This window comes from Pseudomonadota bacterium (genome assembly GCA_039193195.1).
Taxonomy (GTDB): Bacteria; Pseudomonadota; Gammaproteobacteria; order Steroidobacterales; family JBCBZW01; genus JBCBZW01.
Genome location: JBCCWS010000017.1, coordinates 1 through 57,671, shown reverse-complemented (window position 1 = coordinate 57,671; position 57,671 = coordinate 1). Strand labels below are relative to the sequence as shown.

Here is a 57,671-nt window from a genome sequence, read left to right as displayed (position 1 = left end):
GGAGCGCCTTGCCTCCGACTTCCAGATTGCTCAGGATCCGAAACTCCTCCAGCACGTCTCGCTGCAGGGTCTGTGCCTCGTCTACGATGAGCAACACGTGCTCGAGCTGCTTTCGAGCCTTGACTAACGCGCGCTCCAAGGACCGAAGAAGTGCTTCCTTACTCTTCCCCTCGAAAGACAAACCCAAGGCTGATGCAACAACAGCAGGGACTCTGTCGGCCGAGAGGTTCGCCGTCGCGATCCGAGCGAACGCAATATCTTGGTTGCTGAGTTCGCTCAACAGGGTTTGAATGAGCAGCGTCTTGCCTGTCCCCACGTGCCCGGTGATGACGACGAAGCCCTCGCCTTGCTCCAATCCATAGCGCAGATAGGACATCGCGCGCTGATGCCCGGCGCTCGGAAAGAAGAAGCGCAAATCAGGAGTGAGCGCAAAAGGCTTCGCGGAAAAGCCGTAGTGTTCGGTGTACATGTGAAAGACGGTCTCAAACTGCTCGCGTGAATAAGACGAGCTGCGGGTCGCCTTGCGGGTCGGCACAGACAACAGGCTGCATCACAGGAAGCGCCTCCCGATAATGAACGTAAGCCGGTTCTCGACGAATTCCTGCGCCTGGCCGTCTCCGTCGAAACGTCGGTACTCCAGGGAGAGATTCGTTCGCGTACCGAGCGAATAGCTCAGTGTGGAGAAAAGCGTCAAACGTTCTACTTCCCCAGTGCCAACAAAATCAGCTAACTCCCAGTTCGCCCCCACCGTAATGCCGGTCTTTACTCCAACGTCCCAGCGGGCGTTGGCGCGGACCCCGCGTGACTCCTCGTCCTCCACCCCAACGACCGGAACGCCAAAGCCGTTGACGCGGTCCGTACGGCGTTCGAAGTAGCCCGTGAGAGACAAACCCAAGCGATTCCCGTTGGCGCTAATGCCCGTAGACAAGCGCCGACGAACAAAGGAATCTGCACTCCCGGGTCGATCGAGACCCACTTGATCGCCCGGAAGCTCATTGTCTATGAACAACCCCAGCTGCTGAAGCTGCAACCGAGAGGCTTGCGGGTTAGTCGACGGGGTCTCCGAGTAGTCGATGTTGAACCTTAGCTTCTCACCCAGCTGATGCGACCAGCTGGCGCGAAGGTTGTCGCCGAATGCCCGCTGCCCGTAGCTCAGGGTAAGTTGGTCGCGCTCCGCCACTTGCCAATCAATGCCAGCGGACCAGATAAAGGTGTCGTACTCGATTTCACTGCGGTGCTCTAGGAAATCGCTCTCGACACCACTGGTAGCGAACACGCGGAAGCCCGACGTAACCCAGTACCCAAGCTCCAGCTGAATGACCGAGAACTCCGCCTCTGAGAGGCCGTTGCCGAACTCGACCCGGTCAAGGTTCGCGCTGGCTGCCCACGTAATGCCCTGTTCGGACTGCCGGCTGGCCAGGCGCAAGTTACTGGACGCGATGTCCGAATCGAACAACTCCGGCCGATCAAAGTCCAGGCGCGTCTGCGCGTGCGAAATCTGCAAGTCGGCGACGCCACCCACGGACTGCCGCCAGGTAGCGCTGGCGTTGAGACCCAATGCATCCGTGCGATTTCCGGTGACAGCGACGTTGTTGTTGATGAAGGGATTCTCAGGGTCTACCACTTGCTGAAACAGATCCCCACCCACGCCGAGAAGCAGATGATCGCCTAGCAACCTAGCCTCAAGGCCCGCGTCGATCTGCTGGAAAATCTGATTGACATCATCCGCCTGCAGGTAGCCCACGGCCTCAAGGCTGTAGTTGAGGTCGACGTCGACCGTGTCGTCTTCCCGGCTGAGTGAGAAGCTTGGGTTGATCACGCCGATAAGATCCGACTGCCGCTCTTCCCCTCCCTGTAGCTGCAGGTTATCGCTGCCGATAGTTCTCAGCTCAGCGGCCGGCACGAACTCCCACTGCGCCAACACGGGAAGCGCGGCGACCATACCCAGGAGAAGGAAGCCCTGAGCTGCGCGCGAGCGGCCGCGCACTCTCCCGCGCCGCCCGGTGGCAAGTACGCTACTACTGCGAGCCATAACCGTAGGGCCCGTCGTAACCGTAGCCGCTGTACTCATCGCCCCAAGCGGTTCGGGTCTTGTTGAGAACCAGGCTAATCTCACCCGTGCCCTCGAGCCCTTCCAAGGACTGCAACACGGCACTCTGAGGCGTGTGACCGGCATGAACTACCACGACGATCTGCCCCATCAGATGGGCCATGGCTTGGGCCTCAGTGGTCGGAATCAGCGGCGGTGTATCAAAAATGATCACCCTATCTGGGTAGCGCTGGCCCAGTTCCTCAACCAACTGCGCAGCTCGCACGCTTGCCAGCAGCTCCGTTGAATGCCTGTGGATAGGCCCCGCCGGCAGGAACCGCATGCTGTCAACGCTCGTCGGAAGGATGACGTCCTGCAGGTCCAACTTCGGATCGCTGATCAGATCGATCAACCCCGGTTGATCCTGTACTTGTAGCGCACGCGAGATATGAGGTTTTGCGACGTCGGCGTCCACGAGAAGCACGGTACGATCGAGTTCGTACGCCATACTCATGGCGAGATTGAAGCTCGTGAAGCTCTTACCCTCTCCGGGCAAGGAGCTGGCAACCATGATCAAGTTGCCTTTCGGCAATCGCGGCACGTTGATCCCGAACGCGTTCGCCAACAGTGGACGCTTTATGCGGCGATACTGATCCTCGATCCTGCGGCTCTCGCCCTCCGCTGGCATGAGGCCGCTCTCGCGCAGGGCGCTGATTGGCAATTCCAAGAAGGGCAGATCTGACCGCCTCGGTGAGCCCGCTCCATCGGCTGCTCCAGCTTGCGACGCCCGCGTGTCGCCGGCAGCGATTGCCTGGGCCAGATCGTCAACGCTCTCTTGAGCATCCCCGCTCGCCGCTTGCCCACTTAGCGGGTGGTCGCCATCGTCTACTTCCTCTTCAATCCGCAGCTCGTCTTCCTGTACAACATCCGAGGAAGCGACCTGATCGGCCTCGTCTTCGAACGCTACCAAGCCGTGCTCCGGCGCGGATATCTCCTGGTCTTCTTGCTGGACCTTCGTGAGATCCGCAGGCGCTTCCTCTCCAGCGCTCTCAGCAATAGGCGACGCACCGCCTTTGCGCTGCGCTCTGCGCTTCTTCATCGCCTTCTCGACGATACTCACAGGCCTGCACCCGACATCAAGCGGGCCGCGAGCGCGACGGCCCTCTCACTGAACGCGACAGACCCCATCCAGGCCACCGCCAGCGTAGCCACACCAACGCCGTACAAGGCGGTCTGCGTGTGCAACCGAAAGCGCTCAGCTGGCGTTTGCATCAGACTCACGCTTCCGATCACTGGCAGACCGCTAATCGAGCTGAGCGCATGCCGGTTGCCGAAGATCGGGTTCAATTGATGATAAAAGAACGCTAGGGCCGCACCCGCTCCTAGGGCTCCGAAAAGCACCATCGTCAGCAGGGCAACGCGATTTGGGCCATCTGGCGTAATGGGCGATTTCGGCGGCTCCAACACGCGGAACTGCACGTCGTCTCCTCGAGACTCTAAAATGAGCGTTGTACGCGCAGCCTCTACACGTTGCTTGTAGTCCTCATAGTTGGCCCGAATGGTGCTTAGGTCGCGCGTTAGGCGCTTGTAATTCGCCTCGACGACAGGGAGGGTATCCACCGCTTCTCGTAGCGACGTCACCTGTGTCCGCTGCTGACGAAGCTGCGCCTCTAGCGTGGCCAGATCTAGTTCGGCGGTCGTAAGCTGTATCCGCATCTCCTGGTAAACAGGATTCAACGCGAGGTCCGAGTCCCCCGCATCAGGTAGCGTGCCGGCCGCCACCGCACGCTCTTCCGCTTGACGCTCATAGAGCGCCTCAAGCCGGTTGGTCGTGGCCACGACGTCGGGGTGCTTATCGGTGAACTCAAGCCTCAAGTCCTCCAAGCGCTGCTCCAGAGACAGTATCTGCGCGTCTACTGACGTGGTGACGCTGCTCGTCGCGCCTGGCACAAGGCCAAAGACAGCCTCTTCTCCGGCGATCCTCTGACGCAGCAAGTCGCGCTTTTCCCGACTGATGCGAACCGCGGCATCGAGGCGATTCTGCATTGATATGGCGCCCTCTAGGCGCGCGTAGTAGTCACCCTCTTCACCTGGCATCCGACCTACGTTCTCGCGCTGAAAATCCGCGAGTGCATTCTCCGCGTCGTTCAACTGTTGCTCGTAGCTTGCGAGCTGCTGTTCCAGAAACTCGAGAGCCTCCTCCCTACCCCTTCGATCCACATCGACCGTCTCGCTTACGAAAGACTCGAGGAGCGTCGAGACCACCTCGTACGTCATCGCAGGGTCTGTGTCGGTGAAGCTAAGATTGAATATAGCACTGCCACTATTGCTTCGCTCTCGCGTCAAGCGGATCGCTCTTCGCAGAGAATCGAGCAGATTTTCATACTGTCGCGGTGTGCTCGCGCGCAAGTCCAAGTCCGTCTCGCGACTGACCGCCTCGAGGCGAGGACGACTGAGCAGAGCACGTGACATGAGTTCCACTTCGCTCATCACATTGTTTGCGACGACGCGTCCTTCGAGCAGGGGTCGCAGCGCGGACTCCGTGTCCACCGCGACACGGGCATCCACTCGGAAAATATCTGGCAACGTGTAGACGTATCCCCAACCGAATAGAGCGATCAACCACGCCAGCAGGAGTCCACGCCAACGGAATCGCCAAACGCCGCGAACTTGCTCGATGAGTTGCGTGAAGATTTCTTTCATTTTCCGTAAAGCTCCAGCGTCTGCGCGCCACGGTAGCAAGCATTCAAAGAGTGATCAGAACACCGACTCTGGAATGATCAGAACATCACCCGGGCGCAGCGGCACATTGGCCTCGATTCGGCCCCTGTTCAGTAAGTCATGGAGGCGAACAGGGTACTCCTGCTGCTGACCGCCGACATAGCGCACAAGCTTTGCGCGGTTCCCCGCCGCTTCGGGCGTCAACCCGCCGACCTCGATCATCACGTCGAGCACGGTCATACGGTCGCGATAGGCCAACGCTTGCGGTCGCGTCGCTTGTCCAACCACGCGAATCTGCTCTCCAAAGGTGCCGACGAAACCACCCACGATCACCGTCACCTTCGGGGTACGAATGTACTCAGCCAGTACCGCCTCGATATCCTTGGACAACTGCGTCGGCGTCTTACCTGCCGCCACCATGTCTTCTACCAGCGGTGACGAGATCCGACCGTCTGGCCGCACGGGCACATCAATTGACAGATCAGTATTGCGCCAGACGAAGATGCTGAGCTGATCGCCCGGACCGATGATGTACTCGGCGCCCTCACCCGCGGCTGGGATAGTCGTGACAGGGTCGCCCGCGGGGCTGCTGGCGCAACCGCAAACGGCGCAGACCGCGAGGAGTGGACCGGCTTGCATCAGCCACCGTCGAAAGTTCTTGATAGTCATCGAAAGCTCCCTTCGCGCTTCCACTACAGCTCTCCCATCAACTGCTCAGCCTCGCTTCGGGTGGAGAAGCCTCCACCAGCTTCGAGCGCTCGAGTCAGCACCGTTCGTGCTTCTTCCATGTCACCCGCGCGAGCCAACCCCGCCGCCAGGTGGTAGCCGATATCGCCGTTCGAAGGCGCCGCTTCCCAGGCATCACGCAGCATGGAAACGCCGTTCTCGAGTTGACCATCGAGAATCAGCATCCAGCCGTAGGTATCCTGGATGGCGGGACTAGCGCTAGCAAGATCAAGCGCGTTCTTCGCTGCCTCGAGAGCACGCGGGTCGCGCAGTTCAGAGTACGCCCAGGCGAGATTGTTCCAGGCGACCACATTGCTTTCGTTTTGCTCCAACAGGAGTTCATAGTCCGCCGCCGCTTGGGAGAGATCGCCCTTGCCCTGAGAGTATTGCGCAGCGGCAAGGCGCACGGTCCCATCGGTGGGAGAACTTTCCAACCACTGTCGCAGCACCTTATCGGGGTCCGCATCACCACGCCGGGCTCGGGCTTCGAACAACCGCATCACCAAGGGTGACGCTTGCCGTTCGGCGAAGGCCGCCTCGTAGGCGCCGATAGCTTCATCCAATTGCCCCCGGGCGAGCGCGATATCTCCATTCAACATGGTACTGAGGGTACCCGTCCCCTCCGGCGTCGCCTCGACCAGCTTAGCCAGCAGAGACTCGGCCAAATCGGTGCTACCCTCACCAATCGCCAGGCGCGTCGCGAGCTCGAGCCCAACACTGTCGTTTGGTTCGTATCGCAGAAGCTGATCCACCGTCTGTTGCGCCTGGACTCGATCGTTGGTAGCAAACTCAGCCCGAGCGAGGTTACGCAGAGGTTCGATGGAAGACGGCTCAATCCGCAAGGCCGTACGAAGGCTGGCCATGCCCTCGTCCATCTTTCCCTGTCCCAGCTGGGCGATACCTAGGGCATTGTGAGCGCTGGGCAAGGAGGGTCGTACTGCGACGAGTTCGCGCGCTACCTCCTCGGCGTCTACGAAATTCCCATCACGCGCTTGCAGCTCAATCAGCTGCAGACGTGCGGCCACTGCTTTCGGATCGGCGCCGCGGGCTCGCTCGAGGTTGGCTCGCGCACCCTCCACATCCCCCGCCCTGAGCTGCGTGCGCGCGAGCGCATCGAGAGCGATGGCGTTGTCGGGGTTGTTGTCGACGAAGGTCCGCAGGAGCGCCGTCGCACGATCAACGTCGCCATTCGCCACAGCGATGCTGGAGAGATTGATCATCGAACTCGTATGTCCAGGGTCCAGCTCCAAAGCGCGTCGGAAAAAGCGTGACGCGAGCGCTGTGTCCTGGCGCATCTCGATCAAGCCCTGCAGGCTGACCGCGGGTGCTGACTCCGGGAAGCGCTGTGCGGCTTGCGCGGCTTTGGCTCGCGCCGAAGGGAGGTCGTCTCCGCGCAGGGTCACTAGGGCATCGAGCACCGCTGCGCGCTCCTCGTTTTGCGGCGTGCTCCACTGGCCATCCCCAAGCAGGGTCTGCGCCTCTTCTAAGCGCTGGCCCAACATGTAGGCGGTGATCAGCTCGAGGCGAGTTTCTTCATCACCCGGATTTTCCCGAAGCACACGCTCCCAGAGCACGACTGCCGAACCGAAATCGCCTGTCTCCGCGTTGGCGGCGCCGAGCAGTGACATCACCGCGTCCTGCGAGAGCGCACCCGCCCCAGCATCACCTTCGGTGCCGCGGTTCTCGCCCCCGGCTTGGGCCGCGGCGAGGAGCTTGCGCACTTGGGGGTCATTCGGGTTGCGCTTGGCTAGACGCTCTAGGACCAGCCGCGCCTGAGCGTACTCCTGTCGGGACAGATTGATCGTCGCTTGAAGCATCTGCCCTGCTTCAAACTGAGGGGCTTCGACGACGACGCGCGCGGCCAACTCGCTAGCCAGCGCGAGGTCTTTGCTCTCGAAGGCGATCCGTGCACGGAGGTATTTGACGAGCACATGATCCGGCTGCAGCTGGTTCAGCGTCTCGATCGACTCCGCTGCCCCCTCCAGGTCACCCGTCGCAAGTTGGGCCTCCGCCATAGACAAGTGTAAGTCCCAGCTAACGGGGCGCTGCTGCTGGGCCAGTGGCTGCGCCAAACCTTGCTGGTACTGATCGACTGCATCGTTGACCCGCCCGCGCGAGTAGAGGTACCGACCGTAGTCCAAACGCACCCGGGGTGAGTCGCCGTGAGCCGCTACCGCCTTGGAGAAGGCCTCCTCCGCTACCACCCGATCGCCCTTGGCAAGGGCTGAGCGAGCAACGCCCAAAAGCGCGCGCTCCTCATTCGGATCGAGCTTGAGCGCGCCCTGATAGGCACGGAGGGCTCGATCCGCATTCCTATCAGTCTCGTAGGCCAGGCCGGCGAGGCCCAGTATCGTCGCGCTTTGCTCCTCGGCATTGGCGAGTTCTGCGAGAGCTTCTCGTGGTCGTCCCAACAGAATCAACGCTTCGGCCATCTTCGGAATGGTCGGCTGGGCGTCGTAGCCGAGATCGCGGGCTCGCCTGAGCTCCTTCTCGGCCGATGCGGCGTCGCCGAGCCTCAAGGTGGCCGAACCCAGCTCGAAGCGCGCCTGAGCGTTGTTGGGTTCGTTCGCAACGGCATTGCGTAGATCGATGATCGCCTCACGGTAGCGACCCTCGTCACTCGCGGCGACCGCGCGTGAGATCAACTCAGGCGTGGGGACATCACCGCCGCAACTCGACAGGAGCATCAGGGCAGCCATCGCCACCCCTGCGTGGCGCACCCTCTGCATGAACATCATCTGCTGCTCTCCATTCATTCCGCTTTAGCCGATCCGTTGCCCAGGGCGTGCTTCTGCATGAGGTCGTAGAAGGTCGGCCGCGTCACGCCGAGTAGCTCCGCCGCCTTCGAGATGTTGCCGTCCGTCATGGCTAACCCGCGCTGCAACGCTTGGCGCTCCGCCTGCTGGCGCACCGCGCGCAAATTAAACTGATCTCGTTCAACCGGCTCAACATCTTCGAGTCCGAGATCGAGTGCCGTAATCTGCTTGCCTTCGGCCATGATGACCGCACGATTCACCCGGTTCTCAAGCTCTCGCACGTTGCCGGGCCATCCGTAGGCGTCGATCGCCCACACCGCGTCGCTCGAATACCCTCGAATGTTGCGTCCGTGCTTAGCACTGAGACGAGACAGGAATGCTCGGGCAAGAACAATTGCGTCCTGGTCGCGTTCACGTAGCGGCGGAATGTCCGCCGTCACCTCACTAATCCGGTAGTAGAGATCCTCGCGGAAGCGGCCTTCAGTGATCGCACTCTCCAAGTGTTGGTTCGTTGCGCAGACCACACGCACGTCCACGGGGATCTCCTCGCGCCCCCCAACCCGCTCGACTACCCGCTCTTGGAGGAACCGAAGGAGCTTGGCTTGCAGGGGCATCGGCATGTCGCCGATCTCATCGAGGAACAGCGTGCCGCCGTCCGCATACTCGATCTTGCCAGGGGTCTGCTTGGTCGCGCCCGTAAAGGCGCCCTTCTCGTAGCCGAACAGCTCACTCTCGAGCAAATTCTCAGGAATGGCCGCACAGTTGATAGCGATGAACTTCTTTTTCGTCCGTGGGCTGAGCGCGTGCACTGCCCGCGCCAACACTTCCTTCCCGGTGCCGCTCTCCCCCAACAAAAGCGTGGTCGCCACGGTAGGCGCGACCTTCTCGATCAATCGGCAGACCTTCATCATGCGATCGCTGCTAGCGATCACGCCCTCAAGGGGGGAGTTGGCCTGGGAGGCCATCAGGCGGCGGTTGTGGTCCTCGAGCTCGTGCAGGTAGAACGCGCGATCGACGATGAGTTTCAGCACGTCCGTATCGAGGGGCTTGTGGTAGAAATCGTAAGCGCCGAGGGAGACGGCCTGAACTGCCCGCTCGCGGTCGCCATTGCCGGTCACCACAATGACTTTGGTGTGGGGCGCGAGCGCCAGAATCTCCTCTAAGGTCTTTAAACCCTCGGTGACGCCATCCGCGTCCGGCGGCAGGCCTAGGTCCTGCAGCACCACTGCGGGCTCTGCCCGACGCAGCTCGGCGATGGCCGCCTGACGGTCGCCAGCGATCAGCACCTCGTAGTCGTCGAAACACCATTTGAGCTGCTTCTGCAGCCCGGCATCATCTTCAACCACCAGTAGTGGCAGCTTCTTGCTCACCCAACCGCCTCCGTACGCGAGGCCGCCGCTTGGGCGGCGATACCCTCGTCCTCGCTGTGATAGACAGAAGCCTCCGCAACAGGCAGCAGCGGCAGGCTGATAACAAAGCGGGTGCCCTGGCCGGGCTGGCTGTGAACGTTAACATCACCGCCGGCGGCGCGAACGAACTCTCGCGCCTGATAGGCGCCGATGCCCATGCCCTTGTTTCCTTTTGTTGTATCGAAGGGCTTGAACAGGCGCTCGCGAATGAAACGATCGTCCATTCCAGTACCCATGTCCGTGACCTGGATCACGCCGCGCGCTGCCGCTTCATCGGTATGTACGCTGATCTTGACTTCGGAATCGTCGCTGCTCGCTTCCTGCGCATTGCGAACGATGTGACTTAGCACCAGGGCGAACTGCTCGCGCGCCGCCTCAACGAATAGACCCTCGTCCCGCACCTCAACGAACACAGGCAACACACCGCGCGAACAATCGGCGGCTACCTTACGACATAAATCGCCCAGGTTTACTCGTGCCGACGTTGAACTTACGCGCCCGGACTGCAACTGTTCCAACAGGCGCCCCATACGCTTCACGGAGTTGTCCACCGTCTGAATCGCATCCTCGACGAAGGCCGGATTGTCCTTATGTCGGGCCGCGTTCCCAACCACCAGAGACTGCTGCGCGATCAGATTCTTCAGGTCGTGCATGATGAACGCTGACAGTCGGTTGTACGCGTCGAACTGGCTCGCCTCGGCGACGCGTCGCGCCGACGCATGCTCCGCGAGCACGCCAGCCACCTGACGGCCGACGGTCTTCAGCAGATCGATGTCTTCCCAAGTCAGCGAATGGGCGGCCCGAGGATTTGCGAGCACCACGATGCCAAGCAGGCTACTGCCGTGAAGAAGGGGTAGTACGAGCCAGGCGCGCTGCTCGCCGATCAGCCATTCGGGCAGCTCCAGATCGCTGTAGCGCTCGTCGCTGGCCTTCACATCGCCTAGGTCGATTATCCACTCCTGCTCCTGCAAGAAACGCACGAGCGATGAGTCCGCGGGGATCGCCGGTGAATCGCGACCCGCGAAATCGCCGCCCGCCGGTTCATAGTCGCTGTTCGGATCGTCGCGGACCCACAGTCCGGCGTTTGGGCTGTCCATGATCTCCGCTACTGCTTTCAGGGCTCGAGCCGGAACAGGCGTCGTATCATCAGCGGCTGGAACGAAGAGCAGACGAATCACCCGTAACCACTCTTCGCGGTAGTCGAACTTGTAGGCATAGAAGTGCTTGTTCAGAAACACCCTGACGTTGGCGCGCGCCTGACCTGAGAACAGGGCGACCGCCAACACCAGCACCGCACCGACCAAGAACACCACCTGCGCCATGGCGCCCCAGCTGCCACCGATCGAGCGCACGTAGTAGCCACCTGCGGCCATCGCGAGCAGATAGGCACCCACTGCAGCCATGCTTGTGGAGTAGAACGCGAGACGCCGTGAAATCCTCAGCGTCGAGCGCCCGTCCGGAAAGCGAGAAGCGGAGATGGATAGGAGCGGGACCGTCATAGCCCAAACAGCACCGCGGGCAGACCACAGCTCTCCGCTAAGGCGCTGTAGAAGGAGCCCTTCGGCGTAGAAGTACAGATCAACCGCGAAAGCCACTCCCAGCGCAAGGCAAAGGTGTTTGTATGCCCAACGCCCCTCCTCATCGGAGTTTCGGTACAGCTGCTCCACCATTAGTGCGCCGGTAGCCGCGATTACCAAGCCGGAAAGATGATAGGTGCGTGCCAGCCACTCGGGTAGCGGTACCCCGACGAGCACTTGCACCCCTACCAGCACCGGCGCGCTGACCCAAACAGCGGTAACCACTGCGCGAGCGGTGGCCGGCGTGCGATCCGTGGCCTCGCGCCCGGCATTGAGTAGGGTCAACATGAGCGACAGCCAAACACCAGCCCGCAAGGCCTCGGTGAGGAATACCCACTCAGCCGCTGGACGCAGCGAAAGGTTCGCAGCATGCAGGGCGGCGATCGTGCACCAGGCGATGGTCACGAGGCAGGCAAGCACCAAGCTACCGCCGCCAAGGCGCTGGCGCCGGCGTGCCAACAGAAAGCCTAACAGTGCGGCGAAGGCGACTGCCCCGATGGAGTAGCTAAGTGTCGCTGCCTGCACCTGTTCAGCCCCCCGCCAAAACCAGCGGCGCTGCGGCGCTGCGCCCCCCGATTGCAGTGCTGGCGCTCAACGCGCGCCCTGGCGCAGGAGGACCACCTCAGCCGTCTGCAGCAGAATCATCAGATCGAAGACCACGCTGCGATGCTTAAGGTAGTACAGGTCGTACTGCAACTTCTCCATGGCGTCCTCGGTCGAGGAGCCGTAGCGGTAGCAGAGCTGAGCCCACCCGGTAATCCCTGGCTTCACAAAGTGGCGCTCGCGGTAGTACGGGATCAGGGCGCTGAGCTCCTCGACGAAATTCGGGCGTTCCGGTCGCGGTCCGACGAAGCTCATGTCACCACGCAGCACGTTGAAAATCTGCGGCAGCTCGTCGATTCGGTACTTGCGAATCACGGCGCCCACGCGGGTGACACGCTTATCGTTTTCGATCGCCCACACGGCCTTGCCGCCGCTCTCAGCATCGGGGGACATACTGCGGAACTTCATGACCTCGAAGTGCCGCCCCTCGAAGCCAACTCGCACCTGCTTGTAGAGCACTGAGTGCTTGAATCCGCTTTCTACCCAAATTGCCAACGCCGTAATCAGCATGACCCACCACGTGAGCGCGAGTAGCGAGAGACTCGCAATCACATCGAAGATACGCTGTACGCGAGAGTGCAGTAGATTTCGACTGAATCCCTCGGAGAAGATCATCCAGCTCGGGTAGAGCAGATCGAGTTTGACCTTGCCCGTCTCGCGCTCTACGAAGCTGATGGCGTCGGTAACGTTGATACCACGCAGCTTGCAGTCCAGCAGCTCCTGCACGGGAAAGGCGTTACGGCGATCATCGATCGCCACCACGATCTCATCGATGTCATGTTCGCGCGCGTACCCGAGAAGACTGCTCGCCTCCAGATCGATGACCTGCTCATCTTCCACCTCGCGATCGAGGTTCGGCGGAGGCACGAAGCCAAGCAGGCGAAAGCCGCGCATGTCGTAGCGCTGCGGCAAACTCAGCAAGCCGGCGGCCTTGCGACCAGCGCCGTAAACCAGCACTCGTCGCTTAAACAGATTTTCGCCCGCCAGGCGATAGAAGGCGATGCGTACCAGCGAAACCAGGCCGAGCGCCGTGACCAGAGCGCCGCCGAGCGCAGTGGGGTGCACAGACGCGGCCGGAAATGCGTAGAACACCAGGACGAGGGCTAAGCCCGCCATGAACAGCCCCAACACCACGCGCAAGATCATCCCGAGCGTGCGCTGGATGCTGCGCACTCGGTAGAGCCCCATCGAGATGAAGCTAAGGCTCGTGACCGTAGCGAAAAGCAAGCACCAGGGCTGGGGGAGGCGTGCGACGTGCTCGTCTGCGGTGACGGCAACCGCGATGGCCGCCGCGGCGAAAAGGATGACGAACTCGAAGACTGCAAGCAGCAGTACCGGCAAGTTCACGTAGTGACGCAGGAACTTGCTGATGATGCGTGGGCGTTGGTTACCAGCACTCACTCGTTGCTGGGCACCGACCGGATAATGCGTGCTCATGTGCTTTCCTGTTTTGCCGGCACCGCGTAGTTCTCACGGCACCAGTTCCGTCGTCCATGACTCGACAGCTGCATCGGTCTCGGTAAGCGGGAAACCCGCCCAGGGTGATGAGAGATCTCACCCCAGGGGTTCGCCGCTGCAGGGGTTCCATGCGAGGCCCAGCACGAGCATCTGACGGCGTCTTCGACCTGCTCCGTCGAAGGACCCCGGGGACGCTAAAGCCTGGACCGACAGTCCAATGTGACTTCCGTCACAAATGTCTGGTCGCTAACCTGCAAACAGGCGTTAAATCGAGATTATTGTAACCGAGCCGCGCCTATAAGTCTTTAAAGGATAGAGAATTAGTCGGGATTGTCGCCGAACTGGGTCAAGTCCCCGAGAGTCCCCCTTCAAGCGGCCTCCCAAGTGCCCGTTCCCACCGCTCGAACTGCCGGCGAGTGCAGCGCCGATTGCTCGGACCGGCGATTGACAGCATCCGTATCTTCGTATCTTCGTCAATCAGTCGCGATCGCGCGTCTCTGGCGATCGTGTGCGCGCGGCGTGGGGCACCCGCAGCAAGGGTGCCGGCAGACGCTCACTAGTGAGCAGCAGGTGTTCGCCGTCGATCACTGCGGCCTCAGCCTGCTTGAGGCGGGCGCTCACGATCGGCCGTGGCGGCGTCGATAGGAGCTGCTCGGGTGAACTCGGGACCTGGCTATCGAATAGGTACGGGCGTGCGTAGGTCATGACCAACAGGCCAACGTTCGGCACGTAGTCGAGAGCCGTCGGCTGCGACGCGTAAATCCCGTATCGGGGATCGGTCACCATGGCTGAAAGCGACGGCGGCGGAATCGTGGCCACCTCGGCCACCTGGCGCGCGGTCACTGCGTCGGCCGGTGTCGGCGTATCGCTCGCCAGAGGCACGGCGTAGAGCACGGGCGGCACCGTACGCTTGCTCAGCACCAACACCTGCCCCGCCTCAAGATCCAACGCGATACCCTCCGCATCCCGCGGCCCCCCCGGATAGCGTAAATGGATGACCCGATCCACGCGAACGGCGGCAGCGGCCCGTCCCTGCGCCAAGTTCGGCTCGGCTACTAGGTAGAGCGATACGTAGGGGCGGTGTGCATCATTGTCGCCGACGTCACCGATGACGAGTGTGCTGCGACCGTCGATCACCCCGGCTGCCAGGTCTTCCCAATCGCGATTGCGCGCGCCGAGCACGGGCACACTGGCGAGGCGTTCGCCATCGCGGTCGATCGCGTGCAAGTAGGCGCCGTTGCCGCTGTCATTGAGCAGCCACAAGCGGTTCGGATCGCTCGGCGACACGGCGATCCCACTGATCTCGCGCAAGCGCCCATCCACCACCACACCGATTTGGCCAGGAAGGGGCGTAGGTCGCGGCGCGGCTGCCAAAAGGCCCCAGGGCCCCGTGACTGCACAGCACAGCGTGCAACACGCAATCCTCGTCAGCGTACCGACCTTGCGCCTCTCCCTCACGAGCGGGTCACCCGAGGATGTGGCAGTGCCCAACCCTGCTCTAACCATGCCTGGATCCCGTCCTCAATCTCCCCCAACGCGCGTTCGAACTGGGCTCGCGTACCGCCGACCGGATCGTCGATATCGCCGACCGTAAACCTGCCGAGCGCCGCCACCTGGGACGACAGACGCCCGCGCTGGCGTCGGATCCACCTCGCCTGATCGTCGGACATCACCATCAGCAGCGTGTCGCCATCCACCTGCTTCGGCAACAGCTGGCGACCGCGGTGCCCGCTGATGTCAATACCGCGCTCAGCCATTAGCTGGATCGACAGGGGATCCGCCGGCAAACCCACACACGCGCGCACGCCAGCGGACGTTACCTGCACACCCGTACCGCGTTCGCGCAACGCAACCGCCAGAAGCGCATGCGCAATGGGCGAGCGGCAGACATTGCCCACGCACACGGTGACCACTTGACTCGGCAGCGGGCGTGCCCCTACGGCCGCTTCCTCTCGCCTATCCACCACCAGTACTCACCCCCGCCTCGTTCGGCGTAAAGGCATCGGCTCGACGCAGATCCGTGACCACAGCGAGAAGCACGATGGCCGCCATCGTGAACGCTGCCGCCACCACACCCGCTCCCACCACACCGATCCGCTCCGCCAGCAATCCCAAGGTCACGCTCCCGATGGGCGTACCCGCCATAAACGTCAGCATGTACATCGCCAATAGGCGCGCGCGAAGCGCCGTCGGCGAACGCTCCTGGACGATCGTGCGCCCGAGGGCGATCGCCACTCCCGTGCCCATGCCCCACAGGCCCATGCCCAGCACGACGCCCGAGATCGACGATGACAGGCAGATCAGCGTGAGTGCAATGCCGTTCGCTCCTATCGCTAGAAATAGGTTGGTTACGTGGCGCCTCGCCAGGCCCCGTCGGCGAAGGAGCTCGATGGTCATGGCGAGGGTTCCCAGCATGAAGGCCGTATTGGCGAAGGCGAGTTCTCGGGCACCGCTCCCCTCGAGCTCGAGCACGAGCTTGGGGACGATAACGAAGTAGGCACCGTTGTAGCAGATGCCTGTCACCAGGTTGACCAGCATCACTGGGGTCAAGCCAGGCGCCACCCGCAGCACTGAGAGGGGCTCGTGAAGGAGGCCTCGTATCGCCGCACGCCGTTGCTGCGCCTGCACGTGGCGAGGCTCGCCGGGTGCAGGCAAGCGCAGAGCAGCTAACGCGCCCATAAGTAGCATGAGTGCCATGAACTTGAACATGAGCCCTGCCCCCGTTCGCTCCACCCAGCCGGCTAGCGTGAAGCCAATCACCTGGACACCAAACTGCACCGCCGTAGAGGCGGTCACAAAGCGTTGGATCTGGCCTCCCGAGACCGGCCCCACCAGCGAGTCACGCGCCGGACGGACGAAGGCGGAGGCGGTACCCACGCAGCACAGGTAGGCGAGGAGCAGTCCGTAGGTGAGATGGCCGGCGAAGGTGATGAGTCCAAGCGCCGCCGCGAGCGCGCCGAGCAGCCCCTGGCTCATGAGGAGCACTCGCCGTTCATCGTAGCGATCGGCGACCCAGCCGCCGAGCAGCACGCAGAGCACCGTCGGTAGGGTGAAAACCAGATACGCGTAGCCGAAGTAGCGTGCCCCATCGAGGTGCAGCTGATGCCCCACGATCCAAGGCACCAAAACGGACAGCATGCCCTGGGGGATGAACCAGCTGGCAACACCTGCCAAGTACCAGCGCATCAGCGGCAGCGCCGTGGCTCAGCCGACGAAACGCCGTCGGGAGACTTTACAGATGACACTGCAACGGCCCGGCTTCTGGCGAGCAAAACGCACGTTTCATAGGGTATCCCCACAACGGGCACGAGACTTGCTTCACCAGAGTTCACGGTTTCGGCGTGCGGGCTCGAACCACTGCGACAGGCCCAACGGACACCTGCCTCGCTACTGCTCCTAGCGCGGTGGGTGGTCGCTAGGTTCGCGCCCGCTCGCGTTTTCACGCGCCCTCCTCGTCGCCGGAACCTTCCGCGAGCGTTGCATCCCACCCCTCTAGCACCACGATCGCGTGCGCCTGCACGGGCCACCAGGCCTCGCCGGCGATGGACTGCTGTTGCGTCGGACCGCGGATGTCCTGCCCCGCTTGGCCCGCGGTGTCCAACGCGAGGCGCCAGTCGATCCCGGGATAGCGCGGCACCATGAACCGGGCCAGGCGATCCGCCATGTTTACCATCACGTGCAGGTGAGGCTCCCGACGTTCGACCCCTGCCAGCGTGAAGGCCAGCTCCCGGGCTTCCCCATCCTCCCAATTGGGTCGGTGCAGGCGTCGCCCATGCCACTGGATATCCGGTAGGAGCGCACCGCGAGCGGCCTTGCCGGTGAGGAATCCTCGCCGCTGCAGGCTCTGATGGCGTCGGCGCAAGGCGATCAATTCGCGCACAAAGTGCAGCATGTGCGCGTGGCGCACAACGGACTCCCAATCGAACCACCCGGTGGGATTGTCCTGACACCAGGGGTTGTTGTTGCCCTGCTGTGAGCGCAACACCTCGTCGCCCGCGTTGATCATCGGCGCGCCTTGGCTCAACAGCAGCAGCGTGAGGTGGTTGCGCACCTGCCGGGCACGTAAGGTGAGCACTTCGGGGCGGTCCGTGTCCCCCTCCACACCGTGGTTGCGACTGAAGTTGTGGTCGCCGCCGTCACGATTACCCTCGCCGTTCGCTTCGTTGTGCTTACGCTCGTAGCTGACGAGGTCCGCCAGGGTGAAACCGTCGTGGCAGGTCACGAAGTTGACGCTATTGCGCGGCGTACGGCCGCTGCCTTGGTACATGTCGGCACTACCGGCGATGCGCGCCGCCAGCTCAGCATGAGCGCCGGGCTGACCGTGGACGAAGCGGCGCACGCAGTCCCGATAGCGACCATTCCACTCTGCCCAACGAAGGCCCGGGAAGCTTCCCACCTGGTAGAGTCCAGCCGCATCCCAGCATTCGGCGATCAGATGCGTCTTGGCCAGTACGGGCTCCAGCTCGATCGCCCACGCGGCGGGCGCATCGTGGTGCACGCTACCGTCCGCCAGGCGCGTGAGGGCGCTGGCAATGTCGAAGCGAAAGCCGTCCACATGCATCTCCCTCACCCAGTAGCGCAGGCAATCGAGGATCATGCGCAGCACCCATGGATGGTTTGCGTTGATCGTGTTGCCGCAGCCCGTGTAGTCCTGATATTGGCGCCGATCTTCGGGCGAGAGCATGTAGTAGAACGCGTTGCCCGCCCCTTTGAAGTTGATGACGGCCCCGCCGGCCCCGCCCTCGGCCGTGTGATTGAAAACCACGTCCAAGATGACGCCGATGCCCACCTCGTGAAGCGCCTTCACCATCTGTCGAAACTCATGCCGCGCCGTGTCGGGCGAGGTAGCGTAGCCCGGGTGTGGGGCGAAGAAGCTGTAAGTGCTGTACCCCCAGTAGTTCCGAAGCCCGGCGTCGCGCGTGCCAGGAGGCACCTCTTGCTCGTCAAAGGCGAATATCGGCAGTAGCTCGACGTGGGTAACCCCTAGGGACTGCAGGTACGGAATCCGCTCGATCACGCCGAGGAACGTGCCCGGCGAGGTGACCTCTGCCCCCGCGCCACGGGTGAAGCCCCCCACATGCATCTCGTAGATGACCGCAAGCTCGAGGGGGATGTGCAGGGGCGCATCGTCTACGGCCGGCTCCCGAGCCAGATCGAGGACGATGGCGCGAATGGAGCGGTGCCGAACCGCTGGTCCTTGCCCAAGGTGGTCTTCGCGACGCCAATGGGACGTATCTACGGCCCTGGCGTAGGGGTCCACCAGCTCACGTAGAGGATCGAAGCGATGACCCGATGCAGCCGTATCGTCCGGGCCATCCAAGCGCCATGTGTAAAGCGTACCGTGCGCCACCCCCGCCACATGGACGTGCCAGATGCCATGATCGAAGTGCACGCTGCGATCCAACTCAACCGCCTGGTAGGGGCGCACGTCCTGCGAGTGTCGATACAGCAGTAGTTCTGCGTGGGTCGCATCGGGCGCGCGCAGGGCGAAGTTGACACCGCGGGCATCAGTGGTCGCACCAAGGGGTTCGGTGACGCCGGCGCTGACCGCCGACGGCAAAGCTGCTGGGGGCATCTGAATCGCTGACGTGTGCGCTACGCGGTCAACTGCACCCGCAGGCCCTCTGGCTTGCGCGGATCCCCGGAGAGACGCACCTCGGGCCGATTTGCATCGAGGTGGCGTACCGTCTGAAACACTGCGATCAGATCGTCGCTACCCGCGCTCGCGGCGAGCGCATCCAGGCCGAGGGCGTGGCCATCCGCGTCCCTCAGGGCGGCCAGCACCGCATGCTGGAGCTGCAGTCGCTCGCCCGCCGCTCGTTTGCCGGCCTCCACGCCCGGCTGGTGGTAAGCGTTGATGTTCACCAGGTGGGCGTACAACCCCACAGTGCGTTCGTAGAGGGCGATCAGGGCGCCGAGGCGACGGGCGTCCACCACGGGGACGGTGATCGTAATCGAGCGCCGCCCATTCTCTGCCAGCGCTTGGCGCGTGCCATGCAGAAAGCCCGACAGGTAGTCGGCGCTGCTCGTATCGTGCTCAACGGTGACCGACCCACCGTCGCGGCCTCGGAGCACTTCAACGAAGGTCACGAAGAAATTGTCGAGCCCCTCCCGCAACTGCTGCACGTAGGCATGCTGATCCGTCGACCCCTTGTTCCCGTACACGGCGATGCCCTGCTTCACGGCCTTACCGTCAAGGTCGGTACCCTTGCCCAGGGACTCCATCACCAGCTGCTGCAGGTAGCGGGAGAAGAGAAGCAGCGAGTCCTTGTAGGGAAGCATGACCATGTCGCGCTGCCCTACGCCCTCGCCCGCTGCATACCAGCCCAGAGCCAAGCGGGCCGCCGGATTCTCAGCCAGGTTCGCGACGCGAGTGGCCTCGTCCATGACGGCTGCGCCCCGCGCCATCGCCCCCGTGTCGATCCCCGCTAGCGCCGCGGGCACCAAACCCACGGCACTGAACAAACTCGTTCGCCCACCGACCCAGTCTTCCATGTAGAAGCGCGCCAGCCAGTTCTCCTCGCGTGCGGTCGCATCGAGCTTGCTGCCGCGGCCGGTGATCGCGATCGCCTGTGGCCCCATCTCCAGATCGTGGGACTCGAAGACGTGCGCGACCTCGAGCATGCCGTTGCGCGTCTCCGGCGTGCCCCCGGACTTGCTGGTGACGACCACGAGCGTGGTGCCGAGGCGAGGCAGCAAAGGCGCCACTACCCGGTCGATACCCTCTGGGTCGGTATTATCGATGAAATGAGTGCGCAGCCCTCCCATCTCCGTAGCTGCAGCCAGCGCTTCCACCAGCAGCTGAGGCCCGAGGGCCGACCCGCCGATGCCGATGCACAGCAGATCCGTAAAGCGCTCATGGCGCTCGGGTCGGATCGTCTGATCCAGTACACCGCGAGCGAAAGTGGTGACAGCCTCGCGCGTGTTGCGAATGCTCTCGGCAAGCTCGCCGTTGGGCGCGAGCTCTGGGGCGCGAAGCCAAAAGTGGCCGACCATCCGACGCTCGTCGGGATTGGCGATGGCGCCGGACTCCAACGCATGCATTTGGGCGAAGGCTGCCGCAAAGCGCGGGGTCAGCTCCGCTTCCAAAGCCGGGGAAATCTGCGCCAAGCTCAGGTCGATGGCCAGTTCGAGCTCGCGGTGGATGTAGAGTCCTGAAAAATAGGGCGGCCAGTCCACGCTGCGCTCGCTCATCGTCGGAACTCCTCCGCAAGGTATGGCGCATCCAAGAAGGCGCGTAGTTTGCCACGTTGCCGCGACGCTTGCCGTGCCGTGCGACGGCTTGCCCGCAACGTTTTCGCGCACAGGACCCACTTCCTCGCGACTGCGTACCGCGCAAAGGGGACACCCTTACCCCGATCGACCAAGGAGACACCATGTTCAGCAAGCTGATGGCATATGCCGCCCTACTTTTGCTCGCCACCCCCGCCGCCTTCGCTGGCGTCGACACTGGCACCGATCGCAACGATGTGATCCTCGCTGGCCACGACGCCGTGGCTTACTTCACCGAAGGCAAACCCGTGCCTGGCAGTGCTGAGTTCACGGCCAGCCACAACGGGGCGATCTACCGCTTCGCCACAGCCAAGAATCGCGACGCGTTTCGGGCTGACCCGGATCGCTTCGCGCCTGCCTACGGTGGCTATTGCGCCCTCGGCACGTCCTTCGGCAAGAAGTTTCTGGTCGACGGAAAGGCCTTCGAAATCGTGGATGGCCAGCTCTACGTCAACAAGAACCTCAAGGTCTACGCCACTTGGCGCAAAGACATCCCAGGCAACATCGAGAAGGCGGACGGCCACTGGCCGGACATTGCGGAGGTGCCGGCCAAAAAGCTCTGACAGATCGGTGAGAAGTACGGGCCGGCCGAGCGGCCGCGCCCGTACGAAGTGGCGTCCCCTAGGGGATTCGAACCCCTGTTGCCGCCGTGAGAGGGCGGAGTCCTAGGCCTCTAGACGAAGGGGACAAAAGGACTTCAAATCGGATCAAGCAGGCCGCTCGGAATGGCGTCCCCTAGGGGATTCGAACCCCTGTTGCCGCCGTGAAAGGGCGGAGTCCTAGGCCTCTAGACGAAGGGGACGTGGGTATTCCAAGCGGGTGCTGGAAGCGTTGGTGGAGCTAGGCGGGATCGAACCGCCGACCTCCTGCATGCCATGCAGGCGCTCTCCCAGCTGAGCTATAGCCCCGACAAGGCCGGCAAGGTTACCCCCGCTCGCCGGACCGGTCAACCGACCGGATGGGGCAGCTCAACGTCCCGGGGGTATTGCCTCTTGGGCGAAGGTGACGGCGGCCGCTAGACGCTCCAGTACCGCCTCCTTCCCCAGTACCGATAAGGTCACATCGATCGGCGGGGAAACCGCGGTGCCCGTCACCGCCACGCGAATCGGCTGCGCCACTTTGCCCAGCTTCAGCTCGAGGGCTTCGGACACGCCAACCACCACCGCGTGGATAGGCTCCGCCTCCCAGACATCAAGCTCCTCTAGACCCTCGATCACCCTCCGTAGCACATCGGCCGCCTCGGGCTTGAGGTTCTTGCGCGCAGCCTTCTCCTCGTAGGCAGTGATCGGTTCGTAGAAGAAGCGACTCGTGTTCGCCATCTCCATGAGCGTCTTGGCCCGCTCGCGCAGGGCGATGAAGACGGCCCCCTCGTCGGGTCCACCGACATAGGCGATGCCCTGACGATGGAGATGCCATCGGAACTCGTCCACCAGCCCTGGCATCGGCAGCGTCTTGATGTAGTGGGCGTTAAGCCAGTTGAGTTTCTCCGGGTTGATCGCCGAAGCCGATTGATTCACATCGGCGATGTCGAACAGGGAGATCATCTCCTCGCGCGAGAAGACCTCCTGATCCCCATGCGACCAGCCGAGGCGTACTAGGTAGTTGAGAATCGCCTCGGGCAGGTAGCCCTGATCCCGGTACTCGATCACACTCGTCGCTCCGTGGCGTTTGGAGAGCTTGGTACCGTCTGGACCTAAGATCATCGGTACGTGAGCGAAGGAAGGTGGCGTCGCGCCGAGAGCGTTGTAGATGTGCATCTGGCGCGGCGTGTTGTTGAGATGATCATCGCCACGCACTACGTGCGTGATGCCCATGTCCATATCGTCCACCACGACCGTGAAGTTGTAGGTGGGCGTGCCGTCGGCGCGGGCGATGACCAGATCATCAAGTTCCGTGTTGTCGAAGGCCACGTGGCCGCGCACCTGATCCTCGACGATGATCGTGCCGTCCAGGGGCGTCTTGAAGCGGACCACGGGTTTGACGCCCTGCACGACTGCGTCGGGGTTGTCGCGGCAGTGACCGTCGTAACGCGGCTTCTCCTTACGCGCCATCTGCTCCACGCGCACCCGATCGATGCGATCCTTCGAGCAGTAGCAATAGTATGCCTTCCCTTCGTCCAAGAGCTGCTGGATCACCTCCTGGTAACGAGCGAAGCGCTCGGTTTGAAAGAAGGGGCCCTCGTCGTGCTGCAGCCCTAGCCACTGCATGCCGTCGAGGATTGCCTGCACCGCTTCGGGGGTGGAGCGCTCCCGGTCCGTGTCCTCCACTCGCAGGATGAACTGACCGTTGTGACGGCGGGCATAGAGGTAGCAGTAAAGGGCGGTGCGGGCGCCGCCGATGTGCAGGTAGCCGGTCGGGCTAGGGGCGAAGCGGGTTCTGACGGTCATGGGTGCTCGGGAGCGGTGCGGGAAAGGCGCTTAGGATACCGGCAGCGGACCGCCTTGGGCACCTGGGCCCGCGACTGTGTCGGCCATCGCGCCTAGCGGCGCGCCATCAGTTCGTCGTACACCTTCAGGTAGCTGCCGACCATCGCCTCCATGCTGTAGCGTGCTAGTGCATCGGCGCGCGCCGCCTCGCTTTGGCGCGCACGGAGGGCGGAGTCTTCCACGTACCTCTGGAGCGTATCCGCCAGCACCTGCACGTCGTCGGACGGCACCAGGCAACCTGTGACACCGTCTTCGACAAGCTCGACGTTGCCGCCGACGGCGGTAGCGACGACCGGCCGACCGGAGGCCATCGCCTCGAGGATCGTGTTCGAGATGCCCTCACCGAGGGAAGGCAATACGAACAAATCGAAGCCTCTATACAGCACTTCGACGTCGTTTCGCGCTCCAGGGAGCCAACTTTGCTCGGCGATCCCCGCCTCGTGCACGAAGGCCCTGAGAGCTCCAAAAGTGTCCCCGTCGCCGACGATCGCCAGCCTGGCGCGGCCTCGCAGATGGGGTGCTTGGGCAAGCAATTGCGCGAAGGCGCGCGCCAGAAGGATTTGGTGCTTGATCGGCTGCAGGCGACCGACCGTACCGATCACGACGGCGTCGTCCGGGGCGAAATTAGACGGCGCGGGTAATGGCTCGCGCTGCTCGGCTTGGGGCGGACGAAAGCGCTCAGTGTCTACGCCGTTGTAAATCTGCGTCACGCGATTTGGTGCCACACCTATCTTATCGCATAGGTACCCCTCGAGATCTTGTGACACGGTGATGAAGTGCTTGACGAGCGGCCTATGCACCTTGCGCACGATCTGCCATTTCACATTAGTGCCGTCAGGATCGTCCACGTCCCGACCATGTTCGCCATGCACACGGCGCGAGACGCCCGCCAGCATCGCTGGAAACAGCGCATCGAGTGCCGTCAGATTCCGCGTGTGCAAGATCGCCGGACGCATTTCCCGAAGGCGCTTGAACAAGCGCCACTGGGCCCCCGGGTCCTGCCCGGGCCGCTTATGCATAGCGATGACGTCAACGCCGGGCGCCTGAATGCGCTCTCGGAAATCAGTGAAGTCCTCCATGCACACGATCGCATGGCGGTAGCGCTCCGGTGAGATGGCGTTGATGAGGTTGACTAGCCCGTTTTCGAGGCCGCCGATGGCCAAACGAGTGATGACATGAGCGATCAGCGGTGCGGACATGGGCTCTTCCAAAGCGGCCTTGACAGGAGGATCCGTGAGTTAGGTGTCGACGGCTAGGAGCGAGAGGATACGGGGAGTTCACATTGGGTGCAGCAGACTACGTCCTTCGGCCCCTGCCCAGCCTGACGTCCGTCTTTGACGAGGGGAATCACGGTCGCTATCCTACGCCGCTCTGAGGGGCGATTAGCTCAGCGGGAGAGCACTGCCTTCACACGGCAGGGGTCGCTGGTTCAATCCCAGCATCGCCCACCATTTCCCTCCACCGCGCGGGATCTGTCTACGGCCCCGACCCAACTCGAGGGGCGTCAGACAGGGAGCCCCGAGGGTTCCGTCCCCGGCGCCCGCGGTCGCTTGAGCGCCCGCGATTCTCGAGCGAACCTGCGTGGTGCGATCGGGCGAGTCCCCACGCGTCGGCCCGCCGAGGCGAACCACCGCCCCCACGCGACCCGAGGGCGGCTTCGCGCCCCACCACCCGCCTGCGCGGATACAATCGATCGAACTGCTCACGATTCCCTATCGACCCTGCGCGAAGCGTCCTATCATCCTGCGCTCAAGGTGACCTGGGCGACCGGTCCAGGGCCGCTACGCCGCGAAACGAAATGAAGACGATCGTCCTTACAGCTTTTCAGTTTCCCCCTCTCGTGGGTACGAGCGGCGTGCAGCGAACGCTTCGCTTCGTCCAGCACTTGCCCGCCTTCGGCTGGCGCCCAGTGGTGCTCACCCCCTGGCGTGGCATACACCGTAACGTCGATGTTGAGACCGAGAAGCTGTTGCCGGCGCAGTGTCAGGTGATCCGAACGGGGTGCCTGGATACGGCGCGGCACCTATCCCTTGGTGGGCGCTACCCGGGTCACCTAGCGCTGCCGGACCGATGGACGTCGTGGCGCTGGTTTGCGCGCTTCGCCCTGACTGAGCTGCGCAAGGCCCGGCCACACGCTGTCTGGAGCACCTACCCAATCGCCACTGCGCACCATGTAGGCCACTACATGGCACACAAGCTACAGGTGCCGTGGATAGCCGACTTCCGCGATCCGATGGCCCAAGACGGGTACCCATCGGACCCGCGCCAACACCGAGCGTTCGTCGACACCGAGCAGCTAGCGGTCGCCCAAGCGGACAAGTTAGTGTTCGTGGCACCCTCAGCGGTAGCCATGTACCGCGAACGCTATGCACACACTCCTGTAGATCGCTTCGAGCTTATCGAGAACGGCTACGACGAAGGCGCCTTCGACGGCCTAAGTCGCTGCCCACCAGACCGGGACGGGCGGGCGATGGTGCTCTTGCACAGTGGCATGGTCTACGAGCAAGAGCGCAACCCGAGCGCGTTGTTCGAGGCGATTTCCACCCTACGTCAGCGCGGGGAACTCACCCCAGCAAAGCTGACGATTCGCTTTCGCGCTCCGGTTCGAGAGTCGTTCGTGCGCAGCGTTGCAAGTCACCACGGCGTGGAGGACTTTGTCGAGATATTGCCGAGGGTGACGTACGAGGAGGCGCTTGCCGAGATGATGTCCGTGGACGCGCTGTTGGTGCTGCAGAGCGAGACGTGCAACGAGCAAATCCCCGCCAAACTCTATGAGTACCTTCGAACTGGTCAACCGATACTCGCACTCACCGACCCCGCAGGAGACACGGGCAAGCTGCTGCAATCGCTCGGGTTGCCCTGGGTCACGCCGCTTAGTGCGACCGCCCCAATCATCGACCTATTACCTCAGATGATCAGACAGCTGCAAAGCGGGCTGGCGAAAGCGGCCGATCCGCGGAAGGTGGAGCGCTACTCGCGACGTGCCCTAACCGGTCGCCTTGCCGAACTGCTCGACTCAATCACCTAGTCTGCAGCGCTGCCGCCGCCAAGGAATCGGGCGAGCTCGTCAACGATCCTGACGGCAGCGCTACCATCCCACAGTTCAGGTCTGCGCCCTGCGGGCACAGCTCCCGCGAGAATCTCGCGTGCGGCACGCTCGATGGTGACGGGGTCCGTGCCGACGAGCTGATTGGTCCCTTCGCTAACGGTCACCGGTCTCTCAGTGTTCTCGCGCATCGTCAGGCAAGGGACCCCCAACGCCGTGGTCTCCTCTTGCAAACCGCCGCTATCGGTGAGCACCAAGGAAGCGTCCTTCCACATGTTTAGGAACGCCATATAAGACAACGGCCCGATCAAGCTTATGCTGGAAGGCACGGTGATCCCCGCAGCATCCATGTTCTTTCGCGTGCGCGGGTGCACGGGGAACACCAGGGGCAAGTCGTCCGCGATACGTGTGAGGGCATCGATTATCCCTGACAGAACCCGGGGATCGTCAACGTTCGACGGTCGGTGCATGGTTACCACACCGTACCGACCGAGCTGCGACTTGAGCTCCCGGCCCTCAAGGCTATCTTCATGAAGGTCGTTTAGCCGGCTGAGCTGGTAAAGCAGATTATCCACCATGACGTGACCGACGAAGTGCACGGCCGATATGGGTTTGCCCTCGGCGAGAAGATTCTCCAACCCTGCGCGCTCAGTGGTGAAAAAGATATCGCTGATCGCATCGGTCACCAGCCGATTGATCTCCTCCGGCATGCGGCGATCGCCGCTGCGCAAGCCCGCCTCTACGTGGGCTACTGGGATGTGCATCTTGGTTGCTACTAGGGAACAGGCAACCGTTGAGTTCACATCGCCCACGACCGTGGTACAGTCCGGCCGTTCTGCCGCTACCACCTGTTCGTAGGCGGTCATGATCTTGGCCGTCTGCTCGGCGTGAGACCCGCCGCCAGCGTCGAGGTGCTGATCGGGATGCGGAATGCCCAACTCTTCGAAGAAGACGTCGCTCATCTGGCGATCGTAGTGTTGCCCCGTATGGATGATCTGGAACTGGAAATCGCTCGGGCGTGATTGGAACGCCCGGACGATAGGCGCAATCTTCATGAAGTTAGGGCGTGCACCGGCGATCAGGTGAACAAGCGCAGTCATCAGGACCCCCGGGCGACGATCGAAATGCGGGCGATCATGCCAGCAAGTGGCACGGGATGCGAGGAATCAGCCCCACCCTTCAGGCACGCACTAGAACCAACCCGACTAGAACCTGGGGATCGTCGCCGAGACCTCATTGGAGAACTCGCTTTCGATACCGATGGAGTTTACGGCCGTGATCGCGAAGTAGTAGGTTCCCTCCGCGAGCCCGTCGAGCATGAAGGAGGACAGGCCGGCGTTGTCGATGGTGATGTCCTGAGTGTAAACACCAGATTCAACGCCCTGATAGACCCTGTACCCGATCAGGTCCGTTAGTGCGGAGTCGTCAGTGTTCTCCGTAGGTGGCATCCAGCTGAAGGTCACGGAGAAACGCCCGGACGGGATCACGTCGATATCAAAGGGCCCGAGCATGGATGTTGAAAACCCATCTGACACGGAGATGACTATTCCCGTGTAGGTGCCCACATCGCCCTCGCCTGGCGTGCCGCTTAGTTCGCCCGTGGTCTGAGAGAAGCTCGCCCAGTCGGGCCTTCCTTGCACGTCGAAGGTAAGCGGATCGCCATCGGCGTCGACAGCTGTCGGAACGAATCGGTAGGTCTCGGAAGCGACCACCTCTGGATCCGGGTCGCCGCTTAGCTCGGGCGGCAAGTTGCCGGCGGGTGTCGAGACGACCACGGTAAAGCGCAGGGATGCGGACTGCGTGCCATCGGAAACCCTGATGGTTATGTCCGGATAGGCCCCCACATCAGAGCCTTCGGGCACACCGCTCAGCTCCCCAGTGGTGGTCGAGAAGCGGCTCCAGCCTGGCGCGTTATCGACGCTGAACACCAAGCTGTCACCATCAGGATCGCTTGCCGCGGGTTCGAAGCGATACGCGTCTCCCGCCTCGACGGCGAGATCCGGGACGCCGCTGATCGTGGGTGGACCGTTCGTCGCAACATCATCCTCAGGAGGCGGCGACGAATCGCCTGGGGATACCGGCCCACTGCCTCCCCCGCCGCAGCCGGCGAGCAACATCGCGAACGCCATGCCGATCGCAAGCCTCCACGACTGGCGTTTGGGCGCCGCGGCCGCAGCCATGCGGGGATGGTCTACAGAGGTCGTCAAAACGGTGTTCCTTCCTTAGTTCCCGTCGGAGACTGTCAGACGATGCCAGATCGTCTCGGGCCGCTGTGGCCCGTCAAACGAGCTCGGTGTCGATTTACCCCCAATCCGAGCAAGGCCTCGTGCAAGCTCGATTCGGCCGTTTCCTGGCCAGGAGAGGTGCGCGAAGGAGGCGCCGTACCTCCGGCCCTGCGCGCCGCGCGACATGCTAGCTCATTCCCGTGGTGCTCGGCGATAGGTGCACCCTCAGGTCGTCCTAAGTATCAAGAACTAGCTCCTCCGGAACCTGTCCCCATGCGGAAACACGCTTGTCGGCGAATTGTCGACACCTGCCGAGATTCGGACATATCGGGTGCAAACCGCCACAGGAAACCAAAGGAAGTGTGATCCACCGCAAGTAACGCGGCTCAAGGACGCCAAAAACCGGTCGTTAACGCCCCAGACCTGTCAACAAACCGTCGCCATGTCGCGCCCACGGCCTTCAGCTCACCTCTGCGAGATGCGGTCGATGGGCGTCAGGTGGCTGTTGGTCCAGGGCGACTTGGCGAACTTAACTGACTCAAGCGGCCCCAGGTCAACAGATCAATCCGCAGCCCCGAATTCCTCGGAGGATCGTGTTCTCCATGCCAGCATCGACCGCCGCCTGTGCTTCGTCGCCCCGGCCCATCCCCTCGCTAGCACGAGACGACCGCGCCCGCACCCCGGAGGCAGCGCCTCTTCGGTACCACCTATTGTGGCCCGCAGCAGTCGCGCTTTTCCTGGCAGCCTGCGGAGGCGAGGGATCGGGGGGCGGCACCGGCACTGCGCCACCGCAACCCGGTGACTCCAACACGGCGCCTATCATCTCCGGGTCACCGCCAGCACAGGCGGAGGCAGAACGTATGTACGTCTTCGTGCCCGATGCTAGCGACCCGGACAACGACGCTCTGACCTTCAAGGTCGACAACGCGCCAGGGTGGGCCATCTTCTCGGAGCAGGACGGATCGTTGAGCGGTCAACCCACGCAGGAGGACGTCGGGACCTACACCGATATCGTTATCAGCGTGTCCGACGGCACGGCCGAATCCGCCATTTCGCCCTTCGACATCGTCGTCGTCGCGGGCGATGATCCAGAACCTCCTGCGCCGATTAACCAGGCGCCACGCATCTCTGGTACTCCCTCCACTAACGCCACGGTTGGCCAACCGTATAGCTTCACCCCAATGGCGAGCGATGAGGACGGCGACACGCTGACCTTCAGCGTGGCGGGCGCACCACCGTGGGCGACCTTCTCAAGCTCCACGGGCACCCTAAGCGGTACGCCGCAAACGGCAGACGTGGGGAGCTATCCCAACATGGTGATCACGGTATCGGACGGCGCGCTGCTCGACTCCTTGCCACCGACGACCATTGCTGTTTCTACACCCGAGGCGCCACCGCCACCGCCACCGGTCAACACCCCACCGACGATCGCGGGAGTCCCACCCGCAAGTACGGTCGCGGGCAGTCCCTACGTATTCCAGCCTTCCGCAAGCGACGCGGATGGCGACTCGCTCACCTTCAGCGCCCTCAATCTACCGGCGTGGCTCAGCTTCTCTCCTGCTACGGGCGCCATATCGGGCGTACCGCAAGACGCCGACGCCGGCACCTACACCGGACTGCTGATCAGCGTGTCAGACGGGCAGGATTCGGCCACCATCGGCGCCTTCAGCATTCGCGTCGACCCGGCGCCAAACTCCGCGCCGACGATCTCAGGCACCCCACCCTCCGCCGTGGTCGTAGGTGAGCTGTACACCTTCACGCCCAGCGCCGAGGACGAAGACGGCGACACGCTCACCTTCAGCATCGAAAACGCACCGGACTGGGCCAGCTTCTCTACCCTCACGGGTCAGCTGTCCGGCACGCCCAACACGGCAGACGTTGGCACCTACGCTGGCATTGCTATCACCGTGTCAGACGGCCAGGACTCGGCGGCCATCAGTGCCTTCAGCATCCGCGTTGACGACGAACCCAACTCCGCCCCGACGATCGCGGGCACACCACCTGTCGCCGTGGTCGTGGGCGAGCTGTACAGCTTCACGCCCAACGCCGACGACGAAGACGGCGACACGCTCACCTTCAGCATCGATAACGCACCGGACTGGGCGACCTTCTCGACCGTTACGGGCGAGTTGTCAGGTACCCCACAAGAAGGTGATGAGGGAAGCTACGCCGCGATTGTCATCGCCGTCTCAGACGGGTCCGCCGAAGCCGCCCTCGACGCCTTCGCCATCAGTGTGGAGGCAGTACCGAACGCAGTACCCACCATCGAGGGTGAGGCCGACCCCCAGGTCGTGGCCGGCAGCAGCTACCTGTTCGCCCCTGATGCGGATGATCCGGATGGAGACACCTTGTCTTTCACCGTAGACAATGTCCCCTCCTGGGCGTCCTTCTCCACCACCACAGGGGAGCTCTCTGGAACGCCAGAAGCGGCGGATGTGGGCCTCTACGAGAACATCCTCATCACGGTGACAGACGGTGTCGACAGCGCATCGCTGATGGCGTTTTCGATCGAGGTCCTGGCAGACGGCGGAAACTCCGTAACCCTGAGCTGGACACCACCGACCGAGAACACGGATGACTCCGCGCTGACGAATCTGGCGGGCTACCGTATCCACTACGGCACCGCGACCGGCTCCTACACAGAAGAGGTAGCACTCGACAACCCAGGGCTCTCGAGCTACGTCGTGGAGGGACTGATGGAGGGTGAGTACTTCTTCGCCATCACGGCGGTCAATGACGTTGGCATCGAGAGTGCCTATTCGGATGAGGTCAGCGCCACGCTCCCGCCCTAAGCCTTCGAGCTAGCGACGAACAAGACGCAGCACGAGGTCGACAGAACTCCTGTGCAGCGTGAACGCCAGCAGCGCAAATGCCGCCGCGCCCGTGACGACGAGTGCAAGGAGCAGCATTAACCCCGCATTGAAGCCAGCGGCTTCAGCGCCCTCGCGTGCGAGGGTGACGCTGCCCCACATAGCGGTCGCGCTAAGTCCGACGCCCATGGTTGCGCCAAGGTAGCGCATGACGGCTACCCCGAGCACCGGCAGAGACCACAGCAAGATCACCCCGAAGCAGAGACTAAAGCCGAGCAACCAGACCCAGCACACGCCGGCCAGCCCGTAACGAGCACCGAACACAAATCCTAGGGGCAGTACGACGGCGAGTACCACGGTGTTGCGAAGGCACAGATCCGCTCGCCCCACACCGAGGAGAGCTGAATTCAATACCTGGTTGAGCATGCGGATTGGGCAAACCAAACTCAACAGCTGCAACGGCAGGATGGCATCCGTCCAACCCGGCCCCAACACTACCAGCACCAGCTCCGGCGCCACAGAAGAGATTCCGAAGAACACGGGAAACGCGAAGACGCTAATCAGCGAGGCGGCGCGTACGAACTGCCTAGCAATCTCCTCCCGGTCTGACTGCAAGCGCGAGAACCCTGCGAAGCCAACTTCATTCACGATCGCGCCGAGCTTCTGCATCGGGAGCTTCGCGAGCTGCATGGCCACCGCGTAGACGCCGAGAACTTCCTTCCCGAGCAGGCGACCGATGACGAACACATCCGCCTGCGCGTAGAAGTACCAGAGAATGCGGTTGACAGTGAGCTGACCACCAAAGGTCACCACCTCACGCATCCCTCGCAAGCTGAAACGAGGCATCTCGAAGAAGCGGACGGCCAGGTTCATGCCAGTCGCCCTCACGATTGTGGCACCGACCGATCCCCAGACGAGCGCCCACACTCCTGCGCCGGAAAGCGCTAGCCCTAGCGAGACCAGACTCCCCGTGATCATCGCCAGAAACTCCACGGTCGCCTTACGCTTGAATTGCATCCGCCTCGCCAACATAGCTTGGGGGACGGAAATCAGGGCGAGAAGCGGAAACCTCAGAGTTAACACATGAATGATGTCTACCAACCGCGGCTCTTCAAAGAACCGCGCGACCGGAGCGGCAATTGCCAACAGCACCAGCGCCGCGCAAGCGTTGGTCGTGATCACCACACCGAACACCTTGCCCGCGACACCCTCTTCCAGCTCGGAGCGCTGTGTCAGAGCGGCCCCCATGCCGAACTCCTCGAACAGGGCAAAGAAGCCAATGACCATCGTCGCCATGGCCATGAGGCCGTAGTCTTCTGGTGCCAGGAGCCGAATGACTACTAGGGTGACTACCCAAGTGCCAGCCTGGCTAGCCAGACGCCCTAGAGCCAGCCAGCGGAAGCCACTAACGACCTTCGCGCCGACGTTCTGCTGCTTCGATTCGCTCATATGTTGAGGCCAAAAGTGGCGAGTCTACCTGCGGGAACGGCAATCAGCGATGCTAACGATCACGACTGCTCAGAGGCCTGGATTGGGTCGCGCCAAGTTGCCGGGAGGCCACCGTCAGCATGGCTACCCGTCCCTTGCCTACAACCACAGCGTATGCAAGCATCGCGGCCTTGGCCACGGCTCCAGCGGAGAAGCGGGTGCTCCCCTTCCTATACCTTTGTTCCTCTCAGTTTTCAGGCTCAACGCTCTCCGCCTTTATTCTGAACACGCACCCGGGGGTCGCCACGGTCGGTCACATGACCGGCTGGAAGTTTGCAGCGGATGAGGATTTTCGCTGCTCCTGCGGGGAACCGCTGCAGACGTGCCCTTTCTACAACAGCGTGTCCGAGGCCTTCGCAAAGCACGAGCTACCGTTCGACTTCCGAGACTTCGGCACAGGCTACCGCCTACACGCCGACGATCGAATAAACCGCCTACTAACCGGCGCCGTGCTGAGAATGCAGTCAAGCGCCGTGGAAGGCGCCAGGGACCGGTTGGTGAACCTGGTGCCCGCCTGGAAGCGGCGCATCGCCACCACAAACCTAGCCAATGTCACCTTTACGCAGGCGGCTCTAGCCTGGGGCAAGGCGGAGGTCTTCCTAGACAATTCTCAGGACCCATACCGGCTTCGTTACCTGGCAGCCATCCCGCAGCTCAGTCTGCGCAGCCTGCACTTGGTGCGCGACCCCCGCGGAACCTCCCTGTCGATGATGAACCATGCGGGCTGGGATGCCGAGCTGAGTGCCCGCCAGTGGCTTCGCCGGCAAACGGACATCGCACGGATTGCCGCTGAGGCTTCGGACTCACTACTCGTCCACTACGAGACGCTGTGCGAGGACACAGACGCCGAGCTGCGCCGCATCCACGAGTTCGCTGGACTCACGCCCCATCCCTTCGACGGCGACTTCAAAGCCGGCGAGCATCATGTGCTCGGCAACACCATGCGTTTTCGAGGCGGCGAGATCAAGCTGGACGAGCGGTGGAAGCGAGAGCTGCGGCCTGAAGATCGAAGGGCAGTCGAGCGCGTGCTGAATAAATTTCGTAGCTCTCGTCCAACCCACTCGATGAGTGAGGTTATCGCTCACTACCTCGATAGCTAGTCGAGTGACCTTTGCTCGAGTGCAGCATTGGCGAGGGATTTACCAGGCGGCAGGCTTGGGCAGTGCTTCAAGCGTGGCGTCATAGGCAGCTAACCCAGCCGCTGCCCTATTGCCGACCCGCTTGTTGTCACGAGTTTCGTACCCAGTCAGCCGGCTGCCGTTTATCGCCACCATCCGGTTGCCCTCGAAGAGGATATCACCGGACTTACGACCGGAAAGCAGCCAGCGGCAGCAACGATTCTCATCGTCATAGATGAGCCAGCTGTCGCGCACGTAAACGGCGTGTGGTACTCCCCGGTTCATACGCCGCACCTCGTTCAACAACCCGATCATATCGTGGTTGTCGGAGCGAGGCCCCTGCTGCAACACGCTATCGTTGACGTACAGGACACCGCCGCCGAAGAAGTCGATCGCACGCGAGTTGTCACCGTCCAGCGCAGCCACGATGGAAGAGACGATCAGCGCGCGCTGCGCACCGATCTTCAGGCTGTGGCCACCGTCCTTTGTGGAGTGGACGACGCTGTCGCGAAAGACGAACTCACGTCCGTTCCCCATATAGATGCCGTGGGCCCGGCCTTCCTTGCCATTGCCAACGAAGAGTGAGGACTCGACGATCAAGGCGCCGCTCGGCCCGGCCCCTCCCAGCACGCCGTTCTCGCTTCGAACACAAATGATGTTGCGCAAGTGCACAACCAGGCTCGCCTCGCCGCGTGGCTGTAAGCGCACGCAGGCTCCGTTGCGATCCGCCACGGCAATGTCCTGCACCTGAATGCCTTCGAGGCGGGCGAAGGCACCGGCGAGATTGAACGCCGCCTTCCCCGCACAGGCGCGGTTGAAGGTTGCCCGAGTCCCGTCCTCGCCGATCTCCCCAACGATCGCGATGCTCTTCTTGATGACCTTTACGCAGTCCGTGTAAAGACCAGGAGCTAGGCGGATCGTGTCGCCGTCTTGCGCCGTGGCCAAGGCCTGCGAGAGCGAGGTGTGCTCACATCCCTCGCACACGCGCCAAACACGCCCCTTATCGGTCGAGAAGTCGGGGATTGCGATCTGCGGCGAGAAATCGACGGTCTCCACCTCGACGACGCCGGAAAGGCTTGGAGTTGGCGCTGGCTCCATCGGCGGCGGCGCGGAGGCGAGTAGCATGGGCACCGCGGCGTCAGACCAAAGAGCTGCGGGAGACGGTCGACCAGAGGCGCCCACAAGTACCCCGCAACCGAAAATCGCGACGACGAGCAATGCTCTAGCCAACCAAGACATGATCAATCGCTCCCTTGCACCACATCCCACGCGAATCGTGAGGTCCCGACGCCGACCTACCAGTCAGGATCCTCTTCATAGCCGAGACTGAGCAGCGAGGCGTTTGCTACACGCTTGAAAGTCTCTCGATCACCGTCACTAAAGTGATTGTGCCAGTCTCCCACCACACCCTTTCTGTTGAAGCTCTTGCGCTGCTCTGCGCCGCGCTTCCGACCGGTAGTGGACTCGAACGACGCACGTTCCACGAGTCGTTTTACCAACGCTCGCTCCGCATCGAGGCCAAGAAACTCCAACACCCCGGTCACCACCGGCTGCGGATCCTCATGCAGAGACTCGTAGGAGATCGCATATAGCCCGTAGTCGCGTCCGTAATGACCCTGAGCCACCATGTCATCGTGCCAACGTTGAGCACTGGCTTCCAGGGACCAATCCTCTCCGCGCCGTGCGCGGAAGAAGCGGTCTGACACACAGACATCGCGCCCGTCTCGGTACATAGCGAGCAGCTTGGCTTGCGGGAAGATCTCTCGGATAAACGGCACATAGCGGATGTTTCGCGGCGTCTTCTCCAAGAGGTAAGCAGGGGGCTTAAGACGGCCGTGGACGTGCGCGAAGAAGGTGCGCACGTAAGCGGCAGCCTCATCTGCACGGGCAAGTTCTCGGCGCAACCCGAGCCCCGCGAGGTACCCCATGTCCAGTAGCGTCGAAGGCCTATCGCGCCCCGGGATGCGCGCGTGGGGTCGCAACAGCCACGCACCTAGACGCTCCACGCGATGCATGACCCAGCGCCGTTGGCCACCGGCGCTCCAGGGGACTCCCCCTTCGAACAGAATCTCAGAACACGCGTCAAGGTCGGGTGAGCGCTGAACGTGGTGAAAAATGTGTGTCTCCGCCAGGCCGCGGATCTGAGGATGAAGACACAGCAACCTGAGCAGCCAGGTGCTGCCCGCCTTGTAGTGGCCCACGACGAACGCCAACTCCTTCCCGCTCGGCTCCATTAGCTCCTCGCATGCAAAACTGGCGGTTACCCGCCTGGCGTGGTAGGCGGACCGTCCGAAAGGGCCGGATCATACCACCAGCCATCTTGCGAACCTGTGCCTTGCTTCCCACACTTTACGTATGCCAGCATCCCCGCACTGCAGCCGGTGACTCCGCGCCCCGTACGTCCAAGTGGCGCCCGCTGCGAACAACTCTCGCGCCCGGCTCGAAGCCACCGCCGGGCAGCCGCTGGGGCCGACGCTTCGCAGCGTCACGGAAGAGCAAGCATGTCGACGACAAGCCAACTAATCGATCAGCTGCCATGAGAGATCTCGCGATAACGCTCATCGTCGTCGCGTCGCTGCCCATGATCCTGTCCCGAGCGAACCTGGGCATTCTCATGTATTGCTGGATCAGCTACATGAACCCTCACCGTCTGTCGTGGGGCTTTGCCTACAACATGCCCTTCGCCGCCATGATCTCCGGCACGACGCTGCTGGCGATGTTGTTCAGCAAGGAGCGCAAGGGAATCCCCCTCAAACCGATTACGATCGTTTGGTTCCTTTGGATTCTCTGGATGAGCGTCACCACCCAGTTCGCCATCGAACCAGAATCCGCCCAGTGGGAGTGGGCCAGGTCGATGAAGATTCAGTTCATGACGATGATCACGATCATGCTCATGCAGAGCCGTGAGAAGATCATCGCGCTGATCTGGATGCTGGTGATCTCGATCGGCTACTACGGGGTAAAGGGAGGCATGTTCGCGATCGCGACGGGCGGCGCTTACCGCGTTTGGGGACCGCCGCAAACCTTCTTCTCGGGCACGAACCCGCTCGGGCTAACGCTGTTGATGATCCTACCGCTGATGCTGTTTTTGTTTATCCACAGCGAACGAAAGGTCATCCGTTACGCCCTGCTCGCCTCGATGCTATTTACTTCCGTGGCCGTACTGAGCACCTACTCTCGAGGGGCCTTCTTGGCCGCGGGGTCCGTGGCCGCTTATCTCGTGCTCCACTCACGGCACAAGTTCAAGCTGGCTCCGATACTGCTAGTACTGGGCGTCGGCTTGCTAGCCTTCATGCCGGAGCAGTACACCGAGCGCATCCAGTCGATCCAGAACTTCGATCAAGAAGAGTCCGCCATGGGTCGAATTCGCGCATGGCAAGTGGCCTATGGCGTGGCCGCTGATAACCCTCTTGTCGGCGGGGGCTTTCAGATGATGAGTGCAGAGCTCTTTGAGCGCTACCAGCCCGGCCACAAGCCCCATGACATGCACAGCATCTATTTCGAGGCGCTCGGGGAACAGGGATTCATCGGCCTTGCGCTCTTCTTGGCGCTCATGTTCATGGCCCAAGGCGAGGGATCGCGAATCAAGCGTCTTACCAAAGGTAACCCCGACTTAAGTTGGGCCTACGACCTAGCGACAGCAGTCAAAACGAGCTTGGTGGCCTACGCGACGGGCGGCGCCTTCCTCGGGCTCGCGTACTTCGACCTGTACTACCACCTGATCGCCGTGCTGTTGCTGATCAAGATCGTTGTCGACGAGCAATTGGCGACGATTCCAAGTCCAACGAGTAGAGCTGAAGTTAGTAAGCGCACCGCGCGGCAACAGCCCGTGGCCCCTAGCGCACCGCCCCGCCCACAGGTGGCGCGAGTCGCAAAGACCTAGCTCCGGCAAGCAGCTCACTCGACCACTCTGAATTCCGTGGGCGGTTTTGGCGCGGGACCCAGGACAATCGGTTGCCCCGCGTTTTCGAACAACGCATAGGTGTACTGAAGCTCGCCCCTATTTTGCGCTAGGAACCTGAATCCAGTGGCGGAGGCGAGCAGCGAGTCTGTGTAGTGTCCCACGGTCGCCGGGCCGTAGCGGAACTCCTGGATGAACCCCCAACGTGCCCAAGCCGCCTCTAGATAGCTGCCCTCCCCGGTGAACTTGTAGGCGAACACCAGGCCGTTGATCGACGATAGGGTGTAGACGTTTTGAGTGCCGTAGCCGCTTGCGCTCGTATCCAGGCGCACGCCCGTATTGATGTTGAGTCCCGTCAGCAGCGGCACCCGCCCGTCCGGATCCGGACCGAAGTCACGGTAGTAAGTCGCCATCGAGACCAAACGCTCTCGCAAAGTCTCGGCTCGCGGGTCGTTCTCGCCATTGAGCACACGCCAGGCGTGCCACAGCGAGTCCATCCAAATCCCCATGTGAAAGGTATTCGCGATGCGGTCGCCAGCGGCGTAGTCGAAGCCGTTCGAGCCAGTGGGCCCGCTGCCGTTGAAATACATGCCATAGGTCGCATCGAAGTCGGGCGCCTGCAGCACCATATCGACAACTTGATCGCGCCAAGCGAGATTGGACGCCGTGGGTGAAACCTCACTCGCACACACGGCGAAGCGAAGCTGTCGCGCCCAGCGGCGGGAACCGTTACCCCGATCCAGTAGCTGGTCTCCGGGCGAGTTGGCGCTGAAACCTGGATTCCAGCTGACCATGGCGGCAACGATACCGTCGATGGCTGCGAGCGCCGCTGCGCCTCCGTCCGGCTCCCCGTCTGCTTCCGTCTTGTACCAGTCGCACAGGCCCCATCCGTAGAGATGGTCGTAGTTATTCTCGGTCTCGCGGCCTGGCCCCGTCAGCTCGTCGACGTAAGACTCGACGAAGAAGGTCTTCAGGTTCTCCATACGCTGACGCCAAACAGTGGTAGGACGAACACCATCGAGGCGCTTCCACATGTGGTAGGCCGTCCATAGGTCGTCTCCCTCCGTAATTTCGTGCATCTCCGTATTGGTGATGTAGTCGAGCCCACCAAAGGTAGCGAGTGCCGTGTCCGAGTAGTTGCCGCCCTCAATATGCTCAAAAAAGCCTGCGTCCACGGTAAGTCCGCGAGCGGGATCGCGGTACGCACTGTCCTCGTCGTTCCAATCCGGAAGCGTCACGAACAGGCCTTGTGCCAACGCGGCGTGCCCCAAGCTGAGGAGGCACGTGAGAGCACTGGTAGCCAGAAATCGACGCTGCACCACGTCTTTTGCGGAAGGGCTCTGTATCAGCATGTGAGAAAGCTCTCGGGGCTGGGTCGGGAAGCACGTAGTTCGCCGGCGGCGGGCCGTGGCCGCCTATCAGCCGTCCGATACCCCACGCTCCCACTGGTTGCCAGGGCGCTTCGGTGACGGCTCCCTACGATGGAATGGGTGCCAGGCGTCAGTCGAATCGTCGCGAATCCGCAACACCCACCCGACCGACGCGCGCACCGTAGCACAGGGGTACGATCGCGTCGATGAATTGGCCGACGACCGAGCCTGTGCACCGGCTGCCCATCGCTGCGGTCCATGCCCCGCCTCCCAGGACCTACCTGTAGTATGTTCCGCCAGGCGCGGTACGAGCGCTCTCAGGCAGCCGTCGAGCGGAAAGGGAATAGACAACCTTGAACAACAACCTCGCCTTCGTCCTTGGGGCCTCCAGGTCGGGCACCACTTGGTTAGCCAAGATAATCGACAGCCATCCCGATGTGCTCTACCGCCATGAACCGGACATTCCCCAGACCGGCCCGAGCCTGCCGCTGTTTTGCCGCCAGGATGAGGTGGCGCGCCACGTAGACATTGCCAAAGCGTCCTTACGACGCTACGCACACACACGCCATGTTCGCGCAACAGGCGTCAGACCGTATTTCCGCAAGAACTACCTGAGCGGGCTCCAAGCGCAGACGCGCGAGAGCCTAATCTACTGCCTACGCGCCCTAGAGCGCCTGCCGATTGGCGAGCTTGCCTATCGCCTAGCAATCCCGGACTTCACTTCCCTCGACGGCGCCCTGCCCCTCTGCCTAATTAAGTCAGTCAGCTCGCTGGGTCGGATCAACCTCCTGCTTCAATCCCATCCCGGCGCGAAGTTCATCATCATCATCCGCCACCCATGCGGATATGTAGCATCGCGCCTGCGCCAGCCGAAGGTCAGCAGCGATTGGAAGAGCGTCGGGGCCGGCCTTCCTCAGGCCGAACAAGCGGAGCGTCGCGGCATCGGCAGCGCCGAGATTGACGCGATGTCAGTGCTTGAACGCCTGGCATGGGTGTGGACGATCTTCAACGAGAAAGCGCTCGAGGATTGCGCTGCGAATCAGCGTGTCAAAGTACTGCGCTACGAGGATCTGTGTATTGCACCTGCGCAGCAGGCACGGCAGGTGCTGGACTTCCTCGGCCTCGATTGGCAACCACAGACTGAGCAGTTTGTCAGCGCCAGCACCACCCAGGAGAAGGAGTCCTCAGACTATTACTCGATCGTGCGCGACACGAGCCGAGAGCTAGAGAAGTGGCGCAATCAGCTCGAACACGCCCAGATCCAAACGATCCGATCGATCGTGGAGGACTCGTTGCCCGGGAAGTTGTTCCTTGAGGGCAGCGACCCTCTAACCCAATCCGAATCGCGTACCTCCTAGTGTGCTGTCCCGTAAGTTCGTTGAAAAGTCGCACGGGGCTTTCTGTTCCTAGGCGCGGCGCGAGGACGAGCGTGGCAGGCCCCACGGGAGGAGGAGCAAAGTGCCTGGGGGCAAAAAGTACCCGCGAATTCTTCAACGAACTTGGGGGGCAGGACACTAGGTACGCGCTGATTCCGGGGCGAAGGCAGGGCAACCGGACGCGGGCGGCTCACTCCTCGACTCGCTGCTCACGCCACACTCCTGCACGCACCAGCTTGTCGCGTAAACCCATTAGCGGATAGCCGATTTCATAGGCGCGCTGGGCGTGCTCCAACGCTGCGTCGTACTGGTTCGCGTCAGCCAGGGCCAGGCCGTAGTTGTAGTGCGTCTCAGCGGAGTCAGGTTGCATGGCCACGGCACGCTCGTAGTGCCCCCGAGCTTCTTCGAAGCTGCCACCGTTTTTGGTGAGGTAAATCCCGTACAGCAGATGCGCGTTGGCGTCCTCTGGAGCGAAGGCGATCGCTCGTTCGTAATAGCAGTAGGTGGGCCATTTCAGTCCGTGCGGCAGGCCGACCCCCGTATGCAGACTCTGCAGTTGCGCCAGGGCAAAAAGCGCCCGGTGATGATTTGGGAAGGCGCGCAGGGTGTAGTCTATGCCGCCCCCAGGGGGTCGACCGCGATGGTCGATCTGCAGCGCCTCGACGAATCGTTGAAAATGGTGAATCTCCACGATCTCGAGCTTGTCGCGCTTGTGAATCGGGTTGGTGTAGTCGTAGGGCCCGTACGGATTCTGCAGCTTCCCACACTCGTAAGGCAGGGCCGCCCAGCTTGGCAGCGCGATCGCGAACAAAGACGCCACGATCAGTGCGCGACTGCGCGCTACGAACGTTACTGCAGTTCCCATGTAGATACCCTCCTTCTGGTGCCGCTGTACGTGAAAGGTGACACCTCTCAAGGTGCCCCACGACCACACCTGCGCCGTAGCGTTTAGTGTACTATCTTCGCGCCGCAGCACGATACAACGCAGCTACCGCTGTCGACCGGGTTCGGCCGCGAAAGGTTCCCCTGAGATCGATGCGAGAGCCCCGCGCAAAACAGTGACGGTCGTCACTGCCTATCCACGCCGACCGGATTATGCTCCCGAGGTGCAGATTGCGTGCATAACGACCACCTAAACGCTACGCCGTACAGCCACCCACAGGCCCGGACAGGCCCAACGTCGAGGCGGTTCCTTCACCGCTCCCCCCCGTGCGAAAGCGTACCGCTGGACGCGACCGTCGGTGGTGTCAACGGATCGACAGGAGCCTCGCACTGAATGCTACAGACACTCCTCGATCGATCAACGGTCGACGACGCTAACGTCCTCGGCGCCAGCAGCAACGTGCTACTGCAGCTCGTCGGCACGGTGTTCTCACTCTGCTTGCTCTCCTGGTTCACCGTCGATCCACTCAAGTATGTGTATCTGGAGCATTCGCGCGCAGGCGGTGATTTGTCTTCGCTGCCTTGGGCGCTGCTGGGCTCGTTCAACGTCCTCGACTACGTCTTGCTGGCGAGCTCGACCACGCTGGCACTTCTGATCCTCATTGGGGAAGTTCGGGGGCGTCAGCTCTCACGCACACTGCAATGCCTCTCGCCCGCTGGCCTGAAACTGCTCATGCTGGGCCTGTTCACCTGGTTCGCCCACTCATTGATCACTCCTGGCGCCTTGGTGGGCGGCGACTACTCGTCCCACGTGGCGCGCATCGCGCATTTTCGCGATGCGCTGACGGACGGCGAGTTCGCCCTTTGGAATAACTATTCCTACGCAGGGTCTAGCTTTCTCGAGTTCACGGGCCCCTTCTATTTCGTGTTCGGCGGCGCGATCGACTGGCTGCTGCGAGCCCCCAATCTGACCACGAAGCTGATTCTGTTCATATCCCACATTGCGAGCGGGGCATGCTTCTATTGGTGCCTACGCCAACACGCCCTAGGGCGCTTCGGGGCCTGCCTAGGCGCGCTGGTGTTCGCAGGCTCCCTGTCCCACCTTCACCAGGTGCTGATGGATGGCAACCATCCGCAAGCCATCACTTACCTGTTGATGCCCCTCACCTTCACCCTCCTTACCCAGCTGCTGACCCAGGACCGGTATCGCCCGATCACTTGGTTTTCACTCACGCTGCTAAACGGCCTGTTGTTGGTTCATCACCAATCCATGGCTAAGGCCTTCGGGTCTTTGATGATCTTGCACTCGCTTGTCTATCTGGCGTCACACCCGGCGCGCTGGCGCGTTATCGTGCCGCTCAGCACCTCCGCCGTAGCGAGCATCGCCCTGGCGCTCGTGTCCATCGTTCCCGTTCTGTTGGAGCGCGAGGCCGTCATGCTGTACGAAGACGTTCACTTGTTCAGCTGGGCGCTACCTTCCGCCGACGTGTGGAAGGCGCTTTTGCTGTGGAATCCAGTGCCATCAGGTCATCTCAGCTATCTGGGCGCAACGGGCCTGCTAGTCATGGGGGCCGCCGTGGTGGCGACCTTTACGCGCGCAAGTGCGGGTAACGGGCGCACCTGGTTGCTCGTCAGCCTCGTGCTGTGCACCGCCTTCGCCCTCACGGATCGCGGCCATCATGTGAAATTCATGGTGGCGACTCTATTCGGCTACGCGTTCCTCGTAGGCATCGCCGCAGACCACCTGCGAAGGACGCTCGGCGTGCGTTCGCCACTGCTCGCCGGGGTTACGCTGCTGGTGGTGCTGGACCTCTGCAGCACCGCACTGCAACCGTACAACCGCACCGATAAGTCCTACCTGGACGATGCGGGACGCCATCTCGAAGCCACGCCCTCACTCGGTCGCGTCTTGCAGACACGCACGTGGGGCGGATCCGGAGAACTCTTCGCCTCGATCGGCCCCGGCGCGGGGATACTCTCCTACTACCGTAGCGAGCAGCTAACGGGTGCACACAACCTCGCGGCCTCACGCGCCCACAACTACATCGGCGCGGTGATAAAGCGCGTCGAGCACGACCTGCGCAGTACCGGTGCCTTAGCGGAGGACACCCGCACTCTCCTGGCCCTGTTGAACGTGCATACGATCGTGAACGACACGGGAAGGCAGATGGGATTGCCAGCATCGGTAGTCAGCAACGCTGAGCACCCCACGCTCGGCGCGTACATCGATGTCGGCCCCGCACCAGCGGTGACCTACGCACCCCAGCTCGCGGTACAAGATCCCTCAGCTCTGGATAAGCCCGCGTTTTGGAATGAGGACTTTGCCGCGGCGAGTGACGCGACGATACGCGTGGACGAGTATCTGGACGAGCTGCTCGAGCGGATGGCCCTCGACCGGGAGCGCGGTATCGCCTCACAGCTCGTCGTACGTCACGCACCCGACGCCGCGCTCGCCCCACCGCCAACTGATGCAGACACCAGCATAACCGTCTCCAAGCACCAGGTTCACCAGACCTGGGCGGAGATTGAGTTCGTGGCCTCAAACGCAGGCTACGTACGCTTGCCTCACGTTTGGCACCCTACACTCACGGTGTCACGCGACGGCGTCCCGATCACCGCCGTTGCCAGCGCCCTCAACTTCGCGGTCGTACCTGCTCGACCGGGAGTGAACAACCTGGAGCTACGCTACGGTTGGAGCCGCGTGCAGCTTGGATCCCTAGGCGTCTCGACCTTCGTCCTGGTCTTGCTGTCCGGCGGACTGGGCGTGTCGCTACTGCAGGCACGACAGCGCACCCCGCCCGGCACGCAATAGAAGGAGCAGGCAATATGTGTCGTCTGGCCGTTGGAAAATCAGGATATCTCTCATGACTGCACTTGAGGCCCGCCGCGCCAATCTGATCGAAGACCCGGCTGCAGGTATCGAAATCAGCCTCGTTGCCCCGATGTTCAACGAAGAGCAGGCTATCCCGCCCTTCCTTGAGCGCGTCGTTCCCATCGTCGAGGAGCTCTCCTCTAGCTACGAGATCGTCTGCGTGAACGACGGTAGCAGTGACACAACCCTCGCAATGCTGGTTGCGGCTAGACAGGCCAACCCTGCTATTAAAATAGTTGACCTTACTCGAAACTTCGGTAAGGACATCGCCTTGACAGCGGGGATCAACCATGCGCGAGGGCGAGCGGTGATACCGATCGATGCGGATCTGCAGGATCCACCAGAGGTCATCACCGAGATGGTGCAAAGGTGGCGGGAGGGCTACGACGTCGTTCTAGCCGCACGTAAAGATCGCGCCAGTGACTCCGCGCTGAAGCGCTGGAGCGCGCGAATGTTCTACCGCACAATCGGCCGCATCAGCGATACGCCGATCCCCGAGAATGTGGGGGACTTTCGCCTCATGTCACGTGCCGTCGTCGAGGCCGTGCGACAACTCCCAGAACGCACGCGTTTCATGAAGGGCATCCTGTCGTGGGTAGGTTATCGCCACACGACCGTCTACTACACTCGACCCACGCGCGTCGCTGGCACCACAAAGTGGCGATTCTGGCCACTTTGGAACTTCGCGCTCGACGGTATCGTCTCCTTTAGCACGTTGCCGTTGAAGCTGTGGAGCTACCTCGGAATCGTATGCGCCGGCTTCGCACTGCTGTACATGATTTACATCGTAATCAAGACCCTACTGCTCGGCGCGGACGTCCCAGGGTACGCGTCATTGATCACCGTATCGCTGTTCTTCAACGGCTTGGTTCTCACCGGAATGGGCGTAATAGGTGAGTACCTCTCGCGAGTATTCATCGAGGTCAAGGGCAGGCCGCTCTACCTTGTGCGCGAGCGATGGGGTGTAGAGGATGACGCTGGCTCGGATCCAGACCGGAACACGTAGGGCCAGGTGGACATGACGACCGGCTGGCGAGATCGCGCCCGAGTTCTACTCCAGTACATCAAGTTCGCGCTGGTCGGTGGGCTGGCCACGCTTACCCACGTTGCAGCCTTCGCAGCCTTCAACGAGCTCACCTCGCTTACACCCTTGCTGGCGAACTTTGCCGCCTTCGGAACGGCGTTCAGCGTCTCATTCTTCGGCCACCTGAGGTGGACCTTCGCCCAGCACGATGTGCAACCGGCGGCGGCACTAGGGCGCTTCGCCGCGGTGGCGCTCGTAGGGCTCTCCCTAAACACGCTGATCGTCTACCTGATCACCGACGTCCTAGCTTGGTCCTACATCGCGGCGATACCGCCGATGGCTACCCTAGTCCCCATCTCAACGTTTGTGTTGAGCAAGTACTGGGCCTTCGCCATGCGCACAGCGCGGTAGCCACAGGTTCTCGGGCGCAGATCGTGCCACCGCACGGCCCCGCGGCAGGTCACCAGGCGCACTTCGTGAGCGTTGACTGCCCGCAGACCATTGGGTAGCGTACCGCCCGCTGGCGGGCTGACGTCCACCAGCATCTCCCACCCACCACCAAGGACTGGGGCTCTGTGACCACGCAAGATGGAAATCGCGAGAAGCCGTCCGGAGCCGGTATCGGCAAACACCTTCCCCTCGTTGGCTTCATGCTCTCGCCGGTTATCCTGGGGTTCCTCCTTGGGGTTTACGTCGGTGCTGAGGAAGTGTTTCCGTACAAGCACATCCGGGACGCGCGCAATACCCTAAGCTCGCTCGCTTCACTGCTTGAGAAGCGCAAGCACCCCAGCTTCCAGCGTTTCTCCGAGTATGACGTAGCGGACCTGTCTCAACTGCGTATCGAGTCCGACCCAAGCGCGTCGCCGGACGACTCCTACCTCTTTTTCGGCGGGCTCAACCAGTATCGTGAGCTGTGCCCGGAGCAAGGATGCGCCGCCGTACACATGGCTGGCACCGGAGAGGTTCTGCACGCTTATCCCTACAGGCCGGAGGAGATCTTCGCAGCGAATTCAGCAACCGAGCATCCGCACGAGTTCCTCCAGTTCGACCCCGCGCAAGACATGCGCCCGGTAAGCGCCAAGCTCCTCCCAGGACGCGACCTGCTAGTGATCTTCGCCAGGACCAAAGACGCGCAGGTCTTTCCCTTTGGTACCGGCGTTGCCCGCATCGCGCCGGACGGTCAGCCTCGATGGTACCGCTTCGATTACAGCCATCACTGGCCCTCACCCAGCGTTGGAGATCACCTGCTTATCCCCGCCGCCCGAGTAAGAACTACTCCGGTGGAACTCGCCTGGCACGCGAGGGACTCGTACATGCTTCCCTGCAGCGCGAAAACCTACGACGACACGGTTCAAGTGATGAATCCGGCGGGTGACGTGCTCGAGGAGATCTCTATCTTGACCGCGCTGGAGCAATCCCCCTTTCGGGGCTTGTTGGAGCAAACCACCGATCCCTGCGATCCCCTGCACCTGAATTTCATCGATGTGGTGCGAGACACTGACCCAACCGTCGAGGACATCACGACAGGCGATTGGGTGCTCTCACTGCGTAACTTGAGTGCGTTCGCAATCGTTGATTCAAACAACGGCCGCATCAAGAGAGTCATCAGAGGTAGCTTCAGCCAGCAGCACAGCGTGCAGCACCTCACTGGGCCACGCTATCTGCTGTTCGACAACAAGGGGGGCAACTGGGACGGTGGTCCTTCGCGAGTCTTGGAGCTTGACCTCGCCACCGGCAGCGAGCGAACCGTGTTTCCAACGGCAGCTCACCTCGACCGGCATCGAAAGCTGTTTCAAAAGGCCGTTGGACACCTATCGATTTCGAAGGACAGGACGCGCGTGATCGCGACGTTTACCTCCTATGGGCTCGCCTTTGAGATCCGCTTGGCGGATGGCCGGTTGCTGCGCGAGTTCCGCAGCATCCACGACGTCTCGGACGTGCCAACGCTAGCCGCGAGGGGCACCACTGCCGCTGTATTTGAGTTGTTCGGAGTCGAGTACGCTGTGACCGACTGAGGCTCGGCACGACGCCGCCGTAGCCCACAAAGCCAGATGCTGCGCGATACGGGGCTCTCCCAAGCCGCGACAGTTAGGGAAGAAGGCGTTCACAACCACTATCGTGAACGCGCCCGATGTCGTGACTGGGCAACGCGGTGGATTACTGGCGGTCGGCTTCCGCAAGCTCCGCACGCCCCTTCATCCGGGCACGAAGGCGCTTCAGCGGGTACCACACGAAGCCGACGATCGCCAGACAAACTGCGCCGAGCAGCGCCACTAAGGATCCGATTGCCGTGATCCCAGCGCCCGGACCGATGTAAGCTTCCGCGCTACCCGTGAACAGAACTGCGAGCCCGAAGGCCAACGAAACGAGCACCTTAGCCACTGCTGCTATCCTCCCTTAGCTGACGCGCCCGGGGTCGGGCGGCCGGTCCTTTTTTTGGAACTATTCTTAAACGCCGGCGTTAGATCAAGCGAACTCTCCGTCGCTTGCCGCACCATTCTCTCAGTCGAAAGGGGAAAACTCCAGCGCCGCTCATCAAGGCCCTGGATCCGCCACCAGCGGTCGTCAATCCAGCGATACGCCGGCAGGAGCCTTCGGCTGGAGCGTCCCATCGTCAGCAGATACCGTGTACTGCTGGGTCTGAGAGGGGGCCGTAGGCGTCCCACTAATGACGCTTCCGGTGAGCGTCAGGCCAGGCGGCAAAGGTAGGTCGATGGAGAACTCCAGGGCGTCTCCGTCAGCATCCGTAACGTAATCTGCCAAGTCGATCATGACCGGTTGACCAACCGCAAAGGTCTGATTGGGCACTCGAGACCAGACGGGCAGCGAGGCCGCCTTCGCTGGCGGGGTGACCGACAGGCCGCCACCTACTGCGCAGACGCTGAGGGCCTGTCCTGTCGTCTTCACGAATTCGCGGCGAGTGAGTCCGGATCGGACGTTCTCCAAAGTCTTGGACACGGGCGCTTACTCCGACGTTCGGTAGAAGTAGATTTGTGAATCGTGCGCGTTGTTCAGCACAAAGCCTGCGAGCTCCGGCACGTAGCTCCACCGCCCAAAGGTGCCACCGGTGCGTTGTTGATCCGGCGTGTCGCCGTGAAACGTCTCCGTCACCCACGGCGTGCTCGCCGACCCTCCTGCATCGAGCCAGGCAACGGTGTTGCTGCCCGCCGGCATGTTCTGATTCGCGTCCGTCACCCCGGTGGTGGGCGTGTAGATCCTATCCTGACGAGTGTCATATGCGACTGCGGCCTTGGTGTTTGTCGGCACTGGGCCGCCCCACAGCTCACCAACCCCGGTCTGAACATTGATGCGCCCTGCGTTGCGACCGGTCTCCTTCAAAAAGAACAGGTAGTCTCTCGGTCCCATCGTGCAGATGGCGCAGTCGTTGGGACTGCCGTCGCCGGAAAAGGCGATATCCGCCCAGGTGCGACTAATCGGGTCATAAGCACCGAAGCTGTCATCGCGAGCGCCCTTGCCCTTGGCATAAAACAAGCCCGTATGCGGATGGAAAGTCGACATCGAGTGCGTCGCGGGAAAGAGCCCGTGCGGCGAGTGCGTCACCGGACTGGCCTTCGCGGCATCCCACTCCCCGGCCACCACATCGAAGACATCTATGTCGGCGACGGTCCCGCCGTCTGCGCAGTAGGGCGAGTTCGACCAGAGCATTACGATCCGGTCGAGCCCAAAGCTGAAGTCTCCCACCGTATGGCGACTCGTCGGCCGTCCGTCCGCATTCCTAGCCACGCAGGTCAGGATATCCTCGTTTGCGGACTGCGCCCCCCAACGGCGCCACTGCGGGGTGCTTGAGTTCGTGCCGAACAGAGGCCCGAAAGCGTAGATGGAGTTGTCCGCATGCGTCGCGTGACCTCCCCCACACACGCAAAGGTAGGGTTGGCCATCCAAATAGGCCACGGTGCCGCCGCTAAAGGAGTAAAGCCCCCGTGGCCACCCGGTTCCGCCGGCCACGATGTCCGTCGGCTCAGTCCAGCCGTTGTCCGTGATTGCTTGGTCCAGCGAGGAGTTTGGGATCGCCCTGATTACGCCGGGCGCCTGCCAGTCCGGGTACCAGTCCGGGAGCGTACCGACGGTAATCGAAAAGGATGTCTCTACACCCGCCATGCGTTCCTCCGCAAACGATCTATTGTGAGCAGCCGTATTGATGAGTTGATCAGCTCGTGTAACGTCCGAGCCAGATCCTGGCGTACGTTAGCGTGTCTTGGCGGTGCGAATCGTGACGGAGGTCAAGTGCCGCGCTCGCATCGCGAACGGAGCTGACGACTTGCCTCAAAAGTTGCCGCGCCTCGCCGAGACCTCAACTCACCCCCAACTCTCGAAACACCCCTTCCACGACCTCGGCGTTTCGCGCCCAAGTGAACCCGCGCTCATCGATGCACTCGCGCGCCCGCTCGCCCAGGCGTTGGCGTAGTGTCGGCTGCTCACAAAGCGTCTCCACAGCATTCAGCAAGTCGTCTGGCTTCGCGGGGTCGAACAACCAGCCCGTATCGCCATGGACGAGCACCTCGCGGATGTTCGAAGTGTTTGGCGCTACCACGGCGCAACCCATCGCCAAGTACTCGAAGAGTTTTAGTGGCGATGCGTAGGCAACGACATCGGGCTGTAAGGCCACATCGAAGGCCCCGACGAACCCCGCCACATCCTGCCGCGCCACCACCCCGGTGACGGTGACGCGATCGCTCACCTCGAGCTCTTGAGCACGCGCCTCGATCTGCGCGCGGGCCGGTCCATCGCCCACCACAAGCAGGTGTCGCTCTGGTGAGCGCGACACCAGATCGACTGCGCGGTCGAGGCCGTGCCATTCGCGGACGAACCCGGTGAAACCGAGGACTAGGCGACCTTCGAGGCCCAGAGCCCGCTTGGCCTGCTCTCGACCAGGGACGTGAGCGAACTTGTCCCAATCGATGCCGTTGGGGACGACAGTAATGCGCTCCGCGCTGACGCCTTCGTTAACCACCATGTCCGCAAGTACCTGGGTCACCGGCAAGGTGCGATCAGCGTGGCGCCAGCAGTAGCGCTCACTCCAGCGCGCCAGCCCCTGAAGGGCCAATCCGCCACTGTGCTTTGCCCGCTCTTCGCGAAGAGGTGCATTGATCTCAAGGAGCATCGGCAAACGATACCGACGCCGTATCCAAATACCAGCGGGAAGAAATAGGCTGTAGCGCTCGTAGAGGCAGTCTGGTTGGTGTTCGCGCACGGCGCGAGCAAGCTTACGGTAGGCGACGAGGCTGTAGCTCAGCTCCGCGAATTCGTAAAGCGCCTTGGGCAAGTGGCGCTTTAGCCAGTCGACGAAGCCACCGTCGGTCCCGAAGTCGCTCTGCGCGTTAAAGTTCGGCCCCACGATAATCAGCTCGTGGCCCCGCTCGCGAAGGGCCCGAGTGAGCTCGTCTATGTGCACAAACTGGCCGTCCTTGGAGGCCACCCGGTGATGGTAGAGGATTCTCATGCGGCAGATCAGGCCCTAGCGTGCTGCGGTCAGGGGCTTTCAACGAAGATGTTGCGGGGGGATCGCTTGCTCGACTGTGAAGGCCCAAGTTAGTGACGCTCCGAGGGCGTCGGAGCATAGCGACACGATCGAGGACGCACAAGTGCACGAGTACGATCCGAGCGGCATTGGTCGACGGACCTCAGCGTCGAACCACACGCTGGCTACCGCTCCCTATTTCAAGAGCAGTGCTACACTGCGCCTGGCCCCGTCAGCACCCTCGCCCGTTCTCCGCACCCTCGGCAGACTATTGCGTCGACTCACCTCCACATTCTCGCGTTTCGGCGCTTTCAACGGTTGCCTCTATCTGTTCGCGCGTCTGGCCAAAGGCACCACGGGTGGGCACATATCGCTGCGCCGATACCTGTTCTTCGCCCAAGCCGTTCCACCGCAGGACCCTAAAGCGCAAAAGCGCAGAGCACGTTTCGCCCCGATCCGCAGCGCCCTGCCGGACGACCCGCTCGTCGAGCAGTTCCCGCGCTGCGCCACTGTGCTCGAGACTCGCTGGAGAGAGGGATCGCATTGCCTTGCCGCTGACCACGAAGGGCAATTCCTAGGCTACATCTGGCTGCACTTTGGCGCCTACGTAGAGGACGAGGTTCGCTGTCGCTTCGTGCCCACGCCTGGCGACAAGGCAGCGTGGGACTACGACGTATACGTGATTCCCGAACGCCGGCTGGGGCTTGGATTCGTCTGCCTGTGGGACGCAGCCAACGAGTATCTGCGCGAGCGAGGCTATGAGTGGAGTGTGAGCCGTGTCTCCGCCTTCAACACTCCCTCGATCCGTTCCCACGAGCGTATGGGCGCAAAGGCGCTTGGTAGCGCCATTTTCCTTACCGTCTTTGGGATGCAGATGATGTTTTCATCGAAAGCCCCCTACCTTCATGTGTCTTTCTCCTCAGCCAACATGCCATCCATGAATTTACCTACCTGAACTGATAGGTAATTATGAAAATTCTCTACATCTGCCATCGCTTCCCATACCCACCGGCAAGCGGCGCCAAGATCCGCTCCTTCCACATGATCCGCCATCTCCACGAGCAGGGGCATGAGGTGGTGCTCGCCACGATCTACCGATCAGACGAAGAGCGAGAGGCGGGCGCGGGCATGGAGACCTATTGCAGCCGGATGATCACCGCGCAGGTGAGCAAGGTGCCCGCCGTGGTCCGCATGCTGAGCCGGCTGCCAACGCCCGTCCCTTCCTCCATGGGTTTTTTCTACTCCCCAACGCTGCATAGGCTGCTGCGCGAGGAGCTGAGCGGCGAACCACGACCGGATCTGATCATCGTGCACTGCTCCTCGGTAGCGCACTACGTGGCAGACATCGACGATGTGCCGAAGATCCTCGACTTCGCAGACATGGATTCGCAGAAGTGGCTTGCCTACGCCTCCTATCACAGGTTCCCCCGCAACCTTGGCTACTGGCTAGAGGGCAGCAAGATGGAGCGCGCAGAACGCCGCCTGGCCCCGCGCTTCGAACTCAGCACCTGCACTACTCCCGAGGAGACCGCCACCCTCGACGGCTTCGAGACGGGTGCGCGCACGGACTGGTTCGTCAACGGTGTAGATACGGAGTACTTCAGCCCGATGGAGGAGACCGATCGCCACCAGATCTGCTTTGTCGGGCGCATGGACTACTACCCGAACATCCAGGCGATGGTGAACTTCTGCGCTGAGGTCTGGCCGGCGTTGAAAGAGCGCTACCCCCAACTCCAGCTCGCGATCGTGGGCGCCGAACCGACCGCCGATGTGCGCAAGCTCGCCGCCCTGGAGGGCGTGGAAGTGACCGGCTCCGTGCCCGACGTGCGGCCCTGGGTTGGCCGCTCGCGCCTAAGCGTCGCGCCTCTGACCATCGCTAGGGGCACGCAGAACAAGCTGCTCGAGTCGATGGCCATGGGCGTTCCCGTGGTGTGTAGCGCCATCGCCGCCCGAGGCGTGGACGTCGAGGTCGGTAAGCACCTGTTGGTGGCCGACACGCCCGAGGACTACCTCGATCAGGTGGGACTGTTGCTCGAGTCCGATGAGCGACACGAGGCCCTGTCGATTGCGGGCCGCAAACGTGTCCTCAGCCATCACACGTGGGACACAGCGATGAAGCGCTTCGATGAGCTGGTGGGCGAGACCGTGAACAGCCGGCGGACTTAGCGAAAAAGGCTAGAGCGGGAGAGACACAACATCTTCCTAAGCAACGCGGTAGCACCGAGGGACGCCGCGAGCGGGCGGCTCACTGCCTAGGCGCACTCTTGGCGAGTGAAGAGCTCCCGGGGCACCTAGACATCGGCGGGCGGCGCTAAAATAGACATGATGTACTCAAAAATCCCCGGCCCTCATCAGATCGCCTCGAGCAATCGCGCGCGCTGCGCTGCGGCAAACACTGGGTAAAAAAAACCGGATACGCATGAACGCGTATCCGGTAACTCGCACTCTCGCTCGCAAATCGCTACTGGCCGAAGCGGAAGCTCGCCTCCACACCCCAGGCCTGCAGAGTCCCTGGGCTAACGAAGGCGCCGCCGAACTCCGGCGCAGGAATCACCTCGTTGAGGAAGTTCTCGTCGGTCAGGTTATTGATGAACCCGGTCACTGACCACGTCTCTCCCTGTAGTCCCGCTCGTAAGTTTACCAGGCCGTACGCATCGCGCTTGGCGAATGTCAGGTTGGACGGCGGGAACACCCCTCCCCCGAACGCTACACCACTAAACACATTCGGGACAACATCGTCGTCTTGGAGGGTGTGGAAATAGGTGTCCCCGACGTGGCTGTAGTCCAGCCGGCCGAAGAAGGAGAGGCCGTTGCCGAGGGGCTGGAGCAGCTGCAGGCCCACGTTCGCAGTGATCTCCGGCGCATAAGGCACCTCGTTGCCCACGGTCGCGGGCCGGTTGGCATTCTCCTTGATCTCACCCTCGACGATGCCGATACCGCCGTAGAGGCTAAGGTTGTCGGTGATGTTGAACGTGGCCGCGAACTCGCCGCCGAAAATCTCCACCTCGTCGATGTTGGTCACCACCCGCAGGAGGCCGAAGGTGCCCACGAAGAATTCGAAGAACTGCATATCGTCGACGTTCGTGTAGTAGGCCGCACCCTCGAGGCTGAGGCGATCGGTCGGGTTGGCCTTGAAACCCACCTCGAAGGAGTTGTTGACCTCCTTCTCGAACACATCGCTGATCGACAGGGGCGTGCCGCCTGACGGTTCGATGTACAAATCGTTGAAGAAGATGTCGATGAAGTCCGCGCTGCCCTGGTTGTTGAAGCCACCGCTCTTGAAGCCCACACCCCAGGAGCTGTAGAGCGTGAGGCCTGGCGCGGCATCCCAGGTCAGGCTGACCTTGGGCTGCAGCTGCTCGAAGGTCTCGTTGCGATCGGGCACGCTCGAGTTGAAACCAATAACGTTGTTATTCGGGCCGTACTGCACGAGCGCCGGGTTCAGCGGCGAACCCCCGTTGAAGGGCCCTGAGAACGGTAGGGCCACGGTGGGATCTAGGTCGACAAAGCTCGTGCGCAGATCCGCCGGAACGAGGTTGGTCACGTCGCGGTCTTCCACGTCGTAGCGCAGGGCCACGGCCAGCTCGACCGTGTCGCTGAGGTCGTAGGCGATGTTGCCGAAGGCAGCGTAGACGCGCGTGTCGAAGCGGTCGTAGAGCAGGCTCTCGGTGTTGCCGGGGATGATGAGCCCCGCCGGCGGCGCACCGCTGCCATCGTCCACGCCAAGGTTCACACCGACCTCGCGCTCGAGGTCCAGGAAGTAGGCACCCGCTTGCCAGCGCAGGGCTTGATCGGCGCTCGAGGTAAAGCGTATCTCGAAGCTGATGTCTTCCTGGTTGCGAATCTGGTACTGCGTGCCGTCACAGCTGGTCGGCGAGTAGGGGCCGAACACGGTCGCACCGCCACCTGCACCGGGCAGGCCGACCACGCCGCCGAAGCCGTTGTCGAAGATCGCCGGCGCGTTGAGGGCAAAGCCGGAGGCGTTCAGGGCCTGGGCACTGTCGATACAGGCCTGCTCCGCCGCCGTGAGATTGGCGTCCGGGGTGCCTATGCCGCTGATGCCGGTGAAAAAGCCGAAGTCGCCGCTGGTGCCGTCGGCAAAGAAGAACTGATCGACGTCGCTGTACAGACCCCAGGCGGTAAAGGTGCCCCAATCGGCCTCGTAGTCGAGCTTCATGGAGAACTCGGTGGACTCCTGCTCGTTTTGCGAGTCGACGTTGTTGACGAAGCGGAACTCGTGCTCATTGACGTCCTGCTCGAAGCTGCCCTGCTCGCCGCCGCCGAGGCCGGCGAGGAAGAAGCTGGCGTTGAACACGATGGCACCCGCATCCACTTCACCGTAGCGGAACTTGGTGTCTAGCTTAAGGCGATCGGTAGGTGTGAAGATCAGCCGGCCGTTGAAGTTGTAGTTCTCGAAGCGGTCGATGGAGCTGTCATCGCCGGTAAAATCGTTCGAGTAGAAACCGTCGAAGTCACGGTAGTCGGCTGCAATGCGAGCGAAGATCTTGTCTTCCTTCAGCGCGCCGCTCGCGAAGGCCGAACCGGTCACTAGGCCAAACTCACCACCGCTTGCCTTCACGCCCGCCTCGAACTCGTCGCCCGGCTCGTTGGTAGTTACAATGATGGCGCCCGCGCCCGCGTTGCGTCCATACAGAGCACCCTGTGGGCCCTTCAGCACTTCGATCTGGGCCAGGTCAGCGAACTCGCGGTTGAAGGAGCTTGGGTTGGTGTAGAGGATGCCGTCGACGATGAAGGCAAAGCTGGCCTCACCGTCACGCGTACCGTTGATGCCGCGGATGCTGACCTGCGTGTCGCCGACCTCCGCGGTGTTGACCAAGGTCACCCCCGGCGTGAGGGCGATGAAGTCCTCTGCGCGCCTGATGCCAGCGTTGTTGATGTCCGCCTCGGTAAACGCAGTGATGGCCGCGGGCACGTCGGAGAGGGACTCTTCGCGTTGGCGGGCGGTCACAATGACCTCTTCCATGCCCTGAGCGCCCGCTGGCGTCCCCGTCACACTCAAGCCAGTGCCCGTTACGCCCGCGAGCACCGCCGGCAACACACAACGCCTCACACTCATACTTTTCCCCCCGATCGGTCGATGAGCCATATCACCCGGTCCTTGCCGCGCCCAGCGCGGCGGACTGATGACGAAACGATGATCGAAATATACCCGTCGCATCCCAGCCCATGTATACGATATGGCGTAATTTTGGGGGGTTAGGCCCCCTGAAGCCCCTGATTTTGGCCTTCACCTGTATACAATCTGACCTTCATGAGCGCGAGGTAATCGATTGAGCAGAGCCAACGACAAGGCCTATGAGCGCATTCGGGAAGAGATTCTGAGCGGCCGGCTAGCGGCCGGTGAGCATCTGCCAGAACAGCGCATCGCTGAGATCACGGGCGTCAGCCGCACGCCTGTGCGCGAGGCTCTGCGTCGTCTGCATGCGGAACGATTCGTCCGCTACATCCCCAATCGGGGAGCGTACGTGGCGGAATGGTCGGCGAGCGAGGTGGCCGAGATCTTCGACTTGCGATTGCTCCTCGAGGGCTATGCGGCGGCCCGGGCAGCGGAACGGATGACGGAGGCGCGCCTCGAGGTGCTGCGCGGATGCGTGGGACGGATCGACGCCCTACTAGCCGAAGGGGAGCATCTGGACTACGACGGGCTGTTGCGGGCCAATCACGAATTTCACGACACCCTAATCGACGCGGCGCAGAGCCCACGTCTACGCGACCTGCTGCACTCCCTGCTCGAGACGCCGATGATTCTGCGCACGATGAAACGCTACAGCCACGCGGACATCGTACGCAGCAATCAACATCATGCCGAGATGGTGCAAGCCTGCGCGGCGGCCGATGCAGATTGGGCGCGAAGTGTCATGACCGCCCACCTTCGGGCGGCCCGCGCCACCCTCGGCGCCTAAGCATCGGTGCTAGTTCAACTTGTTCGCGCGCCAGTACTTGGTGCCCGTGATGTCGGCCTGCAGGATCAGGCCCGCATCGGTGAGTTGGTAGTAGGCCACGCCATTGTGGAAGTCGGCACCTACATCACCGCCGGCACGACCTGCAGTCGCATCCGCTGACACGCCGCCTTTCCAAGCGTTGTCGATGAAACTGGCGTACTTGTCAGCGGTTTGGAACAGAAACACGATGTTGTACGACTTGCCCCCGAGCCCGAGATTGAGCCCCCCGGTGCCCATGTTCATGTAGGTACGCTCGCCGCTTGATCGATCCACGGCCACGCCCTGCCCCCCGCCACCGGTGACGACCAGGGACACCTTGACTACATTGAACACGGCATAACCCGCCGCGTTGTCGAATAAGCTCTTCGCTGCTGGCTTCTCCTCGAACAAGCGCTCTAACGTCAAGCGCTCGTTCAAGTCGATCTCCGCTCGCTTGCGGTCGCTGCGATCAGCGCTAGCGATCAGCGGGGCGCAGCATAGGGCGGCAAAAGTGAGCCACGATGCCCACCGCGCCAGGTGCCAGTTCCCATCCGTGCGTACTTCCTTCATTCTTCCTCCGGCCCGATAGCCTATGCACGTAACAACGCGCGTGATTTCAACGAGTTGACCTGATTCGGTCAGAAATGTTCCCACATACCGTGATGGGCGCGGGTTCCCAACCTGACTCCCCTGCGCGCAGGTGCGCGACCCTCACACTAGGTCAAGACCACGCGACCTTACCACCGAACATAACCATTCGCTAAAGTTCGATCAGCGCATCACACAAGCCACGCCAGCGAAGCGCCGAGCCGTAGCAACTTATCTCGGTGTCCCGATCGACGCCCCACGTTGAAGCGACAGTTCAGTGACAGACTCCCCAGATCTCATCTTGCGAACTGTGGGACAATCGCTGGCCGCGGGGCCAGTGGTAAACGCTCCTCGCCCTGCACACAACCAGAACGACAAGCAGAGAAGGAACAACTCCTCGTGATGACCCTACGCACTACGTGCTTGGCGGCGGCCCTCGCGCTCCTGCCGGCCCTCTCCTTTGCTCAAAGCATCGACGCCACCCGCGGCGCCGACCGCGCCGTCGACTACCCCGCCCTGAAGCGACTCGGCGGCTGGGACGATCGCAACTACCAACTCACCAAGCGCGACCTC

At 62.2% G+C, this 57,671-nt stretch carries 42 protein-coding genes and 4 tRNA genes (1 of these 46 running past the window's edge); 14 read left to right on the top strand and 32 right to left on the bottom strand.

Annotated features, from left to right (window positions below; genetic code table 11):
- The 14 genes from AAGA68_14680 to AAGA68_14615 all read right to left on the bottom strand — a co-directional run.
- On the bottom strand, positions 1-535 hold the 5' portion of the coding sequence (locus tag AAGA68_14680) for an AAA family ATPase (protein MEM9386300.1). The gene continues 497 nt to the left of window position 1, outside the view; the window shows 535 of its 1,032 coding nt (coding positions 1-535); its start codon is at positions 533-535; its stop codon lies beyond the left edge, outside the window.
- A 15-nt stretch (positions 536-550) separates the two neighbouring features.
- Entirely contained in the window at positions 551-1,987 is a 1,437-nt protein-coding gene (locus tag AAGA68_14675; GenBank protein MEM9386299.1) for a TIGR03016 family PEP-CTERM system-associated outer membrane protein, read from the bottom strand.
- Between the two features lie 31 nt (positions 1,988-2,018).
- Positions 2,019-3,128, bottom strand: a complete 1,110-nt coding sequence (locus tag AAGA68_14670; GenBank protein MEM9386298.1) for an XrtA-associated tyrosine autokinase — start codon at positions 3,126-3,128, stop codon at positions 2,019-2,021.
- A gap of 17 nt (positions 3,129-3,145) precedes the next feature.
- Positions 3,146-4,732, bottom strand: coding sequence for an XrtA system polysaccharide chain length determinant (locus tag AAGA68_14665; protein ID MEM9386297.1), 1,587 nt, complete (start codon positions 4,730-4,732; stop codon positions 3,146-3,148).
- A 54-nt stretch (positions 4,733-4,786) separates the two neighbouring features.
- Positions 4,787-5,419 (bottom strand): XrtA/PEP-CTERM system exopolysaccharide export protein, encoded by a 633-nt coding sequence (locus tag AAGA68_14660; GenBank protein MEM9386296.1) that lies wholly within the window; start codon positions 5,417-5,419, stop codon positions 4,787-4,789.
- A 23-nt stretch (positions 5,420-5,442) separates the two neighbouring features.
- Positions 5,443-8,214 (bottom strand): XrtA/PEP-CTERM system TPR-repeat protein PrsT, encoded by a 2,772-nt coding sequence (gene prsT, locus AAGA68_14655; GenBank protein ID MEM9386295.1) that lies wholly within the window; start codon positions 8,212-8,214, stop codon positions 5,443-5,445.
- 14 nt (positions 8,215-8,228) lie between these two features.
- The gene (gene prsR / locus AAGA68_14650) at positions 8,229-9,602 is read right to left on the bottom strand and encodes a PEP-CTERM-box response regulator transcription factor (GenBank protein ID MEM9386294.1); all 1,374 of its coding nucleotides are present in this window, start codon (positions 9,600-9,602) and stop codon (positions 8,229-8,231) included.
- The gene (gene prsK, locus AAGA68_14645) at positions 9,599-11,743 is read right to left on the bottom strand and encodes an XrtA/PEP-CTERM system histidine kinase PrsK (protein MEM9386293.1); all 2,145 of its coding nucleotides are present in this window, start codon (positions 11,741-11,743) and stop codon (positions 9,599-9,601) included. The genes prsR and prsK overlap by 4 nt, the downstream gene beginning before the upstream one ends.
- A gap of 66 nt (positions 11,744-11,809) precedes the next feature.
- On the bottom strand, positions 11,810-13,258 hold the full coding sequence (locus AAGA68_14640) for a TIGR03013 family XrtA/PEP-CTERM system glycosyltransferase (GenBank protein MEM9386292.1): 1,449 nt from the start codon (positions 13,256-13,258) through the stop codon (positions 11,810-11,812).
- 498 nt (positions 13,259-13,756) lie between these two features.
- A complete protein-coding gene (locus tag AAGA68_14635; GenBank protein MEM9386291.1) occupies positions 13,757-14,590 on the bottom strand; it encodes a hypothetical protein in 834 nt (277 codons plus the stop codon).
- 143 nt (positions 14,591-14,733) lie between these two features.
- The gene (locus tag AAGA68_14630) at positions 14,734-15,243 is read right to left on the bottom strand and encodes a low molecular weight phosphotyrosine protein phosphatase (GenBank protein MEM9386290.1); all 510 of its coding nucleotides are present in this window, start codon (positions 15,241-15,243) and stop codon (positions 14,734-14,736) included.
- Complete coding sequence (locus AAGA68_14625; protein MEM9386289.1) at positions 15,236-16,465, bottom strand: MFS transporter; 1,230 nt, start codon at positions 16,463-16,465, stop codon at positions 15,236-15,238. The genes AAGA68_14630 and AAGA68_14625 overlap by 8 nt, the downstream gene beginning before the upstream one ends.
- A gap of 253 nt (positions 16,466-16,718) precedes the next feature.
- A complete protein-coding gene (gene glgX / locus AAGA68_14620) occupies positions 16,719-18,854 on the bottom strand; it encodes a glycogen debranching protein GlgX (protein MEM9386288.1) in 2,136 nt (711 codons plus the stop codon).
- A 20-nt stretch (positions 18,855-18,874) separates the two neighbouring features.
- The gene (locus AAGA68_14615) at positions 18,875-20,473 is read right to left on the bottom strand and encodes a glucose-6-phosphate isomerase (protein ID MEM9386287.1); all 1,599 of its coding nucleotides are present in this window, start codon (positions 20,471-20,473) and stop codon (positions 18,875-18,877) included.
- A gap of 182 nt (positions 20,474-20,655) precedes the next feature.
- Between AAGA68_14615 and AAGA68_14610 the strand changes: the two genes are divergently transcribed.
- Positions 20,656-21,114 (top strand): YHS domain-containing (seleno)protein, encoded by a 459-nt coding sequence (locus AAGA68_14610; protein ID MEM9386286.1) that lies wholly within the window; start codon positions 20,656-20,658, stop codon positions 21,112-21,114.
- 49 nt (positions 21,115-21,163) lie between these two features.
- Here AAGA68_14610 and AAGA68_14605 read toward each other — a convergent pair.
- The 5 genes from AAGA68_14605 to AAGA68_14585 form a co-directional block, all read right to left on the bottom strand.
- Positions 21,164-21,239: transfer RNA gene (locus AAGA68_14605), tRNA-Glu, on the bottom strand.
- Positions 21,240-21,277: 38 nt separating this feature from the next.
- A tRNA-Glu gene (locus tag AAGA68_14600) sits at positions 21,278-21,353 on the bottom strand.
- A gap of 30 nt (positions 21,354-21,383) precedes the next feature.
- Positions 21,384-21,459 (bottom strand) — tRNA-Ala (locus AAGA68_14595).
- Positions 21,460-21,519: 60 nt separating this feature from the next.
- Complete coding sequence (gene gltX / locus AAGA68_14590; GenBank protein MEM9386285.1) at positions 21,520-22,938, bottom strand: glutamate--tRNA ligase; 1,419 nt, start codon at positions 22,936-22,938, stop codon at positions 21,520-21,522.
- 92 nt (positions 22,939-23,030) lie between these two features.
- Entirely contained in the window at positions 23,031-24,176 is a 1,146-nt protein-coding gene (locus AAGA68_14585; GenBank protein ID MEM9386284.1) for a TIGR03088 family PEP-CTERM/XrtA system glycosyltransferase, read from the bottom strand.
- Between the two features lie 177 nt (positions 24,177-24,353).
- Between AAGA68_14585 and AAGA68_14580 the strand changes: the two genes are divergently transcribed.
- Positions 24,354-24,428: transfer RNA gene (locus AAGA68_14580), tRNA-Val, on the top strand.
- Positions 24,429-24,775: 347 nt separating this feature from the next.
- Complete coding sequence (locus AAGA68_14575; protein ID MEM9386283.1) at positions 24,776-26,005, top strand: glycosyltransferase; 1,230 nt, start codon at positions 24,776-24,778, stop codon at positions 26,003-26,005.
- Here AAGA68_14575 and wecB read toward each other — a convergent pair.
- Together wecB and AAGA68_14565 are read right to left on the bottom strand one after the other, a co-directional pair.
- Entirely contained in the window at positions 26,002-27,123 is a 1,122-nt protein-coding gene (gene wecB, locus AAGA68_14570; protein ID MEM9386282.1) for a UDP-N-acetylglucosamine 2-epimerase (non-hydrolyzing), read from the bottom strand. The genes AAGA68_14575 and wecB overlap by 4 nt on opposite strands.
- 105 nt (positions 27,124-27,228) lie before the next feature.
- Positions 27,229-28,230: a putative Ig domain-containing protein gene (locus AAGA68_14565; GenBank protein ID MEM9386281.1), complete on the bottom strand. Its 1,002-nt coding sequence runs from the start codon at positions 28,228-28,230 to the stop codon at positions 27,229-27,231.
- Between the two features lie 620 nt (positions 28,231-28,850).
- Between AAGA68_14565 and AAGA68_14560 the strand changes: the two genes are divergently transcribed.
- Positions 28,851-31,040, top strand: coding sequence for a putative Ig domain-containing protein (locus AAGA68_14560; GenBank protein MEM9386280.1), 2,190 nt, complete (start codon positions 28,851-28,853; stop codon positions 31,038-31,040).
- A gap of 9 nt (positions 31,041-31,049) precedes the next feature.
- Here AAGA68_14560 and AAGA68_14555 read toward each other — a convergent pair whose 3' ends face one another.
- Positions 31,050-32,507 (bottom strand): lipopolysaccharide biosynthesis protein, encoded by a 1,458-nt coding sequence (locus AAGA68_14555; GenBank protein MEM9386279.1) that lies wholly within the window; start codon positions 32,505-32,507, stop codon positions 31,050-31,052.
- A 170-nt stretch (positions 32,508-32,677) separates the two neighbouring features.
- Here AAGA68_14555 and AAGA68_14550 point away from each other — a divergent pair, with 170 nt between their 5' ends.
- Positions 32,678-33,646: a sulfotransferase gene (locus AAGA68_14550; protein ID MEM9386278.1), complete on the top strand. Its 969-nt coding sequence runs from the start codon at positions 32,678-32,680 to the stop codon at positions 33,644-33,646.
- 39 nt (positions 33,647-33,685) lie between these two features.
- Here the strand turns inward: AAGA68_14550 and AAGA68_14545 are convergent, their stop codons facing one another.
- Both AAGA68_14545 and AAGA68_14540 read right to left on the bottom strand, forming a co-directional pair.
- Positions 33,686-34,789: a hypothetical protein gene (locus tag AAGA68_14545; GenBank protein MEM9386277.1), complete on the bottom strand. Its 1,104-nt coding sequence runs from the start codon at positions 34,787-34,789 to the stop codon at positions 33,686-33,688.
- A 170-nt stretch (positions 34,790-34,959) separates the two neighbouring features.
- On the bottom strand, positions 34,960-35,898 hold the full coding sequence (locus AAGA68_14540; GenBank protein ID MEM9386276.1) for a sulfotransferase: 939 nt from the start codon (positions 35,896-35,898) through the stop codon (positions 34,960-34,962).
- A gap of 302 nt (positions 35,899-36,200) precedes the next feature.
- Between AAGA68_14540 and AAGA68_14535 the strand changes: the two genes are divergently transcribed.
- The gene (locus tag AAGA68_14535; GenBank protein ID MEM9386275.1) at positions 36,201-37,547 is read left to right on the top strand and encodes a putative O-glycosylation ligase, exosortase A system-associated; all 1,347 of its coding nucleotides are present in this window, start codon (positions 36,201-36,203) and stop codon (positions 37,545-37,547) included.
- 14 nt (positions 37,548-37,561) lie between these two features.
- Here the strand turns inward: AAGA68_14535 and AAGA68_14530 are convergent, their stop codons facing one another.
- Entirely contained in the window at positions 37,562-38,917 is a 1,356-nt protein-coding gene (locus AAGA68_14530) for a hypothetical protein (GenBank protein ID MEM9386274.1), read from the bottom strand.
- A gap of 371 nt (positions 38,918-39,288) precedes the next feature.
- Between AAGA68_14530 and AAGA68_14525 the strand changes: the two genes are divergently transcribed.
- Positions 39,289-40,293 (top strand): sulfotransferase, encoded by a 1,005-nt coding sequence (locus AAGA68_14525; protein ID MEM9386273.1) that lies wholly within the window; start codon positions 39,289-39,291, stop codon positions 40,291-40,293.
- A 208-nt stretch (positions 40,294-40,501) separates the two neighbouring features.
- Here the strand turns inward: AAGA68_14525 and AAGA68_14520 are convergent, their stop codons facing one another.
- Positions 40,502-41,176: a tetratricopeptide repeat protein gene (locus AAGA68_14520; GenBank protein ID MEM9386272.1), complete on the bottom strand. Its 675-nt coding sequence runs from the start codon at positions 41,174-41,176 to the stop codon at positions 40,502-40,504.
- 411 nt (positions 41,177-41,587) lie between these two features.
- Here AAGA68_14520 and AAGA68_14515 point away from each other — a divergent pair, with 411 nt between their 5' ends.
- The 4 genes from AAGA68_14515 to AAGA68_14500 all read left to right on the top strand — a co-directional run bounded on the left by AAGA68_14515 (position 41,588) and on the right by AAGA68_14500 (position 47,104).
- A complete protein-coding gene (locus tag AAGA68_14515; GenBank protein ID MEM9386271.1) occupies positions 41,588-44,005 on the top strand; it encodes a hypothetical protein in 2,418 nt (805 codons plus the stop codon).
- 52 nt (positions 44,006-44,057) lie between these two features.
- Positions 44,058-45,071, top strand: coding sequence for a glycosyltransferase family 2 protein (locus tag AAGA68_14510; protein MEM9386270.1), 1,014 nt, complete (start codon positions 44,058-44,060; stop codon positions 45,069-45,071).
- 12 nt (positions 45,072-45,083) lie between these two features.
- Entirely contained in the window at positions 45,084-45,500 is a 417-nt protein-coding gene (locus AAGA68_14505; protein ID MEM9386269.1) for a GtrA family protein, read from the top strand.
- A gap of 164 nt (positions 45,501-45,664) precedes the next feature.
- Positions 45,665-47,104: an arylsulfotransferase family protein gene (locus AAGA68_14500; GenBank protein ID MEM9386268.1), complete on the top strand. Its 1,440-nt coding sequence runs from the start codon at positions 45,665-45,667 to the stop codon at positions 47,102-47,104.
- A 142-nt stretch (positions 47,105-47,246) separates the two neighbouring features.
- On the opposite strand, the gene AAGA68_14495 is transcribed toward AAGA68_14500, so the two are convergent.
- The 4 genes from AAGA68_14495 to AAGA68_14480 all read right to left on the bottom strand — a co-directional run bounded on the left by AAGA68_14495 (position 47,247) and on the right by AAGA68_14480 (position 50,550).
- Positions 47,247-47,471 carry a hypothetical protein gene (locus tag AAGA68_14495; GenBank protein ID MEM9386267.1) on the bottom strand — a complete coding sequence of 75 codons (225 nt, stop codon included), beginning with the start codon at positions 47,469-47,471 and terminating at the stop codon, positions 47,247-47,249.
- A gap of 183 nt (positions 47,472-47,654) precedes the next feature.
- The gene (locus AAGA68_14490; protein ID MEM9386266.1) at positions 47,655-48,047 is read right to left on the bottom strand and encodes a twin-arginine translocation signal domain-containing protein; all 393 of its coding nucleotides are present in this window, start codon (positions 48,045-48,047) and stop codon (positions 47,655-47,657) included.
- A gap of 6 nt (positions 48,048-48,053) precedes the next feature.
- Positions 48,054-49,208, bottom strand: a complete 1,155-nt coding sequence (locus AAGA68_14485; GenBank protein ID MEM9386265.1) for a hypothetical protein — start codon at positions 49,206-49,208, stop codon at positions 48,054-48,056.
- Positions 49,209-49,401: 193 nt separating this feature from the next.
- On the bottom strand, positions 49,402-50,550 hold the full coding sequence (locus tag AAGA68_14480; protein ID MEM9386264.1) for a glycosyltransferase family 4 protein: 1,149 nt from the start codon (positions 50,548-50,550) through the stop codon (positions 49,402-49,404).
- A 142-nt stretch (positions 50,551-50,692) separates the two neighbouring features.
- Between AAGA68_14480 and AAGA68_14475 the strand changes: the two genes are divergently transcribed.
- Both AAGA68_14475 and AAGA68_14470 read left to right on the top strand, forming a co-directional pair.
- Complete coding sequence (locus AAGA68_14475) at positions 50,693-51,523, top strand: GNAT family N-acetyltransferase (GenBank protein ID MEM9386263.1); 831 nt, start codon at positions 50,693-50,695, stop codon at positions 51,521-51,523.
- 14 nt (positions 51,524-51,537) lie between these two features.
- Positions 51,538-52,734 carry a TIGR03087 family PEP-CTERM/XrtA system glycosyltransferase gene (locus tag AAGA68_14470; GenBank protein ID MEM9386262.1) on the top strand — a complete coding sequence of 399 codons (1,197 nt, stop codon included), beginning with the start codon at positions 51,538-51,540 and terminating at the stop codon, positions 52,732-52,734.
- Positions 52,735-53,029: 295 nt separating this feature from the next.
- Here the strand turns inward: AAGA68_14470 and AAGA68_14465 are convergent, their stop codons facing one another.
- The gene (locus AAGA68_14465; protein ID MEM9386261.1) at positions 53,030-55,645 is read right to left on the bottom strand and encodes a TonB-dependent receptor; all 2,616 of its coding nucleotides are present in this window, start codon (positions 55,643-55,645) and stop codon (positions 53,030-53,032) included.
- 214 nt (positions 55,646-55,859) lie between these two features.
- Here AAGA68_14465 and AAGA68_14460 point away from each other — a divergent pair, with 214 nt between their 5' ends.
- Positions 55,860-56,492, top strand: coding sequence for a GntR family transcriptional regulator (locus AAGA68_14460; protein ID MEM9386260.1), 633 nt, complete (start codon positions 55,860-55,862; stop codon positions 56,490-56,492).
- Positions 56,493-56,501: 9 nt separating this feature from the next.
- Here the strand turns inward: AAGA68_14460 and AAGA68_14455 are convergent, their stop codons facing one another.
- Positions 56,502-57,080: a hypothetical protein gene (locus AAGA68_14455; protein ID MEM9386259.1), complete on the bottom strand. Its 579-nt coding sequence runs from the start codon at positions 57,078-57,080 to the stop codon at positions 56,502-56,504.
- Positions 57,081-57,671 lie beyond the last annotated feature (591 nt).

What these genes read in the sequence shown, in the direction of transcription:
- AAGA68_14670 (MEM9386298.1), bottom strand. Translation starts at nt 3,128, where the DNA reads ATGAAGAAGCGCAGAGCGCAGCGCAAAGGCGGTGCGTCGCCTATTGCT.
- AAGA68_14665 (MEM9386297.1), bottom strand. Translation starts at nt 4,732, where the DNA reads ATGAAAGAAATCTTCACGCAACTCATCGAGCAAGTTCGCGGCGTTTGG.
- AAGA68_14660 (MEM9386296.1), bottom strand. Translation starts at nt 5,419, where the DNA reads ATGACTATCAAGAACTTTCGACGGTGGCTGATGCAAGCCGGTCCACTC.
- prsT (MEM9386295.1), bottom strand. Translation starts at nt 8,214, where the DNA reads ATGATGTTCATGCAGAGGGTGCGCCACGCAGGGGTGGCGATGGCTGCC.
- AAGA68_14640 (MEM9386292.1), bottom strand. Translation starts at nt 13,258, where the DNA reads ATGAGCACGCATTATCCGGTCGGTGCCCAGCAACGAGTGAGTGCTGGT.
- AAGA68_14625 (MEM9386289.1), bottom strand. Translation starts at nt 16,465, where the DNA reads ATGCGCTGGTACTTGGCAGGTGTTGCCAGCTGGTTCATCCCCCAGGGC.
- glgX (MEM9386288.1), bottom strand. Translation starts at nt 18,854, where the DNA reads ATGCCCCCAGCAGCTTTGCCGTCGGCGGTCAGCGCCGGCGTCACCGAA.
- AAGA68_14615 (MEM9386287.1), bottom strand. Translation starts at nt 20,473, where the DNA reads ATGAGCGAGCGCAGCGTGGACTGGCCGCCCTATTTTTCAGGACTCTAC.
- AAGA68_14610 (MEM9386286.1), top strand. Translation starts at nt 20,656, where the DNA reads ATGTTCAGCAAGCTGATGGCATATGCCGCCCTACTTTTGCTCGCCACC.
- gltX (MEM9386285.1), bottom strand. Translation starts at nt 22,938, where the DNA reads ATGACCGTCAGAACCCGCTTCGCCCCTAGCCCGACCGGCTACCTGCAC.
- AAGA68_14585 (MEM9386284.1), bottom strand. Translation starts at nt 24,176, where the DNA reads ATGTCCGCACCGCTGATCGCTCATGTCATCACTCGTTTGGCCATCGGC.
- AAGA68_14575 (MEM9386283.1), top strand. Translation starts at nt 24,776, where the DNA reads ATGAAGACGATCGTCCTTACAGCTTTTCAGTTTCCCCCTCTCGTGGGT.
- wecB (MEM9386282.1), bottom strand. Translation starts at nt 27,123, where the DNA reads ATGACTGCGCTTGTTCACCTGATCGCCGGTGCACGCCCTAACTTCATG.
- AAGA68_14560 (MEM9386280.1), top strand. Translation starts at nt 28,851, where the DNA reads ATGCCAGCATCGACCGCCGCCTGTGCTTCGTCGCCCCGGCCCATCCCC.
- AAGA68_14555 (MEM9386279.1), bottom strand. Translation starts at nt 32,507, where the DNA reads ATGAGCGAATCGAAGCAGCAGAACGTCGGCGCGAAGGTCGTTAGTGGC.
- AAGA68_14545 (MEM9386277.1), bottom strand. Translation starts at nt 34,789, where the DNA reads ATGCTACTCGCCTCCGCGCCGCCGCCGATGGAGCCAGCGCCAACTCCA.
- AAGA68_14540 (MEM9386276.1), bottom strand. Translation starts at nt 35,898, where the DNA reads ATGGAGCCGAGCGGGAAGGAGTTGGCGTTCGTCGTGGGCCACTACAAG.
- AAGA68_14535 (MEM9386275.1), top strand. Translation starts at nt 36,201, where the DNA reads ATGAGAGATCTCGCGATAACGCTCATCGTCGTCGCGTCGCTGCCCATG.
- AAGA68_14530 (MEM9386274.1), bottom strand. Translation starts at nt 38,917, where the DNA reads ATGCTGATACAGAGCCCTTCCGCAAAAGACGTGGTGCAGCGTCGATTT.
- AAGA68_14520 (MEM9386272.1), bottom strand. Translation starts at nt 41,176, where the DNA reads ATGGGAACTGCAGTAACGTTCGTAGCGCGCAGTCGCGCACTGATCGTG.
- AAGA68_14515 (MEM9386271.1), top strand. Translation starts at nt 41,588, where the DNA reads ATGCTACAGACACTCCTCGATCGATCAACGGTCGACGACGCTAACGTC.
- AAGA68_14510 (MEM9386270.1), top strand. Translation starts at nt 44,058, where the DNA reads ATGACTGCACTTGAGGCCCGCCGCGCCAATCTGATCGAAGACCCGGCT.
- AAGA68_14505 (MEM9386269.1), top strand. Translation starts at nt 45,084, where the DNA reads ATGACGACCGGCTGGCGAGATCGCGCCCGAGTTCTACTCCAGTACATC.
- AAGA68_14485 (MEM9386265.1), bottom strand. Translation starts at nt 49,208, where the DNA reads ATGGCGGGTGTAGAGACATCCTTTTCGATTACCGTCGGTACGCTCCCG.
- AAGA68_14480 (MEM9386264.1), bottom strand. Translation starts at nt 50,550, where the DNA reads ATGAGAATCCTCTACCATCACCGGGTGGCCTCCAAGGACGGCCAGTTT.
- AAGA68_14470 (MEM9386262.1), top strand. Translation starts at nt 51,538, where the DNA reads ATGAAAATTCTCTACATCTGCCATCGCTTCCCATACCCACCGGCAAGC.
- AAGA68_14465 (MEM9386261.1), bottom strand. Translation starts at nt 55,645, where the DNA reads ATGAGTGTGAGGCGTTGTGTGTTGCCGGCGGTGCTCGCGGGCGTAACG.
- AAGA68_14455 (MEM9386259.1), bottom strand. Translation starts at nt 57,080, where the DNA reads ATGAAGGAAGTACGCACGGATGGGAACTGGCACCTGGCGCGGTGGGCA.